Source organism: Amycolatopsis saalfeldensis (assembly GCF_900110575.1).
GTDB lineage: Bacteria > Actinomycetota > Actinomycetes > Mycobacteriales > Pseudonocardiaceae > Amycolatopsis > Amycolatopsis saalfeldensis.
Genome location: NZ_FOEF01000007.1, coordinates 288,358 through 343,287, shown reverse-complemented (window position 1 = coordinate 343,287; position 54,930 = coordinate 288,358). Strand labels below are relative to the sequence as shown.

Sequence of the window (54,930 nt, the reverse complement as noted above, 5' to 3'; positions counted from 1 at the left end):
GCAGCGCGGTGACGGTCGTGCGGGCCCGCAGGTCGATCCCGTGCGCCCGCTGCCGCGCCCCGATCGCCGAACCGACGACCTCGCCGAGCGCGCCCGCCATCGGCGCCCCGCCGCGAAGCACGACGGTGACCGGAAGCCCCAGGTCACGGCAGCTCGAGGCGACCTCGGACCCGGTGAACCCACCGCCGATGACCAGCACCCGGCGCGGTCCCGCGGCGAGGCCGGCGCGAATCCGCTCGGCGTCGTCGCGTCCGCGCAGCAGGTGCACGCCCCGCAGCGCGGCCTCGCCGGGGACGGGCCACGGGCGTGAGCGCGACCCGGTCGCGATGACCAGCCCGTCGAACCCGACGCCGCGGCCGTCGGCCAGCCGCACCTCACGGGCGCCGAGGTCCAGTCCGGTCGCGGCGACGCCGAGCAGCCACCGCGCGTTCAGGTCCCGGGTGCTCGGCAGGGCCAGCCGGTCGGCGCCGGCCCGCCCGGCCAGTACCGCCTTGGACAGCGGCGGACGGTCGTAGGGCTCGTGCGGCTCGTCGCCGATCAGCACCAGCTCCCCGGTGAACCCGTTGGCCCGCAAGGAATCCGCCGCGCGCAGACCCGCGAGTGACGCGCCCGCGATGACGATCCGCCCCGGCGTCATCGAGCCTCCCCAGCAGCTACGGCCGACCGGCCCAGCGTGATCGCCTGCGCCGGGCAGGCCAGCGCGGCCCGCCCCACGGCCCGGTCGAACCCCGGGTCCGGCTCATGGTCGTACTCCAGCGACTCGGCGCCCCGGAACCGGAAGACCTCCGGCGCCGCGAACACACACTGCCCGTAGCTCTGGCAGCGGTTCAGGTCCACGACCACTCGCATGACAACTCCTTTTCCAGAGCCGGGTTCGATGAGAACCCTCCCTCGGCGCCGACGTTACGGTCGCCGGAGCCGGGCGTCGTGAGGCCGGAGTTGTAGTCCGGGTGGAGACCCGTCTCCACCCGGTGGCGCCGGGTGCCCGGGATGGAAGACTCACCGGTGATGGACACGCCCGAGGATCGCCACGCCATGACCACGACCGGACCGCGGACCGGCGACTTCCGGGACCAGCTGGTCCAGCCGGTCCTCGTCCTCGGCGTGACCGCCGTCGGCGCGGTCCAGTGGTCGGCCGGCCAGACCGTGTTCCCGGCGGTGGCGCTCTCGCTGTTCGTGCTCGCCGCGCTCGCCGGGATCAGCACGCTGTTCCCGTGGACGGGGCTGGGCCCGCGGACGCAGATCGCCGTGATCAGCGCCTACATGGGGTTCGGCGCGCTGCTGCTCCCGCTGGCGCACGAAACACAGGCCGCGGGCATCTTCCCGTTCATCGCGGCGTCCGCGGCGGGCGTGAAGCTCGCCTCCCGGAAGGCGGCCGTCGGGATCGCCGTCGGCGGGGCGCTGCTCGCCACCGGGGCGAGCTGGGCCGTCGGTGCGCTGGTGCCGTCCGCGCCGCAGTGGCCGTGGTGGGCGCCGCTGACCGTCGCCCTGCCCGTCTACATGGGCATTTCCTTCCGGGACCGGCAGGACGTGCTGCTCAGCGCGCGCCGCGCGGCCGAGGCGGCCGAGCGCGCGGCCGAGTCGGAGGCCCGTGAGGCCGCGCTGCTCGAACGCGCCCGCATCGGCCGTGAGGTCCACGACGTGCTCGGCCATTCGCTGTCCGGGATCGCGCTGCAGCTGGACCTGGCCGACGCGTTGCGCGACAGCGGCCGCGACGAGGAGTCGGTCGCGGCCGTCCGCCGGGCCCGCGCCCTCGCGGTGGACAGCATCGGCGAAACCCGGCGCGCCGTGCAGGCGTTGCGGGAGGACACCCTGCCGCTGCCGGACCTGCTGCGCCGGCTGGCCGAGCGCAACGCGGTCGACTTCACGATCGCCGGCGAACCCGCTTCCCCCGGCGCCGAGGCGACGCACGCGGTCTTCCGGGTGGCACAGGAAGCACTGACCAACGCGGCGAAGCACGCGCCGGGCGCGACGCGCGCCATGAGCCTCTCGGGCACCGCCGACCGGATCATCCTGACTGTCCACAACGGACCCGCCGGCGACGCCCGCCACGGCGGGACGGCGGCCACCCCCGGCGTCGGCCTCGTCGGCATGCGCGAGCGCGCCGCCCAGCTCGACGCCACCCTGCACGCGGGCCTGGCCCCCGATGGCGGCTGGACCGTGGAACTGAGCCTGCCCAGGCACTCCGTGTAGCGCAGGTCACACGCGAAATCCTCGCGGTGTCATTCGGACATCCGGGTGATTATCGCCCGTGAATCTGGATCTTGATCACCCGTCGGTGGCCATTCACAGCTTACGTACAACTTGCGCCAACGTTTCTCACACACTCGCCCGCCATACCTATCGGAGTGGCTCCGCCCCGGATCCCGAGGTCCGTTCTCCCGTAGGTGGTCGAAATTGCCTGGTGTGATCTCCGCCCGACAAAGTGAGCACGTCCCTGAACCGCGGGACGAGGCCGAGGTCGGTGACCGGCAGCGTCATCCGACCGTCGACGTCGTGATCCCGGTGTACAACGAGGAGCGGTCGCTGCCCGGGTGCATCCGGGTGCTGCACGACTACCTCAGCAACGGGTTCCCGTTCGAGTGGACCATCACCGTGGTCGACAACGCGAGCACCGACGGCACCGAGCGCGTCGCCAACCAGCTCGCCGAGACCACCGACAACGTCCGCGTGCTCCGGCTGGAGCGCAAGGGCCGCGGGCTGGCCCTGCGCACCGCGTGGGGGTTCAGCGACGCCGACATCGTGGTCTACATGGACGTCGACCTCTCCACCGGCCTCGACGCGCTGCTGCCGCTCGTGGCGCCGCTGAGCAACGGGCACTCCGACATCGCCATCGGGTCCCGGCTGGCGCCCGGCGCGCGCACCGTCCGCGGGCCCAAGCGCGAGGTGATTTCCCGCTGTTACAACGCGTTGATCCGGCTTTCCCACGGCGCCCGGTTCTCCGACGCGCAGTGCGGGTTCAAGGCGGCGCGGGCCGAGGTGATCCGCCCGCTGCTGCAGCGCATCGAGGACGACTCCTGGTTCTTCGACACCGAACTGCTGCTGCTGGCCGAGCACAACGGCCTGCGGGTGCACGAGGTCCCGGTCGACTGGGTCGAGGACACCGACACCCGCGTGCACGTGGCGTCGACGGCGATCGACGACATCCGCGGGCTGGTCCGGGTGGCCCGCAACAAGGCCAGCGGGGCGGCCAAGGTCGAGGACCTGCCGCGCCGTCCCGAGCCCGCGCCGATCCACCCGGACGCGGTGGTGGCGCAGCGCCGGGAGACCGGGCTGCTGTGGCAGGTGCTCTGCTTCGGCCTGATCGGCGCCGCCTCCACGGTCGCGACCCTGTTGCTGTACGCGGGATTCCGCACCTGGTGGCCGTACTGGGTGGCGAACTTCGTCGCGCTGACGATCACCACCCTGCTCAACACGGAGGCCAACCGCAGGCTGACGTTCATCGGGCGAAAACGCCCGGGCGGGCGCGTGCACCTGCAAGGGCTGGTCGTGTTCGCGCTCTACTACGCCTTCACCTCCGGCGCGTTGTTCCTCCTGGACGCGCTGAAACCGCGGCACACCGCCGCGCTCGAACTCGTGGTGCTCCTGGCGGCCTCGCTGGTCGGCACGGCCGGCCGGTTCGTCCTGCTGCGCATCTGGGTGTTCCGCCACGACAAGTCGCCGGCCGCTGTGGCCGGCGAGAAGAACCTCGAAGAAAAGGTGGCCGCATGACGGCAACGGCCGTCCAGCCCCGCGCTCTGTCCACGCCTCGCATCGGCTGGCAGCCCTTGGCCCTCGGCGCGATCGTGCTGCTCTCGATCGTGCTCTACAGCTGGGGCATCGCCGCCGAAGGCTGGTCGAACACGTTCTACTCGGCCGCGGTCAAGTCGATGTCGGAGAACGCGACGAACTTCCTGTTCGGCTCGTTCGACCCGGCAGGCGTGGTCACCGTCGACAAGCCGCCGATGGCGTTCTGGCCGCAGGTGGTCTCCAGCTGGATCTTCGGCTACCACGGCTGGGCCCTGCTGCTGCCGCAGATCCTCGAGGGCGCCGGCGCGGTTTTCCTGCTGCACCGCACGGTCCGCCGGTGGGCGGGGGAGAACGTCGCGCTGCTGGCGGCCCTGATCCTCGCGATCACGCCGGTGACCGTCGCGATCGACCGCAGCGTCAACCCCGACGCGGCGTTGACGCTGCTGTGCGTCGCGGCCGCGTACGCGCTGACCCGCTCGGTGGAGTCCGGGATCACCTCGCGCAGCGCGACGAAATGGCTGCTGCAGGCCGCCTTCTGGGTCGGCTGCGGGTTCGTCACCAAGATGCTGGCCGGCTGGATGATCATCCCGGCGCTGGTGCTCGCGTACCTCTTCGGGCGCAACGCCTCCTGGGGACGGCGGCTGCTCGACCTGCTCGGCGCCGCGGTGGTCCTGCTGGTCTCCTCGCTGTGGTGGGTCGCGCTCACGGCGTGGTGGCCGGGGCAGAAGCCCTACATCGGCGGCAGCACGAACGGCTCCGCGTGGGACCTGATCGTCGGCTACAACGGGCTGGGGCGCGTCTTCGGCGAAGGTGGCTCCGGGCCGGGCGGCCGGGGCGCTTCCGGCGGCGGTTTCCCCGGTGGCGGTGTGCCCAACGGCGGCGTACCCGCCGGCGGTGCGCCCACCGGTGGTTTTCCGGGCGGCGGCTTCCCCGGCGCGGGCGGTCCAGGCGGCCCGGGCGGCGGTCCCGGTGGCGGTGGTCCCGGCGGGGCGGCCTTCGGCGGCCAGTCCGGGTTGTTCCGGATGTTCGGCGAGTCCGCGGGCGGCCAGATCAGCTGGCTGCTCCCGCTCTGCCTGCTCGCGCTCGTCGTGGTCGCCGTGCTCGGGTTCCGCGCCTGGCGGGCGAAGGCGCCGGCCCGGCACACCGTTCGCGCGGGCTGGGTGCTCTGGGGCTCCTGGCTGGTGATCATCGCGCTGGTGTTCAGTTTCCAGAGCGGCATCTTCCACCCCTACTACACCACCCAGCTCGCCCCCGCGGTCGCCGCGCTGGCCGCGGGCGGGCTCGCGCTGCTGTGGCGCTACCGCGAATCGCGGTTCGCCTGGACGCTCCTGCCGCTGGGCATCGCGCTCACCGCCGGGTGGGCGTGGGTGGTGATCTCCCGGGACACCTCGTGGAACGGCTGGCTGCGGTACGCCGTGGTCATCGCCGCCCTGCTCGCGATCGGCGGCCTGGTCCTGGTCCGGTTCTCCGGCGCCCTGCCGGCGGCCGGCGTGCGGGCGGTCGGGGTGGTCGGGCTCGTGGCCGTGCTGCTGACGCCGCTCGTCTGGTCGGGCGCCACGGCGTTCGCCGGTGGCGGCGGCGGGATGGGCGCGACGATCCCGATGGCCGGGCCCGGCAGTTCCGGGTTCGGCGGGTTCGGCGGCGGGCGTGCCGGTGGGCGCGATCGCCCCGGCGCGACCGGTGCTCCCGGCGCGGCGGGTTCGGCCGCCGAGGCCGAGATCATGGAGATGATGCGCGGCCGCGGCGGGAACGAGGACGGCTCCCTCACCGCCGAGCAGCGCAAGATCCTGGACTACGCGGTGAAGAACGCCCACGGCGCGCAGATCGTGATGGCGGTCGAAGGCGGCTCGATGGCGTCGTCCGGCTACATCATCAACAGCGACACCACGGTCATCGGGATGGGTGGCTTCTCCGGCACCGACAACGCCCCGAGCGTCGACTTGCTGAACAGCTGGAAGGCCGCCGGGAAGCTGGGCTTCGTCCTGGAGTCCGAGGGCGGGCGCGGCATGGGCGGCGGCGGTTTCGGGCGCGGCGGCGCGTCGGCCGAGCGGACGACGTGGGTCAAGCAGAACTGCCACGCGGTGCCGGCGAGCGCGTACGGCAGCACCGGAACCCAGACCCTGTACGACTGCGTCAGCTCATGATCGCGGCCGGGCGGCACACCGGAATGGGGCTCAAGCTGTCACGATGAATGGTTTCCCTGCTTCGCGGCCGGCCACGGTCCTGGTCGTCGACGACGAGGTCGACATCCTGGACCTGCTGACGGCCGCGCTGGAACTGAGCGGGTTCACCGTGTTCCGCGCGGCCACCGGGGCCGAGGCGCTGGAGATGACGGCGCGGCTGGCGCCGGACATCCTGGTGCTGGACGTGATGCTGCCGGACTACGACGGGTTCACCGTCGCCCAGCTGCTGCGGGCCGAGGGCAACGAGGTGCCGGTGCTGTTCCTGTCCGCGCGGGACGCGCTGGAGGACCGGCTCGCCGGCCTCGGCGCGGGCGGGGACGACTACGTCAGCAAGCCGTTCAGCTTCGACGAGGTGGTGATGCGGATCCGGGCCATCCTGCGCCGGACCGCCTCGCCCGGCGACGGCGAGCTGCTGCGCTACGCCGACCTCGAGCTGGACGAGGCCGCCCACGAGGCCCGGCGCGGAGGGCGGACGATCCCGTTGTCCCCGACCGAGTTCAAGCTGCTGCGCTACCTGCTGGTGAACTCGGGGAGCGTGGTCAGCAAATCGCAGATCTTCGACCGGGTGTGGAACTCGGACTTCGTCGGCGAAACGCGGGTGATCGACTCCTACATCAGTTATCTGCGCCGGAAGATCGACTCGGCCGGGGCGCCGCTGATCCACACGATCCGAGGGGTCGGCTACAGCCTCCGGCTGCCGAAGGCCACCGACGAGCGGCCGTCACCTTGAGCGTCGGTGGTGCCGGAAGGGGGAAACGCCGCCGCCCCTGGACGTTGCGGGCCCGGCTGACGCTGGCGTTGCTGGTGCTGCTGGCCACCGGGCTGACCGCGTTCGGCTTCATCAGCGTGACGGCGCTGCAGAGCTCGCTGGTCGACAGCGTCGACGATCAGCTGGACGGCGTCGTGTCCATGATGTCCGCCCCCGACCGGCCGCCGCCGCGCCCGCCGCAGCAGATCAACGTCCGCGACCGGCTGCCGACCGACTACCGGGTGCTGTTCTACGACAGCACGGGCCGGCTCACCGAACGGGTCGGCCAGGCGCGGGGGGAGACCCTGATGCCCGTGGTGCCGGCGATGGACGTCGCTTCGGTGCGCGCCCGCGGCGACGCGGCGTTCACGGTGGGCGACGAAAACGGGGACACGACCTGGCGGGTCCGTACCGCGGTCCAGGCGCCGACGCCCGCGCAGCCGGTCAGCGGCACGGTGGCGGTCGCGGAATCGCTGGACACGGGCATCGCCACCGCGAACCGGCTGAAGACGATCGAAGTCGTTTTCGGTTTTGCGCTGGTGGTCCTGCTCGGGGTGATCGCGACCTGGCTGATCCGGCTCGGCCTCCGGCCGCTGACCCGGATCGAGCACACGGCGCAGGCGATCGCGGGCGGCGACTTCGACCGCCGGGTGCCCGACCTGGACCCCCGGACCGAGGCGGGCCGGCTGGGCTCGGCGTTCAACGTGATGCTCGGGCAGGTCGCGTCGGCGCTGAAGAAGCGTGAACAGTCGGAGGACCGGCTGCGCCGCTTCATCGCCGACGCCTCGCACGAGCTGCGCACCCCGCTGACGTCGATCCGCGGTTTCGCCGAGCTGTACCGGAAGAGCGGCGGATCGTCCGAAGTGGACGTACGCCGGATGATGAGCCGGATCGAGAACGGCGCGATCCAGATGGGACTGCTGGTGGACGACCTGCTGCTGCTGGCCCGGCTCGACCAGGAGCGGGTGCTCGACCTGACCGAAGTGGACCTGTCCGCGCTGGCCTCGGACGTCGTGCACGACGCGCGGGCCCGCGAACCCGCGCGAACGATCGGCTTCACCGCCCCGGCCGAACCGGTCCGCGTGCTCGGCGACATCCACCGGCTGCGCCAGGTCGCGGCGAACCTCGTGACCAACGCGGTGGTGCACACGCCGCCGGAGGCCGATATCACCGTCTCGGTGCGGCTGGCGGCGGACACCGCGTCGTGGCCCGTGGTGGTCGGCACCGGCGACCCGCCGCCCGCCGGACGGGACTGTGCCGTGCTCGAAGTGCGCGACAACGGCCCGGGCGTGGCTCCGGACAACGCTTCCCGCATTTTCGACCGCTTCTACCGCGCCGGCCAGGCCCGGGCCAAAGCGGGCGGCGCCGGCCTGGGCCTCGCCATCGCGGCGGCCATCGTCGACGCCCACGGCGGTTCCGTGCTGCTGCTGGACACCCCGGGCGGTGGCGCGACCTTCCGCGTGCTGCTCGGTTCCGCCTGACCACGCTCCGAAACGACCGTCTCCCCGAAATCCCCGCCCTGCTCGAGAACACCGACAAGGAGTCCCTTGACCGACAACGACGTGGCGGCGCGGCCGAAACCCCGGCGCGCCCTCCTGATCGCCGTGGCCGCTGTGGTCGTGCTGGGCGGGCTCGCCGTGCGCACGGCGTTCTTCTCCTACACCTCCGGCGACTATCGGGCGTTTGTCAGCCAGTGGTACGAGTTCATCAAGCAGAACGGCGGCTTCAGCGCGCTCAAGTACACCTTCGCCAACTACAACACGCCGTACCTGTACCTGCTGGCGATCCTGACCCACATCCCGGTGCCTGCGCTGTACGGCGTCAAGGCGATCTCGGTCTTGTTCGACCTGGTGCTGGCGTTCTTCACCTACCGGATCGTCGCGCTGCGGTACCCGGGCACGTGGTGGCCGCTGCTGGCCGGCGCGATCGTGCTGTACCTGCCGACGGTGGTGCTGAACAGCGCCGCCTGGGCGCAGGTGGATTCGGCCTACTCGGCGTTCGGCGTGGGCGGCGTTTACTTCGTGCTCCGCAAGCGCCCGTGGCTGGCGTGTGTGTTCTTCGGCTTGGCGTTCGCCTTCAAGCTGCAGGCGGTGTTCTTCTTCCCCGCGCTGCTCCTGCTCGTGCTGCGCAAGCGGGTGCCCTGGCCGGCGCTGCTGCTGATCCCGGCGGTCTACCTGCTGCTGGACGTGCCGGCGCTGATCGCCGGCGCGAACTTCGGCGACCTGCTGAAGATCTACCTGAGCCAGTCCGACACCTATGACCAGCTGACCTTGAACGCGCCGAACGTCTACCAGTACTTCAGCTCGGTCACCAGCTCCTCGGCGCTGCGGCTCGGCGGGATCGTGGTCACCGGCCTGATCCTGCTGGCGCTGATGATCCCGGTGGTGGTGCGCCGGTCCGAACTGACGCCGGCCCGCATCGTCCTGGTGAGCGCCATCTCGGTGACCCTGGTGCCGTACTTCCTGCCCGCGATGCACGAACGCTACTTCTACCCGGCCGACGCCTTGAGCGTGATCGCCGCCTTCTACCTGCCCCGGCGGCTGTGGGCGTTCCCGATCCTGGAGCAGTTCGCTTCGGGTTTCGCTTATGCGCCTTACCTTTTGAACTCCCGTCAGGGCGGTCCCGGTGGCTTCCCCGGCCGCCCCGGCGGCGCTGGCGGCCGGCGTGGTTCCGGCTTCCCGGGCGCCCCCGGTGGCACCGGCAACCCCGGTGGCCGCCGCGGCGGCTTCCCCGGCGGTGCCCGGCCCGGCGCCTCGCAGCCCGGCCAGCAGTTCCGCCCGCCCGGCGGCGGCAACGGCGGGTTGACCACGGGCACCGTCCTGGTCGACTTCTGGATCCTCTCGACCGCCATGCTGGCCGGCCTGGTCCTGGCGGTGTGGGCCGCGGTCCAGGACTTCCGCCGGGAACCTCCGGTACCGCAGGAAACGCCGCAGGATTCAGCCGCGCAACCCTGATCTCAAGCCGTCAGGTACAGGACGGCGTAACAAGCCAGCCAGTGCTCGACCAGGTAGTCGCCACCGCTGACGTGGTCCAGCTCCGGCTCGGCGTGCAGCTCCGCGGCGGAGCGCAGCAACGGCACTCGGGGGTCGCCGAGTGGGAGGTGGGCGGCCAGGCGCAGCCAGCACCAGGCCCGGCTGAGGTTGAGGCCCCGCAGGTGGGCGATTTGGCCGTCGCTGTCGTCCGAGACGGTGGCCGGGGTGAACAGGGTCGCGGGCCGGGCGGCGGCCAGGCCGGGCAGGAAGCGGGCGAACCACGTGGCGAACTCGTCCGGTGGCAGCAAGGCGGCCTGGAGTTCGGCTTCGGTGAGGGCGGGGGAGAGGAAGTCCGCGCCGGAGGGTTCCCAGGCGGCCGGGTAGTCCGAGTCGGTGCGGTACCAGCGATGGGCCGCGTCCTCGATCGCCGCGAGGAGCGCGCCGTCGCGAGGGCCGGCGGCATCCCGGGCCACGGTCCGCGCGTAAGGCAGCGCCCGGGAAAGCCCGTTCGCGCTGTTGTCGTGCGCGCCGCCGCGGACGGGGTAGGTCTGCTTCGGCAGCCAGCGCAAGAACGCCTCGGTCACGGCCGCCGACAAGGGGGCGAGGTCCGCCGACCATCGGCGTGCGTCCGGGTCGTCCCAGGTCATGATTTCGTGGTGCAGCGTGAGGGCCCAGCCCCAGCCGTAGGGGCGGGTCCGCGGTGGCCTGGTCCGGAACGTCTCCGCCTCGGCCGCCAGCGCCTCCGCGGTGAGGTGCCGGCGCAGGACGGCCCGGATGTCGCCGGCGGGGATCGCCTCCGGCACGGCGCGCAGCAGGCGGATCAGCAGCCAGTGCATCTGCACGCAGGAATGCCAGTCGAGGCAACCGTAGAAGGCCGGGTGCAGGTCGGCGGGACGGTTCGGGAAGTCGCCGGGGAAGCGCATGGTGCTGCGGATGTCGTGGGGGAACTCCTGCTGGACGGTGCGCAGCGCGACCTCGCTGAACTCACCGGCCCGGGAGAGCAGCTGGGCCGCGCGCCGGGATGTCATGCCGATCTCCTTGTCGCTGCGAGGACTCAGGCTGTCCCGCGCCACGACCCTCGCCCGTCCGGTGAACCGCCGGGCCGGTATCGCGCCGTGGTCAGGAGTGGTGGCCGGCCCGCCAGTGCCGCCCTCGCCGCGGTGTCCGCCAGTGCCGTCCCCGCCACGGCCGTGCCGGACCGTGCGCGGCGGCGAAACCCGGGTGGTGCGCGGCGAAGTGACCCGCGGTGATGGCCATCAGCACCGGGTACCGGACCTGTCCGCGCAGCAGCTCGGTGTCGCGCGGCCGGCCTTCCTCGTGGAAGCCGAGCCGCGCGTGCAGCGCCAGCGACGCGAAATTGCGGCCGTGCACGCTGACCTCGCACTCGCGGTAGCCGCGCTGCTCGAACATGAACGCGAGCAGCGTGGTCACGGCATCGCCCGCGTAGCCGCAGCGACGGTGCTGCGCGCCGATGCCGATGCCGTAGCTGAACCGGCCCGAAGCGGGGTCGGCCTGGAGCCAGATCGAGCCGACCAGCGTGCGGCCGTGCAGGGTCTCGATCGCGAGGTGGCGGTCGTCGCCGGCGCCGGCCACGTCCGCCCGGTGGGTCGCCCAGTGCCGGTAGCCGCCCGGCGTGCCGCCCGAGCCGGGGTCCCGGTCGAACCCGATCAGGCCGCGACGGTCCCCGGGGCGGATGTCGCGCAACCGCACCGTCCGGCCGGGCCGGCTCTCGACCCGCGCCGGGGCCGGCAGCGGGCGGGGAACGTCGATGATCATCGGCAGCCATGGTACCGGGGCCTCAGCGGCCCCGGACAGCCGCCGGGCGGTCACTGTCCGGCGTCTCGAGGTGACTCAGTTGTCGACGTACTTGCCCAGCGCCGCGCGGTAAGCGGCGAAGTCCGGCTCGGTGTGGATGCTGTCGGCGCCGCTCTTGGTGAGGGTCAGCGACGGGCAGCCGGGCTGCGAGCTGCCGAGCAGCTGCGCGGTGCCGATCTCCTCGCCGGTCTTGGCCTCGTACAGGGTGACGTCGTAGGTGCCCTGTATGAGCTTCAGCGTGTCCGAAGTGAACTTGCAGTCGGTGAGGTACGGGCCGTCGCCGGGCGCGTCGAGGCAGGCGATGACCTGGACCCGGCGCGGGTCGAGCCGGACGTCGTCCCACTGCGGCGGGACGTCGGCGCCCATCGAGGCGAGGTCCAGCGAGTCCGAGTCGCTGGTGGTGAACACCGCGACCGGGTGCGGGCCGGGACCGGTGTACGCGTCGTTGTCCGGGAAGTACTTGCGGATGCCCGCGCAGCCGTCCTCCAGGTCGGACACCCGGGAAACGGCCGCGTTACCGGCTTTCGGCGCGAACAGGACCCAGTAGCCGCCGTAGCCGACCGCCGCGACCACGGCCACGGCGATCAGCCGCACCGCCAGCTTGCGGTTCCGGTTGGACAGCGGGCCCGGCCCGGACTCCGGCGCGGGCCTGCCCGCCGGCGCGGGCACCTTCCTGGCCCGGACCGCGACGGAGATCAGGAACACCAGTGGGCCGGCCGCGACCAGCGCGAACAAGATCCCGATCGGCACGTTGCCGTTCTGGAAGGCGAGCACCGAGAACACCACGGCGAGCGCGGTGAGGACAACGAACAACCGGGCCATGAAACGCCTTCCGGATCCACCTTTGTCAGCGGAAGCGGACGCTAACCGGGGGCGATGACATCCTGATGACACGCGTCCGGCGGGGGCGCCGTGCTGGCGCGGACCACCAGCTCCGTCGGCACCATCACCGGCTCGCCGCCCCGGCCGCCGGCCGTGATCTCCGAGAGCAGAGCCGTCACGGCGTGGCGGCCGACCGCTTCGAACGACTGGCGGATGGTGGTGAGCGGGGGCCAGAAGCAGGCCGATTCGTCCATGTCGTCGAACCCCACGACACTCACTTCGCCCGGCACGCTCCGGCCGGCCTCGTGCAACGCGCGCAGCACGCCCAGCGCCATCTGGTCGTTCGCCGCGAACACCGCGGTCACGGCCGGGTCGGCGGCGAGCGCTTTTCCGGCCCGGTAGCCCGATTCCGGGGACCAGTCGCCGGTCAGCGGCGGCGGCACCTCGCGCCCGGCCCGGTCCAGGGTGGACTGCCAGGCCTTCCGGCGGCGCTCGGCGGCGTAGGACTGGGGCGGGCCCGCGAGGTGCCACACCGTGCGATGGCCGAGGTCGAGCAGGTGCCGGGTGGCCGCGGCCGCGCCGTGGGCTTGGTCGGTGTCGACGACCGGGTAGTCGCGGCGGGCGCTGGAGTCGATCACCACCACCGGCAGGCCGTGCGGCAGCTCGATCTCGCTCTCGTCGAGCTGGTGCTGCTCGATCAGGATCACCACGCCGTCGACGGCCTGCTCGTTGAGCTTGCTGAACGCGCCGGTGACCTCGCCCTGCGTCGGCCGCGTCACCGGCAGGAGAACGATCGAGAACCCCTCGGCGACGACCGCCGCCGCGATGGCGTCGAGCGTGCGGCTGTTCCCGAACGTCGGCAGGGCCGAGATGATCACGCCGATGCTGCGGAACCGGCCGTTGCGCAGCGCGCGGGCGGCGCTGTTGGGCCGGTAGCCGACCCGGCGCATCGCGGCGAGCACCCGCTCCCGCGTGGCATCGTCCACATTGGACCGTCCGTTCGCGACCCGCGAGACCGTCTGGCCCGAGACGCCCGCCTCCTTGGCGACGTCGGCCATCGACGGGCCCCGGCCCCCGCCGCGGCCGGGCACCGCGCCGGGGGGAGTGGACGGGGTCGGGCTCGGTCGCGGCACCGGGGCTCCTCGGGCTTGCTGGACATGTTTACGTCAACAGGCTACTCTCCGACTCCTCGATGTTAACGTAAACATCCGGTGGGTCACCTGATCCGGCCGCCAGTACCCGGAGGGGACGATGACGTCCATAACGGCCATGGCCGCGAGCCGGCCGGCGCGTCGCCCGCGGCGGCAGTGGCGCGGGTGGCTCTTCGTCGCCCCGTTCATGATCGTCTTCGCGCTGACGTTCCTGGCGCCGATCGGCTACGCGCTGGGCCTGAGCCTCTTCCGTGACCAGGCGTTCTTCGGCGGCACCACGTTCGTCGGCCTCGACAACTACGCGCAGGTGCTCGGCGACGCCAAGTTCTGGGAGTCGTTCCTGCGGGTGCTGCTGTTCCTCGCGGTGCAGGTGCCGGTGATGCTGCTGCTCGCGCTGGTCGCGGCGCTGGCGATCGACAGCGCGCGCCTGCACGCGGCCGGGTTCTTCCGGATCGTGGTGTTCCTGCCCTACGCCGTGCCCGCCGTGGTGGCCACGCTGATGTGGGGCTTCATCTACGGCGACCGGTTCGGCCTGGCGGCGGACCTGAACCACCTGCTCGGCCGCGACGTCGTGGCGCCGTTGTCGAGCGGCTGGATGCTCGCGTCGATCGGCAACATCGTCACCTGGGAGTTCGTCGGCTACAACATGCTCATCTTCTACTCCGCGCTGAAGGTGATCCCGAACGAGCTGTTCGAGGCGGCGGCGATCGACGGCGCGGGCCCGCTGCGCACCATCGTGAGCATCAAGCTCCCGGCGCTGCGGGGCGCGATCGTGATCGCCACGATCTTCTCGATCATCGGCAGTTTCCAGCTGTTCAACGAGCCGAACATCCTGTACACGCTCAAGCCCAACGTGATCGGCACCTTCTATACGCCGAACATGTACGCCTACAACCTTTCCTTCGGCGGGCAGCAGTACAACTACTCCGCCACGGTGGCGATCGTGATGGGCGCGATCACCGCCGTCATCGCCTACGCCGTGCAGCTGCGCGGCGCCCGGAAGGGGATGTGATGGACCGGCCGGTCTCGTTCTCGCGGCCGCGCAAGTCGCGGGTGCTCACCACGGTGATGGCGGTGTACCTGGTGTACACGCTGATTCCCCTGGTGTGGCTGATCATCAACGCGACGAAGACCCAGTCGGCGTTGTTCACCACCTCCGGCCTGGCGTTCGGCGGCCCGTTCGCGTTGTTCGGCAACATCGCCGAGACGTTCACGTACGACAACGGGATCTTCCTGCGCTGGCTGGGGAACACGCTGTTCTACGTGGTCGTCGGCGCCGGCGGGGCGACGCTGCTGGCCACCGCGGCGGGCTACGGGCTGGCCAAATACCGTTTCCCCGGCCGCAAAGCGGTTTTCGCGGTGGTGCTCGGGGCGGTCGCCGTGCCCGGCACCGCGCTCGCCGTGCCGACGTTCCTGCTGTTCAGCAAGCTGGGGCTGACCGACACCCCGCTCGCCATCATCATCCCGTCGCTGATCAGCCCGTTCGGCCTCTACCTGATCTGGGTGTACGCCGCCGACGCCGTGCCCGACGAGCTGCTGGAAGCGGCGCGGATCGACGGCGCGGGGGAGCTCCGGATCTTCCTCACCGTGACGGTGCGCCAGCTGGTGCCCGGGATCGTCACCGTCGCGCTGTTCACCATGGTGTCCACTTGGAACAACTACTTCCTGCCGCTGATCATGCTCAGCGACCCGAAGTGGTACCCGCTGACCGTCGGGCTGAGCCAGTGGAGCGCGCAGGCGAACGGCGCCGGCGCCAAGCCGATCTACAACCTGGTGCTCACCGGCTCGGTGCTCACCATCGTCCCGCTGGTCATCGCCTTCCTGCTGATGCAGCGGTTCTGGCAGTCGGGGCTCAGCGCCGGCAGCGTCAAACAGTGACCGAGTGGTAAGCCGTAGTCACAATGTCGTGAAAGGACACTCGATGGCACGAATCCGCATCCGCGCCAAGGCGTTCGCCGCCGTGGCGCTGGCCGCCGCGCTGGCGGCCGGCTGCTCGTCGGCCGGCTCGTCCGGGCCGGCCGGCAACCAGGACTCCGTCGACGCCGCCCTGAAGGCGGGCGGGACGATCACCTACTGGAGCTGGACGCCCTCGGCCAAGGACCAGGTCGCGGCGTTCGAGAAGGAGTATCCGAACGTCCACGTGAACTACGTCAACGCGGGCACGAACAAGGACGAGTACACCAAGCTGCAGAACGCGATCAAGGCCGGCACCGGCGGCCCGGACGTGGTTCAGCTCGAGTACTACGCGCTCCCGCAGTTCGCGCTCACCCAGTCGCTGGCCGACCTCGGCCAGTACGGCTTCGGCGCGTTCGAAAAGGACTACACCGCCTCGACCTGGGCCAGTGTGAAGAGCGGTGACGGGCTGTACGGCCTGCCGCAGGATTCCGGGCCGATGGCGTTGTTCTACAACAAGGAGGTCTTCGCGCAGTACGGCATCGCCGTGCCGAAGACCTGGGACGAATACGTTGCCGCGGCGAAGAAGCTGCACGCCGCGGACCCGGCCAAGTACCTGGTCTCCGACACCGGCGACCCCGGGTTCGTCAGCAGCATGATCTGGCAGGCGGGCGGGCACCCGTACACCGCCGACGGCCGGAACGTGAAGATCGACCTGGCCGACGCGGGCACGAAGAAGTGGACCGCGGTGTGGAACCAGCTGATCGAGGGCAAGCTGGTCGCCCCGGTCAAGGAGTGGACCGACGACTGGTTCCGCGCGCTCGGCGACGGCACCATCGCGTCACTGGCCACCGGTGCCTGGATGCCCGGCAACTTCGAGTCCTCGATCCCCGGCGGCGCCGGGAAGTGGGCGGTGGCGCCGATGCCGACCTACGGCGGCGGGCAGCCGGTCACCGCGGAGAACGGCGGCAGCACCCAGTCGGTGCTCAAGCAGAGCGCCAATCCGGCGCTGGCCGCGGCGTTCGTGCGCTGGCTCAACCACGGCAACGGCGTGAAGGCGTTCATCGCGAGCGGCGGCTTCCCGGCCACCACGGCCGACCTGAACTCGCCCGCGTTCCTCGACCAGTCCGTGCCGTACTTCGGCGGGCAGAAGATCAACCAGGTGCTCGTCGACGCGTCGAAGAACGTCGCGAAAGGCTGGAGCTACCTGCCGTATCAGGCGTACGCCAACAGCGTTTTCAGCGACACCGTCGGCAAGGCCTACCTGAACGGCACCGCGCTCGACCCGGCACTGGGCGCGTGGCAGCAGGCGCTGGTCGACTACGGCAACCAGCAGGGCTTCACCGTGAACGCGGGCTGAGGCGGTGCGCGCCGACATCGAAGCCGCCGTCGCCGACGTGATCGGCCCGGTCCCGCGCCGGCTGTTCGGCTCCTTCGTCGAGCACCTGGGGCGCGCGGTCTACACCGGGATCCACGAACCGGGTCACTCCACTTCGGACGGTCGCGGGTTCCGCGGTGACGTGCTGGAGCTGGTGCGTGAGCTGGGGCCGTCCGTGGTCCGATATCCCGGCGGCAACTTCGTATCCGCTTATCGGTGGGAGGACGGGGTCGGGCAGCGTCCGGTCCGGCTCGACCCGGCGTGGCACAGCGTCGAGCCGAACCGGTTCGGGCTGCACGAGTTCGCCGAGTGGGCCGAGGCGGCCGGTGTCGAGGTGATGTACGCGGTCAACCTGGGCACCCGCGGGATTCAGGAGGCGGCGGACGTGCTCGAGTACTGCAACCACCCCGGTGGCACGGAGCTGAGCGAGCGGCGGCGCGCGAACGGCGCCGACCGCCCGTTCGGCTTCCGGCTGTGGTGCCTGGGCAACGAGATGGACGGCCCGTGGCAGGCCGGGCACAAGACCGCGGACGAGTACGGCCGCCTCGCCGCGGAGACCGCGCGGGTGCTGCGGATGATCGACCCGGGCGTCGAGCTGGTCGTGGCGGGCAGCTCCAACGCCGAGATGCCGACGTTCGGCTCCTGGGAGCGCACGGTGCTGCGCCACACCGCCGCGCTCGCCGACCACATCTCGCTGCACGCCTACTACCAGGAGCTCGACGGCGACACCGGGAGTTACCTCGCGAGCGCGGCCGCGCTGGACGCCTACATCCGCGACTGCGCGGCCATCATCGACGAGACCGTGGCCGAACTGGGGCTGGACCGCCGGATCGGGATCAGCGTCGACGAGTGGAACGTCTGGGACCAGCGCCGCTGGAACGAGACCGACCAGCCGCGGCTCGTCGCGGGCGGCTGGCGCGAGCACCCGCGCCTGCTGGAGGACACCTACACCGTCACCGACGCCGTGGTCGTCGGCTCGCTGCTGAATTCCTTGCTGCGCAACGTCGATCGCGTCACCATGGCCAACCAGGCCCAGCTGGTGAACGCGATCGCGCCGATCCGCACCGAGCCCGGCGGCCCGGCCTGGCGGCAGGCCACGTTCCACCCGTTCCGGCTGGCCGCCGCGCTGGCCCGCGGGGTGAGCCTCCGGCTGGCCGTGACCGGCGGGCGTGTCCGGACCGCGCAGCACGGTGAGGTCGACGTCGTCGACGCGGCCGCGACTCTCGACGAGTCCGGGCAGTGCGCGGTGTTCCTCACCAACCGCGATCCGGCGTCGCCCACCGAAATCCGGCTCCGGCTGCGCGGCGGACGCTTCGCCGTGCACCACGCCGAGACGCTCACCGTGCCCGAAGGCGGGACGCGGCACACCGTCAACACCGCCGAGTCCGAGCCCGTCCGGCCGGTCGCGCTGCCCGGCGTGGCCGCGACCGCCGACGCGAGAGGAACCGTCATCACCGCGAGCCTGCCGCCCCTGTCCTGGACCGTGCTCCGGCTGCGCCCGGAGGCGGCCCCGCATGCCTGAGTTCACCATCGGCGAGTCCGACTTCCTGCTCGACGGCCGCCCGTTCCGGATCCTGTCCGGCGGCCTGCACTACTTCCGCGTGCACCCCGGACTGTGGGCCGACCGGATCGACAAGGCCCGGCGGATGGGGCTCAACACCATCGAGACGTACGTGCCGTGGAACGCGCACGCGCCCGAGCCCGGCACGTTCGACCTCTCCGGCGGCCTCGACCTCGGCCGGTTCCTGGAGCTGATCGCCGACGCCGGGATGTACGCGATCGTCCGGCCCGGCCCGTACATCTGCGCGGAGTGGGACAACGGCGGCCTGCCGGCGTGGCTGTTCCGCGATCCCGAGGTCGGCATCCGCCGGTTCGAGCCGCGTTACCTCGCCGCGGTGCGCGAGTACCTGGCGCAGGTGCTGCGGGTGGTCGTCCCGCACCAGGCCGACCGCGGCGGGCCGGTGCTGCTGGTCCAGGTCGAGAACGAATACGGTGCGTTCGGCAGCGACCCGCGGTACCTCAAGGCACTGGCCGAGTACACGCGTGAAGCGGGCATCACCGTGCCACTGACCACAGTGGACCAGCCGGTGCCGGAGATGCTGGCGGCGGGCGGGCTCGACGGGCTGCACCGGACCGCGTCGTTCGGCTCCGGCGCCGAGGCGCGGCTGGCCGTCCTGCGCGCCCACCAGCCGGCCGGGCCGCTGATGTGCGGCGAGTTCTGGAACGGCTGGTTCGACCACTGGGGCGCCCACCACCACACCACCTCCGCGGCGGACGCGGCGGCCGAGCTGGACGCCCTGCTGGCCGCCGGCGCGTCGGTCAACCTGTACATGTTCCACGGCGGCACCAACTTCGGCCTGACCAGCGGTGCCAACGACAAGGGCGTCTACCAGCCGCTGGTCACCTCCTACGACTACGACGCGCCGCTGGACGAAGCCGGTCATCCGACGCCGAAATACCACGCGTTCCGGGAGGTGATCGCCCGCTACCACCCGGTGCCCGGCACCGTGCCTCCTCCAGCCGGCCCGGCGCCCGCCCTGGCCGCGGCGCTGGGCGAACCGGTGCGGCTGCTCGACGACCCGGACCGCTGGGGCACCTGGCAGGCGCACCACGAGCTGCCGGTGCTCGACGACCTCAGCCCGATGCCGCGGCTGGCGCTGCTGCGCACGCGGGTCGACGGCGACCGTCCGGGCGTGCTGACCTTCGGCGAAGTCCGTGACCGGGCGACGGTGTTCTTCGACGGCGCCCCGGTGGGCACGCTGCTGCGGGAGCACCACGAACGCGCGCTGGCGCTTCCGGCGGCGCGGGGCGAGCTGCTCGTGCTGGTCGAGGACCAGGGCCGGGTCGACTACGGCCCGCGGATCGGCGAGGCGAAAGGCATCGTCGGCGGCGCTTCGCTGCACGGCGAACCGCTGACCGGCTGGGAAGTCCTGCCGATCGACCTGGCGGCGCTGCCCGGGCTGCGTCCGTCGGCCACCTCGGCTGTCCGACCCGGTGAGCCGGTGGCCGGGCCGGTGCTGCTGCGGGCTGAGGTCGGCGTCGACGAGCCCGCCGACCTGTTCCTGGACACGGGGGAGTGGGGCAAGGGACTGGTGTGGCTCAACGGTTTCCTGCTCGGCCGCTACTGGCGGCGCGGGCCGCAGCGGACGCTGTACGTGCCGGCGCCGGTCGTCCGCGCGGGCGCCAACGACCTCGTGGTGCTGGAGCTGGACGTGCTGCTCGACCCGGTGGCCCGGTTCGTGCCGCGGCCGCTGCTGGGGCACACCGAGGCCTGAGCGCGGTCCGGCCGAGGCCGATTTTCCGGTAGCCTGGCGGCCTCAGCCGACGTGTGTGAAGGGGTGCCGATGCTGGACTACGGCCTCGACCTGTCCGGTGTGGAGCGTGCTCTCGCGCTGCCCGGCCTGGTGGCCGAAGGAGCCGAGCTGGACGCGCTGGTGGCCGGGCAGGCCGACTGGTCCGTGCCCACGCCCGCCGCGGGGTGGACGATCGCCCACCAGATCGCGCACCTCGCCGCAGCCGATGCGAATGTGCTGATCGCCATCCGCACGCCGGAGGCGTTCGACCTCGTGCTGAAGCAGGCGGAGGCCGCCGGACCCCAGCGGGCCGACCTCGAGGCCGCCGAGGGCGCGGCCAGACCACGAGCGGAGCTGCTGGCAGCATGGCGGGCCGGCCGCGCCGAGGTGGCGGTCGCGCTCCGCGACCTCCCGCTGGACCACGGCTTTCCGTGGTACGGCTCGGAGCTGACCGCGGCGCTCATGGTCCCGCTGCGGCTGATGGAAACCTGGGCCCACGGTCAGGACGTCTTCGACGCGGTGGGCGCCACCCGGCGTCCGACCAGCCGGCTCCAGCACGTGGCCGCGCTGGGCGTGCTCGGCCGGGGATTGTCGTTCTACGCGGCGCAATTGCCGCTGCCGTCGGAACCGTTCCGGGTCGAGCTGACCGGTCCGGACGGCCAGAACTGGGCCTGGGGACCGGAAGACGCCGCCCAGCGGGTCCAGGGCAGTGCCCTCGACTTCTGCCTTCGTGCCGCCCAGCGCCGTCCCCTGGCCGCGACCGATCTGACGGCGGTCGGCGAGGACGCGCGGACCTGGCTGGAAAACGCCCGCATCTTCCTCTGAGCCCGGCCGGTCGGCGATTTCATCGGAGTTTCATCACCTCTCGCTAGCGTCCTCCTCGAACGCTGTACTGACCGAACTGAACAGGGGGACGAATGTTCGTGACTGCCAAGAGGATCCTGGCCCTGGCGGCGGCGGTGCCGCTGATGGCCGGCCTCGCTGGTGCGGCGAACGCGGCGCCGGCCCAGACGCCGGCCGAGATCCTGCAGGCCGGGGCCCAGGCCGGGCTCAAGGACGGATATCCCGCCGTGATCGGGATGGTCCGCGATGGCGACAACACCCAGTACATCCAGGCCGGTGCCGCCGACCGGGTCAAGGGGACGCCGGCCGATCCGAAGATGAAGTTCCGGATCGGCAGCAACACCAAGGCGTTCACCGCCACCGTGCTGTTGCAGCTGGAGGCCGAGCACAAGCTCTCGCTCGACGACACCGTGGACCACTGGCTGCCCGGCGCGGTGCACGCCAACGGCAACGACGGCACCAAGATCACCCTCCGGCAGCTGCTCACCCACACCTCGGGGATCCCGGACTACGCGGGCAACGCGCAGTTCGACCTGAACTACGTCGGCAACCTCGACCCCAGCCTGCAGTGGGCGCCGCAAACCCTGGTCAACCTCGGCACGGCGAGCAAGCCCGTCGCCGCGCCGGGCGCGAAGTACTCCTACTCCAGCACCAACTACGTGCTGGCCGGCATGGTGATCAAGGCGGTCACCGGCAACGACCCCGCGGCCGAGATCCAGCACCGGATCATCGAGCCACTCGGCCTGCACGACACCACGTTCCCGACCTCGGACCCGGCCATGCCGGCCAATTCGCTGAACGGCTACTTCCTCGCGCTCGGCGTGTACCGGGACGTCACGGCGTCGCAGGTGCAGGCGTTCGGCTCGGCCGGCGCCATCGTGTCCACTCTGGACGACCTGGCCACCTTCGAGCGGGCGCTGATGACCGGCAAGCTGCTCCAGCCGGCGCAGGAGCAGGAGCTGAAGACCACCGTCCCGATGGACGCCACCTCCGGCAACGGCTACGGCCTGGGCATCGGCCACGCCCAGACCCCGTGCGGTCCGGTGTGGACCCACACCGGCGCCGTCCTCGGCTACCTGAGCCAGTGGATCACCAGCGATGACGGCAGCAAGCAGATGGTGTACGCGGTCAACGAGTTCCACATGATCGAGGGCACACCCGGCCAGACGGATGTCGGCACCGCCGCGCTGAACGCCTACTGCGCGCTGTAAGGCGGAACGAGGGTTCGCGCGGTGGTCTTGACGCCACCGTGCGAACCCTCATCCCCGGGACCACGAATTCGCTGTGGTGGCGGGGCTCCGATGGCGGTGGGCCGCGGAAAACGGCGCGACCCCGGCCGTGCCGCGGGACGAGTTCGAGCGGGACTTGAGGGACTGGGCGCGGGCCCACGCGTCGTCTCATCGCTGCCTGGTCCTGACCCGCGGTGAGGCCGTGATCGGGATGGCGTGGCTGGCGGTCACCGCACGGGTGCCGACCCCGCGGAGTCCCGAGCGGCGGTCGGGTGATGTGCAGTGTGTGCGTCGCGTCGGAAGAGCGGTGCGCCGGTGCGGGTGACGGTCCATTCGAGCGTCCGGGCTACCCCGGCCTACGCACGCCATGGTTTCACCGTCTCCCCGCAACTCCGGCAGGCCGACCTCCGGGGCTGACGGCAGTGCACACTGGGCCCATGCAGGAGACCGCAGACCTCGATGGCGCGGCCGTGGTGTTCGCCGGGGTCCGGGGGCGGCTGTTCGGCATCGCCTACCGGATGACGGGCAGTGTGGCCGACGCCGAGGACCTGGTGCAGGAGACGTGGCTGCGCTGGCAGAACTGCGACCGGTCGGCCGTGGCCGATCCGGGCGCCTACCTGGCGACGGCGATCACGCGGCTGGCGATCAACGCCGGGCAGACCGCCCGTGCGCGGCGCGAGACCTACGTCGGGCCGTGGCTGCCCGAGCCCGTCGACACTTCCGCGGACCCGCAGCTGGGCGCGGAACGGAGCGCGGCGCTGGAGTTCGCGGTCCTGCTCCTGCTGGAGAAGCTCTCGCCGACCGAGCGGGCGGCGTACGTGCTGCGGGAGGCGTTCGACTACCCGTACCCGCAGATCGCCGAAATCGTGCGGACCACGGAAGCCGCCGCGCGCCAGCTGGTCAGCCGCGGGCGTAAACGGCTGGCGGCCGAGCGGCGGGCGCCGGTGAGCGCGCCCGAGCAACGGCGGCTGCTGTCGGCGTTCGTGGCCGCCGCCCGCGTCGGGGACCTTTCGGCGCTGGAAGAGCTGTTCGCGGCGGACGTGGTGAGCTACTCCGACGGTGGCGGCGTGGTGCGCGCCTCGCGAATCCCCGTCCACGGCGCGAAGACGGTGGCGAAGTACCTGCGGGCGTTCGCGAGCCGGTTCTGGGCCGGCGTCGACGTCGCGTGGGTGGAGGCGAACGGCGGGCCCGGCGCGCTGCTCCGGCGCGACGGCGAGGCCATCGCCATGGTCACCCTCACGAGCTCGGCCGACGGCATCGAGCAGCTCCTCTGGGTGCTGAACCCCGGCAAGCTCGCCGCGATCACCGAGCCCTGAGCGGGCATTCCGCCGCGGTTGTCACAGATCGCCGTGCTGTCCGGTCTCAGCTGGTAGTCCCCGCGATCGGTGCGGGGCTCCACCGAAGGGATCCAGCATGAAGATCGTCGTCATCGGCGGTACCGGCCTGATCGGCTCGCAGGTCGTCCGGACGCTGGCCGGGCAGGGCCACGAGGCCGTCGCGGCGTCGCCGAGGTCGGGCGTGAACACGATCACCGGCGAAGGCCTCAAGGAAGTGCTGCAGGGCGCGCAGGTGGTCGTCGACGTGTCGAACTCGCCGTCGTTCGCCGACGACGACGTGCTGGCGTTCTTCCGCACCGCCACCGGAAACCTGGTCGAGGCGGCCAAGGCGGCGGGAGTGCGGCACTACGTCGCGCTGTCGGTGGTCGGGAGCGACCGGCTGCCCGAGGCCGGTTACCTCCGGGCCAAGGTGGTGCAGGAGGACCTGGTCGAACAGTCGGGAATCCCGTTCTCGCTCGTGCGCGCCACGCAGTTCTTCGAGTTCGTCGGCGGCATCGCCGACTCGGCCACCCAGGGCGGCACGGTCCGGCTCCCGCCCGCGGGTGTGCAGCCGATCGCGGCCGCGGACGTCGCCGCGGTGGTGGCGCGGACCGCGGCCGGCGAGCCCCTCGGCGGCATGGCCGAGATCGCGGGGCCGGAGGTGTTCGGCATGGACGAATGGGTCCGCGCCGGCCTGGCCTTCCGCGGCGACCCGCGTGCGGTCGTGACCGACGACGAGGCCCGCTATTTCGGCGCCAAGCCGGGCAAGGACGGCCTGCTGCCGGGCCCGGGCGCGAGGGTGGCGGAGACCCGTTTCGAGGACTGGCTCCGGGCCGGCTGACGCCGTCAGAGCGCGATTTCCCGCAGCTGGCGGCGGGAGGAGATGCCGAGCTAGCGGTAGATGTTGCGCAGGTGGGTGTCGATCGTGCGGGGGCTGAGGAACAGCGTGGCGGCGACTTCCTTCGAGGTGACGCCGACCGCGACTTTGCCGGCGATCAGCCGTTCCTGGGCGGTGAGCAGGTCGCGTGGGCTCGTGCCGTCCTGGCGCGGGCGCTGTCCGGTGGCGGCCAGTTCGCGGCCGGCGGGTTTCCGGGCCGGCCGAGTGGTAGGCGCCCGAGCGGACGAGCGGATGGCGGAAGCGCAGCCGGAAACCGAGGCTGAGCAGCCCCTCGTCCTCCGCGGCCGACAGCTCGGCCGGGTCCAGCCCGAGCCGGTGCGCCGCGCGCCGCACCAGTCCGAAGTCGCCGACCGGTTCCGCCGCGGCGAGCTGCACCGGCGACCGGGCCGGGCCGGGCAGCGCTCGCACCCGGCGGGCGAACTGCTCCTCCAGCACGTCCGCCACGTTCGCCCGCGGCCCTCCATCCACAGTGGACGGAAGGCCCGGCGGTCCGGTACCCGAACTCCAGCAGCGCCACCGGGTTCCCGCCGGCCTCGGCCAGCACCCGTTCGAGCACCTCGCCGTCCAGCTCCGCGTGCGCGGCCGAGCGCACCAGTGACCGCGCGTCCGCGTCGGCGAGGCCCGGCAGCCGCAGGCGCGGCAGATCGGCCAACCCGGGTTCCGGGGCCCGCCCGGCGAGCACCATCGCGATCCGCTCGGAGCCGATGCGCCGTGCGAGGAAACCCAGCACCTCGCGTGTCCCCGTGTCGATCCACTGGACGTCGTCCACCACACAGCACACCGGCCGGGTCCGGGTGAGCTCGTGCAGCAGGCCCAGCACGGCGAGGCCGATCGTGAGCGGGTCCGGCGCCGTCCGCTGCACCGTGGGCAGCCGGGTGCGGTGTTCGAGGACCGACGTGCAGAGCTGGTGCAGGGCGGCGTACGGGAGGTCGAGGCCGCACCGGTCAGGTCTTCGAGGGCACGCAGCTGCTCCTGGCGGGCGACAAAAGGCACGGCGTCGGATCCTCCCCGATCGAACAGCGTCGGGTGACTGCCGGCGACCCCCATCCGTCACTCTATCGGAGTGGTCTGCCGGTGCGTTCGGGTCAGCCGGGGTAGTCCTCGAGGGTGATGGCGACGGCGGCGTCGGCGCGGTCGGCCGGGCCCACCTCGCGGCCGGCGGCGGCGTCGCGGGCGAGCTGCTGGTTCCGTCCGACGTAACCCCGCATCGCATCCTGGTAGCGGGCGAAGGCGGCCTGGTGGTCACCGGTGTCTTTCGCGAGTTCGCCGGCGAGCACGTACGCGCCGACCAGCGCCATGCTGGTGCCCTGGCCGGCTCGGGGCGAGGCGCAGTACGCCGCGTCGCCGACGAGCGCGACCCGTCCGTCCGACCAGCGGTCGAGGCAGACCTGGCTGGTGGAGTCGAAGAAGAAGTCCGGCGCCGCCCGCATGCGCTCGAGCAGCCGGGGCGTCTCCCAGCCGGCCCCGGCGAAGTGCTCGGCGAGAATGTCCTGCTGCTGCTTGACATCGTGGTGGTCGAAGTCGAGTTCCTGGGACGCGAACCGCAGCATCGCCCGGGCCTCGGTGTTGTGCCGTGCGCTGTAGACGCCGATCAGCCCGTTTTCCCAGGCGTGGTACATCTGCCAGCGGTCGAGGCCGAGGAAGTTGTCCACCGTGAAGATGGTGAAGTAGCTGCCGAGGAACCGGACGAACTCCGCCTCCGGGCCGAAGGCCAGCCGCCGCACGCCGGAGTGCAGGCCGTCCGCGCCGAGCACGAGGTCGAACCGGCGGGCCGGACCGTGCCGGAAGGTGACTTCGACGTCGTTTCGCCGCTGGGTAAGGGAAGTGATGACGTCGCCGAACAGGTACTCGGCGCCGGGGCCGCCCGCGTCGGACAGCAGGGCGGCCAGGTCGTCACGCATGATCTCGACGTCGTCGTTGTCGATCAGCCCGCCGGTGAGCGTGGCCTCGGTGGAGCGGGACAGCTCCTCGCCCCGGCTGTCCACAAACGACATCCCGCGTGGATCGGTCTTCGCGGCCCGGATCGGCTCCAGCAGCCCCATCCGCGCCACCACGCGAAGGGCGGCGCCGCGGACGTCGATGGCCTGCCCGCCGCCGCGCGGGCCAGGCGAGCGCTCGACGAGCGTCGGCCGGAAACCCCGGCGCCGCAACCAATAGGCCAGCGAGAGCCCGGTCACACCGGCCCCGGAAATCAGGACACTCCTGTTCGGCACGAACCTCTCCTCTCCTCAGGCGACACCTCCAGCTTCACGGCGGGTGATCGTGGCCGCCATGCCAAGATCGGCAACGAATAGTTCCGCTCCGGACAACGCCGGGCCATTCGTGCACACCTCTTCGGCCGGAGTTGCACGGGACGCCGACGAAGATCATCATCGCCGGAGTGGGCCCAGCCCCGGTTCCCGCCGCCGCCGAGAAAAGGACCGACCCGTGAAGCTGCCTCGCCTGACTCTCCTGCTGCCGCTGGTGGCGCTGGCCACGCTCGCCCCGGCCCCCGCCGCGTCCGCCGTGATCGGCGGGTCGGTCAGTGTCCGGGGGCCGTGGGCGGTGCGGATGCTGGTCGACGGCAAGGGGGAGTGCACCGGGACCGCGATCGGCCGGGAGTGGGTCATCAGCGCCTCGCACTGCTTCTTCGAGCAGGCCCAGGACATCGCCGACGCCAGGATCGAATTCCGGGTGGGCGAGCTGGACCAGCGCGAGGGCACGGTGGTGCACCCGGTGCCGGGCAGCCGGCAGGGCAGCCCGGCCGCCGACATGATGCTGATCAAGGTGCCGCCGATGACCGTCACGCCGGCGAAGCTGCCCGGCGCCGAGCCCGTGCAGCCCGGCCAGGCCGTCCGGCAGTACGGCTGGGGCGCCACCTGCCAGGGTGACGAGAACTCCTGCCAGTCGGACGTGCTGAAGCAGTCGGACCTGCGGGTCACCAAGAACGAGGACCCGCGGTGCGAGGGCTTCGGCGGCGGGACGGACTTCTGCCTCACCAGCATTTCCGGGATCCCGGCGGGCGGCGACTCCGGCGGCCCGATCATGGGCACCGGGGCCGCGGCGGACACCCTCGTCGGCGTCTTCGACACCTCGGACCGGGAAAGCGTGGCCGGCGCGGGCGACGTTTCCCAGCAGCTGGCCTGGATCCGGAAGGTCGTCGGCTGACCGGACGGGTCCCCGGCCCGGGGACCCGTCAGCGGTCTACTTCGTCATGAACTCGTCGAGGCGCAGCGGGCGGCCGACGATCCGGACGTCGCCGATCCAGCCGTGGAAGACCTGGTCGACGGCACCGTCGTAGGAGTGGCCGCCGAGCATCCAGGCCAGCCCGAGCGAGGCGATCCCGACCGAGTCGGTGGACGGGTTGTCGGCGACCGGGGAGCTTTCCACGTACATCCGGGTGTGGTGCCCGTCGTTGACCACGGCCAGGTGCCACCAGGTGTTCTCGGGCAGGCCGTGGCCCCAGTTGGTGGTCGGGTAGGACTGGTTGAGCGGGTAGCAGTTGAACTGCGGCTCACGGCCGTTGTTGGAGATGCACAGCTGCGCCACCGGCTCCTTCGGGTCGGTGTTGCGGCCGTGCTTGCCGGCGGCCCCGGCCGCGCCCCAGCGGCTGAGCAGCGCCATGAAGCCGTTGTTGTTCGCGTCCCAGTCCAGGGGGATCTTGATGAACGCCTCGATCGTGTAGCCGCGCTGGAACGTCTCGGCGTTCAGCGGCGCCCGTGAACCGGTGGTCAGGTACGCGCCGTGCAGCGGGTTCCGGCCGCCGGCGAACCGCAGGCTGGCGTGGCCCGGCTGGTCGGGGTGGTGCCCGGCGGACCAGGTGAGCGCGTCGGCGGCGGTGCCGGCCACACTGGCCAGGCTCAGGTCGTTGCCGTGCCCGGAAAGATCGCGGACCGGCTGGCCCGCGGTGACCGGGCTGCCGTCGCCGCCGCCGTTGTCGAATCGCCAGTACGCCAGCGTGCCCGGCACCAGCATCCGGTTCGCGGGCCGCGCGGGGCGGACCGGCACGGGCAGGAAGCCGGCGAACCGCTCGTCGAAGTCGAACGGCATGGAGAAGTAGTCGACGGGCGTGGTGAGCCGCGATTCGAGCACGGCCATGCGGTTCCGCTCGGCCGGGGGCTGGGCGAGGATCCACGGCGAGATCGTCTCGACGTCGATCGTGTTGCGCTCCAGGTCGAAGTGGTAGAGCCGCAGCATGCCGCCGCCGCCGAAGTAGCGGTTCTGGTAGTTCGTGATGTGCAGGTGGACGTCGTGGCCCGCCGAGTTCTTCTTGACCACGCGCCCGGACGGCCAGTAGTGCCCGTTCAGCGTCAGGAAGACCTGGTCGTTGTCCTTGATCAGCCGATCCCAGACCTGCTGGCCGTAGTCGGTGATCACCGCGTTGTCCTCGGGGTCGCCGGACTCGTACGGGTAGACGTTGTCGTCGTAGGTCGAGCCGACGATCTCGTGCGCGGTGAGGATCACCGGCAGCTTGGGGTGGGCCTTGATCACCTGGTCGGCCCACGCGAAGCCGGCCGCCGAGGTCCGCCAGTCCATCGCGAGCAGCAGCCACTCCCGGCCCGCGGCGCGGAAGGTGTGCGCGGTGTTGTACCCGCTGGCGTCCGCGCCGAGGAACGACTTCGACCGCCGGAACCGCTGCGGCCCCATCGTCTGGAGGTAAGGCGTGGAGCCGCGCGTGTCGTCACCGGACACGTCGTGGTTGCCGGCCAGCACGCTGTACGCGACGTTGTGCGAGTCCATCACCTCGAACGCCTTGCCGACCGCTTGGAACGACGTCGGGTCGGCGTCCTGCGTCAGGTCGCCGAGGTGCGCCATGAAGACGATGTTGTTGTCCGGGTTCCCGCTCTGGTTGATCACGTAGCGGAAGGACGCCTCCTGGGGCTCCGGGGCGAGGCTGTTCTGGCTGCCCCAGTACAGGTATTGGGTGTCCGGCATGACGGCGAGCGTGAACTGGAGGCTCTCGGAGTCCGGGCTCCACCGGCCGATCCCGCCGGGCCGTCTGCCCGCGGCGTCGGCAGCGGCGTTGTCAGCGGCAGGGTCGGCGGACGCGGGCGCCGCGCCGAGCGCGCCCAGCGCCGTGGCCCCGACCCCGGCCAGTCCGGCGTTGCGGAGGAAGGACCGGCGGCTCGGCCCTTCCGGTGCCGGGGAGGATTCGCCGCTGCCTTGGGTTGTGCGCATGATGGTTCCGTCCAGGTTTGCCGGGGAGCAGGGGGTGAGCCGCCCCGACGCTAAGCACGATCGGCCACCACCGGGCCAACGGAAGATGACCGCCACGGGTCGGCTGGCTTACCAGGGCAGGGTTGTCCGGTCCTTGTCCTGCGGCGCCACGGTGCGTGTTCCCGTGGTGGCTCGAACCTGGTGGCGCAGCCAGTCCTCGAAGGACAGCAGACCGGGGCGCAGGCGGCGCAGGAAGGGCACGTCCCGGTCGAGGGCGTAGACGTCCCGTTCGCCAAAGAACCGGAACATCGCCGCGTAGTCGTGGCCGTAATCGGGGATCGCGGCGCGCAGCTCGTCGTGCGGCATCGGGAGGTACGCGCTGGGGGTGCCGGTGACCCGCTCGAAGGCCGCGGCGATCTCGTCGCCGGTGAGACTGTCGCCGATCACCGCGAGATCGCGCGCGCCCCAGGATTGCCAGTGGCCGAACATGTGCCCGGCAAACCAGGCGATGTCGTCGAGGGCGACGAGCGGGTACCGGGCATCGCCGAGCGGGAGGCGGAAGACCAGGCGGCCCCGGCCGTCCGGCTTCGGCGGGAGGCGGTCGCGCAGGTTTTCGAAGTACGGCGCCGTGGTCAGCACCGAAACGTGGTTCGTGTACCAGCCGTCGGGCTCCTGGCGGAGCATCTCCTCCGACCGCAGCAGGCCGATGTGCGCGGAGACCGCGGCCTTGCTGTCGAAGTGCGGGACGGGATGTCCGGTCAGCGTCACCGGGCTGTCCAGCGACGACCAGATGAACTTCTCGACGCCCGCCCGCTGTGCCGCGTCCAGCAGGGCCAGGCCTTGCCGGTACTCGCCGACGGCGCTGCCCGTCGCGAAGAAATCGGTGTTGGCGAACACGGCCTCGGTCTTTTCCATCCAGGCATAGGCTTCCGCCGGTTCGGCGCGGACCAGGATGATGCGGCCCGGTGCGGTGGCGGCGAGTCCGGTGGCGTGGGCCGACCCCGGGTCGCGGGTGGGCACGACGACAACGGCGTCGGTGGTGCCGAGCAGCCGGTGGACGACCCGGCGGCCCATGGCCCCGGTGCCGCCGACGACGAGGACGCGGTTCATGACTTCCTTTCCTGGCAGGCGAATACGTGCTCGGCCGCCTGCGCGTGGGTGGCGACCCAGACGTCGCCGGACGCGCGGACGTGGTCGAGGATCCGGGCGACCATGCCCGCCAGCGGCGGCCGTCCGCCGACGTGGGCGTGGAGGGTGAGGTGGAAGACGCCGGGGCCGGGCGCGGCGAGGAGCTGGTCCAGCAGTTCCCGGTGCAGATCGCGGTACGCGTGCGGGCCCGCCGCGGCGCCGCGGACGTCGGACTGGCCGCCGTGCATGAGCGAGACCAGCGGGCCGTGGGCGGTGGGCAGCACCTGGGGGAGGTCGTGGTCGCTGTGGTCGCCGGTCCAGCGGTAGCCGGCCTCGGCCAGCAGACCGGCGGTGTTCCTCGAAGCGGTGGCGCGCGGGCTCATCCAGCCGGCCGGGCGGACCCCGGTGACCCGGCTGAGGATCTCGGTGCAGCGGCGGATGTCGTCCCGTTCGGCATCGGCGTCGAGCAGGGCGGGCACGCGCTCTTGGGCCCAGCCGTGCGCGGCGATCTCGTGCCCGGCCTCGTGCACGGCCGCGACCGTGCCGGGATGCCGCTCTGCGACGAGGCCGTTGACGCCGAAGGTGGCGGGCAGATCGCCCAGAATGCCGAGCAGTCGCGGGATTCCGGTGGTGACGCCGTAGTCCACCCAGGACGCGCTGTGGGTGTCCTCGACGCCGGGCAGCGGCCACGCCGCCGCCATCGGCGCGTAGGCGGGCGAGTGCCCGGGTGACCACAGTTCCACCGCGACGCTGATCAGCGCGGCGACCTTCCGCCCGCCCGGCCAGCCGATCCCTGCTGTCATGTTTTTCCCTTCTCCGTCGGCTTCCCTGGCGAAGCTAACGAGAAGGCAGGAACCTCCCGGTACCCGGCGGCGGGCTACCGTCGGGGAATGCGTGAGTACTCCGGCAGCGTGTTCCTCGCCGACTGCCCGGCCCGGCTGGCGATCGAGATCATCGCCGACAAATGGGCGGTGGTCGTGCTGTTCGCGTTGAGCCGGCAACCCTGCCGGCACGGCGAACTGGTCGCCCTGATCGGCGGGATCTCGCGGAAGGTGCTGACCCAGACCCTCCGGCGGCTGCAGGGATACGGGCTGGTCGAGCGGCACACCGCGGGCGGGAAGGCCGAGTACGCGCTGACCGGCCTCGGCCGGACGCTGGTGGAGCCGATCGCCGTGCTGACCCAGTGGGCCCACGTGCACGGCGCGGCCGTGGCGGAGTTCCGGGACTCGTGAGTGTCCAGGACGGTGAGAGCCGTCCTGAACACTCACGAGCCTTACTTGCGGGCCAGCCCGGTGGCCGCGGCCAGCGCCGCCAGGCAGGCGGTCGCGACGAACAGGTTGGGGTCCATCCCGAGCACCTTCGGCGTCTGGTCCTTGAACTCGTCGTCGACCAGGGTGGTGCCCGGGAACAGGGCGGCGCCGTACATGCCCAGCCAGGGCGTGGACACGATCGCGGCGGCGGTCCGCAGATTGCGGTCCGGATCGCCCTTCCCGGACGCCAGCAGCGCCAGCCCGGTGCCGCCCAGCAGCTGGCTCATCACGATGTACTGGGCGTCGTGGAACTTGGCGTGCCCCGGCCAGCGGGGGTTCCGCAGGTGCTGGCGCGCTGTCTTCGGCACGAGGAAGTCCGCCGTCAACGCGCCTGCGACCGTTGTCGCGCCGACCAGTCCGACCAGGAATCGGGCTGCTGACTTCCGTGCTCCGCGTGGCTTCATGCCCACCAGCAGAACATCTCGACTTTGGTCGAGGTCAAGGGATCACTCGGGCGGGCGGCGGCCGGACCAGGGGGCGGCGCGTTCGAGCTGGCCGGCCAGCCGGAGCAGCACGTCCTCGCGGTTCCGGGCGGCGGCGAACTGGAGGCCGATGGGCAGGCCGTCGGCATTCCAGTGCAGGGGCAGGGAAATCGCGGGCTGGCCGGTGATGTTGTACGGCGCGGTGAAGGCGCCGAGCATGGCGATCCCGGCGGACAGCTGCTCCGGCGGGGCGGCCTCGGGGGACAGCTCGCCGAGCTTGCCGGGCGGGGCGGGCAGCGTCGGGGTCAGCAGGATGTCCAGCTCGTCCTCCCAGAGGGCGGCGACGCCGCGAGCCCAGCGCTGGGAGGCGGTGATCGCGCTCAGCCACTGGACAGCGGTGACCTGCCGGCCCGCTTCGCAGAGCATCGCGTTCATCGGCTCCAGCACCGACGGGGAAAGCTGCTCGCCCAGGCGCTCCGACCAGCTGTCCAGTTCCCACGCGACCGCCGCGGCGAGCACCGGCGGCATGGCGTCGAACAGGCCGGGGGCGTCCAGCGCGGGGGCCGCGGCCGGGGCGACGTGGTGGCCGAGCGACTCGAGCAGCCGCGCGGTGTTCTCCACCGCGGTGACGCAGTCGGGGTGGGCGGTCTCGCCGGTGCCGGGCGCTTCGGTCCGGAAACCGATGCGCAGCGGCCCAGGATCGGTTTCGGCTTCGAGGCGGAAGGGACGGGCCGGTGGCGGCGCGCTGTGCGGGTCCCCGGCCGCGGCTCCGGCGGTGGCGTCGAGCACCGCCGCGGTGTCCCGCACCGACCGGGTCAGGACGTGCTCATGGGTGACCGAACCCCAGTGGTCGCCGTACTGCGGCCCGAGGCTGTTGCGCCCGCGGCTGGGCTTGAGCCCGACCACCCCGCAGGCACTCGCCGGCACGCGGATCGAGCCCGCCATGTCGTTGCCGTGGGCCACCGGCACCAGCCCCGCGGCCACGGCGGCGGCCGAGCCGCCGCTGGAACCGCCGGGGGAGCGCGTCAGGTCCCACGGGTTGTGGGTCGCGCCGTGGGCCAGCGGCTCGGTGGTGAGGCTGGTCGCCAGCTCGGGCGTGTTCGTCCGGCCGCAGAAGACGAATCCCGCCGCGCGCAGGCGGGTGGCGAGGTGCGAGTTCTCACTCGCCCGCCAGTCACGGTCGCGCAGCAGGCGCATGCCGCCGTGCACCGGATCGCCCGCCCAGTGGGCGAGGAAGTCCTTGAGGAGCATCGGAACGCCCTGGAACGGCCCCTCGGTGGTCGAAGCCGCGTCGCTGCGCGCTTGCTCGAAGCGCGTGCTGACCACGGCGTTCAGGTCGCCGTTGTGCTCCTCGATCCGGGCGATCGCCGCGTCGAGCAGTTCGAGCGGCGTGACCAGGCCCTGGCGGACGAGATCGGCCTGGGCCGTGGCGTCCAGCCACCTCAGTTCAGCGAGGCTCATCGGTGACAACCTTCCTGAGAGGCAACTCGGCCGCTGCGCTGCCACCGTAGCCATCGCGGCCCGGACGGTGCCACCGTGGCCGCCCGGCTCTGCCCGTTGTACCTCGCTGCGGTCAGCGGATGTCCTTGACCACGCGGCCGCCCTGGATCACGGCCTTGACCTGAGCGGGGTCGTCGAACACCCGCGGGTCCGCCAGCGGGTCGGCGCCGAACACGGTGAGGTCGGCGATCTTGCCCGGCTCGATCGTGCCGACCTCCTCGTCGATCCGCAGCACCCGCGCGTTGTCCCGGGTGGCGGAGACGAGTGCCTGCATCGGGGACTCGATTTCGCTGCGCAGCACCAGTTCCAGTCCCCGGTGCTCCTGTTTCGGCCCCACGTAGTCCGAACCGGACCCGATCAGCACCCCGGCCGCCCGCGCCGCCCGGATCGCGGCGGCCTGGCCGTCGATCACGTTGCCCACGCGGGCGCCGATTTCCGGCGGCAGCCCGGCTTCGGTGGCGTCGGCCCGCAGCGCGTGCGCCACGGCCAGGGTCGGCACCAGCGCGACGCCGTGGCCGGCCATCAGCTCGGCCGTCTCCTCGTCCACCGCCGAGCCGTGTTCGACGCATTTCGCGCCCGCCTCGACGGCCATGCGCAGGCCGGCGTTGTTGTGCGCGTGGACGGTGACGTACGTGCCGCGCGCCTCGGCTTCGGCCACGGCCGCGGCGACCTCGTCGTGGGTGAACTGGGTGTCGCTCAGCTTGTCGTGCCGGGACACGACACCGCCGGTGACGCACATCTTCAGGAACATCGCGCCCCGCCGGAACGCCTCCCGCGCGTTGCGCCGCACCGCATCCGGGCCGTCGGACACCAGTGAAAGCGAGACCAGCCCGGGGATCTGGCGGGAATCCCAGTCCTCGGCGGAGTCCCAGTCCGCGCCGAGGTAGCCGTGCCCGCCGGTCTGCGCCAGAATCGGTCCACAGTGGATGATCCGGGGCCCGGGCAGCTTGCCCGACGCGACGGTCCGCTCGATCCCCTGGTCCACCCCGCCGGTGTCGCGGACGGTGGTGAAGCCGGATTCGAGCGTCTGACGGCAGTTGGCGAACATGTCCGCGGCCAGCTCCGCGACCGAGAGCTGCCGGGTGGTGGTCAGCTTGTCCACGTCGCTGGACAGGCCCAGGTGGACGTGCGCGTCGATCAGCCCGGGCGTGACGACCAGCCCGGCCAGGTCGACCACCTCCGCCCCGGCGGGCGGGGTGCCGCCGAGCGCGGTGATCCGGCCGTCCTCGACCAGGATCGCCTGGCGGGGCACCGGGTCCGCGCCGGTGCCGTCGATGACCGTCGCGCCCACGAGCCACATGCGGTACTCCCGTCCGTCGCTGGATGTGCTCCGGCCATTCTGGGCCCCGGACGGCGGTCGCGGCCATGAACATCGGTCGACGGCTGCGCAGGTGCGGCACGACACCTGTCGCCGCGGCCGTCACCAGCTCAGGATCCGCAACGGCTCGGCGGGATCCGGCTCGGCGACGCGGTCCCGCAGCACCAGGACGCCCAGCGGCACGAGGACCAGGGCCAGCGCGCCGTACTCGAACAGGTCCGCGAGGTTGGCCGCCTTGAGGACACCGCCCCACAGCGTCCCCGACCACAGCAGGATCAGGCAGCGGCCGGTGCCGAAGGCGCCCGACCGGAACGCGCCGATGGCCAGCAGCGCCATCCCGAGGTACCGGCAGGCCGACGCCACGACGGCGACGCGCCAGGGGCCGTAGGAAATGCCCGGGTAGTTGCCCAGCACGAAATCGGTGGCCCGCCCGAGACCCTGCGACGCGGCCAGGTGGAAGGCGGCCTGATCGGCTCCGGCGTCGTAGAGCCGGGCGAACAGGCCCAGGATGAGCAGCGTGCCGCCCCAGCAAGCGAGCGCCGGCGCCCGTGCCGCGACGATGCGGGCGAGGGTGGCGAAGGCCGGGCACAAGAGCAGGGCCCCGGCGGCGAAGCACGCGTATCCAGCCGTGACCAGCGCGGGATTCGCCAGGTAGGCCGCCAGCTGCGACGGGGCCGCGAACGGCTGCCGGGCGAACGCCGCCAGCTGCTCGGCGGAGAAGGTGCCCGAATGCAGCCCCAGGTACCGCAGCAGCAGCCCCGTCCACCACACCAGCGGACCGGCCACCAGCGCGGCGCCCCCGATCAGCCGGCCCGGGAACCAGGCGCTCCGGTCGACCGGCGCCGGTGTCCGCCACCGCCGGACCAGGGGCAGCGAGTTCGTTCGTTCCATGGCAGACACCCTGGAACACGGGCTGGCCCCGGCACATCGTCCGATGGGCACCGGCGACGGTGCACTTTGGTCAGGGGCTCAGCATCGGGAACTCTGGTGGCGCGGGCCCGCGAGCTCAATCTGTTGTGACGGTGAAGTGCGCGCGGCATGAGATCGGCCGACTCGCCGGGGCCTCGTTTTCGTGCGGCTTCCTGTTTTTCCAGCACTTCGAGCGGGCACCGCATGGCGATTCCCCAGTAGGCAAAGGGAATCTCGCCCCGGTCCCGAACCGCGCGGGCCGGCCGCCGGAGGTCCCGTTGAGCAGGATCACGCTGCCCGGTGGCCGGTGGCTCGGCACCGGGAAAGCCCAGCCCACCCGGTATGGTGCTGGTCCGGGTCGGATCGTGCGGCCGGTGGCCGGAGGAGGTGGGCGCGCTGTCCTTGACCGAGGACGTGTACGACCAGCTCAAGGCCCAGATCGTGCGGCTCGAGCTGGCGCCGGGGGCGGTGGTCAACGAGGGCGAGCTGGCCACCGGGTTCGGGGTGTCCAAGACGCCGGTCCGCGAGGCGCTCGGGCTGCTCGCGCGGACCGGGTGGATCCGGGTGCTGCCCCGCCGTGGCTACCTGGTCCGCCCGGTCGAACTCGGCGACGTGCTGGAGCTGTTCGCGATCCGGCGGCTGGTCGAGCCCGCGCTGGCGCGCACGGCGGCCGCGACGGCTTCGCCCGAAGCCGTCGCGGAACTGCGAAAGCTCGTGGACAAGGAGTCCGGGGTGGACTTCGGCCGCGCGCTGGACGCGGCGAAGTCTTTCCACCTTCGCTTGGCCGAAATCGCCGGGAACCGGCGGCTGTACTCGATTCTCGAGACCCTCGTGGAGGAGGTGCAGCGGCTGCACTACCTCCAGCCTGATCACGTGCTGACGCCCGGAGAACTCCGCGCGCATCGCCGGATCGCCGACGCCATCGGCGCGGGCGAGGGCGACGACGCGGCCGAGCTGATGCTGGACCACCTGGACGAGGCGGCGCGGACGTTGACCGCCGGGTTCGCCGGAGCCTGAGCCGGGCCGGTCAGAGCTGGGGCGCCACGAGGAGCCGGGCGGCCCGTTCGCCCATCCGCAGGTGCGCGGCCGGGTCGGGGTGCAGGCCGTCGGGCAGGGCCGCGGCCTCGTCCGGCCCGAGCAGCTCGCGCCCGTCGAGGTAGCGCAGCGCCGGGTCTTCGCGTACGCCGACGATCTTGGCGAGCAGCGCGCGGACGCCGCTCAAGGTCAGCGCCCCGGCGCCCGCGGAGCCCAGCGCGCGTTTGCGGCCGGTCTCCGGGTCGAGCGTGACGGGCCCGGAAGTGGTTTCCAGCCCGGCGAAAGAGGTCGGTGAGACGAGCACGATCGGCGTGCGCGGGTGGCCGTCGCGGATCATGTCCAGGAACCCGTGCACGGCCGGGACGAAGGTGCGCTCGCGCATCGACGCCTCGCCGACGAGGTTGATCCCGGCCTTGAGCGTGACCAGGCCGGCCGGGGTGTCCCGGATGGCGCGGGCGACCTCCGGGTCGAGCATCGCGCTGCCGGCGAAGCCGAGGTTGGTCAGCGCCGTGCCGGTCGCCAATGCGGCGACGGCCGGCCAGACCAGGGTCGGGGCGGGCGCCTCCAGGCCGTGGCTGATCGACGAGCCGTAGTGCACCCAGGCCGCGCCGGGCGGCGGGGTCGGCGTGAGCAGCGGCGCGTCGGCGTCGAGCGTGCGCAGCTCGACCGTCGCGCTGTGCGGCAGCCAGATCTCGACGTCCTTCTCGCCGGCCGGCAGACCGTCGAACCGCACGGTTTCGGCGGGCCCGGGGCTCAGGCGGGATTCGGCGAGGTGCAGCACGTCTCCCGCGGTGGCCGGCACGCGGGCGAGCACCGTCCCGCCGACGGTGAGGTCGAACGACGCGGGCAGCAGGCCCTCGGGCATCACCGGCACGGTGACGTGCACCCCCAGCGCCAGCGACCGCGCGGCCGTGCGCAGGCGCAGGCGGACTCCGGCCGCTTGGGAGACGACAAGGTCCATCAAGTCGTCGGGCAGGCGCGGCCGGGTCCAGGCCGGCAGCCGGCGCGGGCGGACGCCGTTCGGGGTGCGCTCCAGGTCGAGCGCGCCGAGGATCGTGACGCGGTTGTCGGGCAAGGCGAGGTGGTGGGTCATGTCGCTCCTTTGTGGTCGCTGGACCGGCGGCCGGATCAGCCGGCCAGCAGGACGATTTTTCCGCGTACCTGACCGGTTTCACCGGCCCGGTGGGCTTCCGCGATGGCGGCGAGCGGGAACGTCTTCCCGATCGGGACCGAGAACTGCCCGGACTCGATCAGGCCGCCGATCTCGCCGAGCGTGTAGAGGGCGCGACCGGTGTCGCCCCGGCTGAACCGCACGCCGTGTTCTTGCGCGCCGGCGAAATCGGCGACCGTGACGACGTGCTGCGGGCCGCCCGCGAGCTTGATCAACTCAGGCAGGACGCCGCTCCCGGCGATGTCGAGCGCTCGGTCGACGCCGCCGGGGGAGAGCGCGCCGACCCGCTGCGCCAGGCCATCCCCGTAAGCGACGGGTTCGGCGCCGAGCGAGCGGAGCAGGTCGTGGGAGCCGGGGCTGCCGGTCCCGATCACGCGGGCGCCCCGCGCCACCGCGAGCTGGACAGCGGCCCGTCCGACGACTCCGGAGGCGCCGTTGACCAGCAGCGTCTCACCGCGCTGGACGCCGAGCTGGTCGAGCGCCCGCGCGGCCGTCTCGACGGCGACCGGAAGTGCCGCAGCCGCCGCGAAATCGAGCGACGGCGGGATGGGCGCGTAGTGGGGCAGCACCGCCAGCTCGGCCTGCGCGGCGGCGTCGGCGCAGAACCCGAAGACGCGGTCCCCGACGGCGACGTCCGAGACGCCCTCGCCGAGCTCGTCGACGATGCCCGCCACTTCGTACCCCAGCGTCTGCGGGAGTTCCTGGTCCATCAGGCCTTGGCGTTTCTTCCAGTCGCTCGCGTTGACGCCGGCGGCGCGCACGGCGATCCGGACCTCGCCGGGACCGGGACGCGGATCCGGCAGGTCCACGATCTCGAGGACCTCCGGGCCGCCGAACCGGCTGAACTGGGCTGCCTTCATGAGTCGTCCTGTTCTCGATGCGGTGTACGAACACTGTTCTATCGACGAATAGTGTTCGTGTCAAGTCGGGGCCTTGACTCTCAAGCGGCTCGAGATCCGATAGTGGGCGGTGTGAACGACCTCTACTCCATCGGAGACGTCGCCGGCCGCACCGGCCTGAGCGTCAGCGCGATCCGGTTCTACGCCGACGAGGGCCTTGTCCCGCCCACCCGCCTCACCGAGGGCGGCTTCCGGCAGTACGACGTGCACGCCATCGCCCGCCTCGAACTCGTGCGGACCCTGCGCGAGCTGGGCGCGGGTCTGGACGGCATCCGCCAGGTGCTCGCCGCGGACACCACCCTGCCCGAGCTGGCCGTCACCCACCTGCGGCTGGTCGAGAAGGAGCTGCGGCGGTTCCGGGCGCGCCGCGCGGTGCTGCGGACCATCGTGCGGCAGCGCACCACCACGGACCAGGTGAGCCTGATGCACAAGCTCGTGTCGATGTCCGACGACGAGCGCGACCGGCTCGTCACCCGGTTCTGGGACTTCGTCACCGAAGGCCTGGACGTCGATCCCGGCTACGTCGAGGCGCTGCGAAGCCGGCGGCCGGAGCTGCCCGAGGAGCCGTCCGCCGAGCAGCTCGAAGCCTGGATCGAACTCGCGGAAATCGTGCAGGACAAGGAGTTCCGCACGGCGATGCGGGACTCGCTGCATCGCGCGTTCGGCACCGGGCGGGGCAGGCTGATGGCCACGCCCGAGATGATGGCGCGAGCGGAACGGCGCGAGAAGCTCTTCCGGGAGGCCCGGGCCGCCCAGCAGGCCGGGGTGCCCGCGGATTCGCCGCAGGCCCGGGACATCGCCGAGCGGATGGTGGCCGACGCCGCCGAGTTCACCGCCGCCATGACCGGGGAGCAGGACCCGGACCGGGCCCGGCGGAGCGTCACCGAATTCGGCCGGGCCGCGCAGCAGTCAAGCAGGCTGCCGGGCTTGGCGAAACTGCTGACCCGGTACGCCGGCCTGGTCGCGACGATCAACGGCACGCCCCGGCCGGACCCGGACGAGGCGGCGGCTGTGCGCGAGTGGATGGCCGCCGCCCTGGCTCAGCCTTGATGGGCGACCGGTTCCGAATGGGCGTCGAGCGCGTCGAGGACCGCGTCGCCGTTCGCCCTCGCCCACTCGGTCAGCACGTGGATCGGCTCGATCAGCGTCGCGCCGAGCGAGGTGAGCTCGTACTCGACGCGGGGCGGCACCTCGGCGTAGGCGTGGCGGCGGACGAGTCCGTGTGACTCGAGCCGTCGCAGCGTCTGGGTGAGCATTTTGCGGGAGATGCCGCCGATCAGGTCGATCAGGTCGCCGTGGCGCACCGGGCCCTCGCTGAGGCCGGAGAGCACGACCACCGTCCACTTGTCGGCGATCAGCTCGACCGCCAGACGGGCCGGGCAGTCGGCGAGGAAAAGACCGCCGGGGCCGTAATCGCTCATGGCGCCCAAGGTACCCGGGGGTGCCTATCGGAAACCTAGCCTGGGTTTCGTTCCCTTCCCGAAAGCCAGGAGAGTCATGCGAGTCATCACCCAGCAGCAGCTCGGCGGTCCCGAGGTGCTCACCATTACGGCCGCGCCCGAGCCTCGTCCGTTGCCGACCGAGGTCCTCGTGCGGGTCAAGGCGATCGGGCTGAACCCGCTGGAGGCGCGGTTGCGGGCCGGTGAGTTCCCGATGCTGGGAAGGCCGCCGTTCGTCCTCGGCTGGGACCTCAGCGGCGTGGTCGAACAGGCGCGGACGGGCCGGTTCCGGCCCGGCGAGGAGGTGTTCGGCATGCCGCTGTTTCCCCGGGCGGCCAACGCTTATGCCGAGTTCGTGTCGGCGCCGGCCCTGCACCTGGCGCGCAAGCCGGCGTCGCTCTCGCACGTGGAGGCGGCGGCGTTGCCGGTCGTCGGGCTGACGGCGTGGCAGGGCCTGGTCGACCTCGGCGGCGTGACCGCCGGCGACCGCGTCCTGGTCCACGGGGGTGGCGGCGGGGTCGGCCACGTCGCGATCCAGATCGCGAAAGCGTTGGGAGCGCACGTGATCACGACCGCCGGCGGGAGCAAACGGGAGTTCGTCGAGAGCCTCGGCGCCGACGAGGTGATCGACTACACGAAGGTCGATTTCGCGGAGGTGGCCCGTGACGTCGACGTCGTGCTCGACACCCTCGGCGGCGACACCGTCGAGCGGTCGCTGGGCGTGCTCCGCCCCGGCGGCCGCCTGGTGACGGCGGTCGCCGATGAGGATTCCGAACTGGCCGCCAAGTTCGAGGCAGCCGGCCTGCACTTCAGCGGCATCGCGGTCGACCCGGACCCGGTCGCCCTGCGGGGGCTCGTCGAACTCGTCGAACAGGGCAAGCTCCGGGTCCGGGTGCAGGAGACGTTCCCCTTCGAGCGAGCCGCCGACGCGCACCGGGCGCTCGACGGTGGTCACCTTCAGGGAAAGCTCGTGCTCACCGTCTGATCAGCCCGGGTTCACACCGACGGTGACATGCCGAGGCTCGTGTCGTTGGCGCGTCCCACCGAGTTCACCGGACCGGCCTGGGCGAGCGTCCGCCCGAAGCACACCGACCACGAGTTCGCGCCGACCCCGGACGACGCGCACGCCCACACGCCCAGCGCCGTGCCGGACGAGGTGTAGAGGTCCATGGCCGCGGTCATGGAGTAGAGGCTGGACCGGTTGTTGCGCACGATCACGGCCCCTTGCACGCTGCCGCCGCCGGGCGACCTGACCGCGCAGACCTGCGCGACCACGCTGGTGCTGACCGTCTTGGAACCGGCGCACCGCCACGTGCTGGCGCTGGAGGTGATCGGGTTCGTATTGCCGTAAGCCCGCCAGGAGCCGCTCTCCGCTGCCCCGGCGGGCCCCGCCGCAGCCACGCTCAACCCAGCGGCCGCCGTGACGATCGTCGCCAATCCGGCGAGGGCTCTTCGAGTGGACGCCATCGCTGTTCCCCTCTCGTCGGGCTCCCGGGGTTTTCCGGGCGCCCCAGGGAACTCGCACTACCCGGGCTGGTCGTTGCCCGGAAGCGGACAATTCACCTGGACGGCGGTGAAGGGGCGGCCGTCCCTCCTTTCGGACTGGGGCCGAGGGTGCGGCTGGGCTGGTGCGTGTCGTGGTTTCTCCGGGCCTTGGCGTGAAACCCGCCGGGGCCGGGTCAAGGCATCGAGCCGCTGACCGCGGGCAGGTGCACGCCCTTGCGGAAGTGCGGGCACTCGTCGGGTGCGCCAGCCGCGGTCCGTGTGCCGGACGCCCAGCGCGGCGGCGATGTCGTCGAGGCTCAGGTTTCCGGTCTCCCGCCACACTTTCAGCAACGCGATCCGGTACAGCTGGTCGCGGTCGTAGCACCGGCGGCCGGATCGGCGGTGCGGGGTGAGCAGGCCGCAGCGCTCCCAGTAGTGCAGCGTCGAGATGGGCGGCCGGAAACCGGCCGCCACCTCGCTGATCGGGAGGAGGTCCATGCCGGCCATTGGACCTCAACCCGAGCCCGGTTGACAAGCTTAGGCTAACCAAACCCTGCGGTTCAGCTGAGCACGTCGAGCAGCTCGGCCACCGGCAGGCCGGGGGAGCGGTGGCCGCGGCGGCCGACCATGGTGCGGCCGGCGACCAGCGCGTTCAGCACCGCCTCCTCCACGGCGGGTGCCACAGCTGCGTAGAAGGCGTCCATCCGGTTCCACGGCACGAATCGGAGCTGCTCGTAGCCGGGTGCGCCCTCGGGCGGGCCGATCGTCAGCGCGCCGGCGTTCGCGGTGGAGAAGGCGAGGAAGATGTCACCGGAGAAGTGTGATCCGGTGGTCCCGGTGCGGGCGAGGCCGAGCGGCACGCGGCGGGCCAGCGCGGTGCACTGCCCGGGCAGCAGCGGGGCGTCGGTGGCGACGACGACGATCACCGACCCGGCCCCGGGCGGCGTCCGCCAGTCGGTCTGCTCCATCGGGTTGTCGGCGCCCAGCCGTTCGCCCACCAGCACCCCGCAGACGGTCAGCTCCCGGCGGGAGCCGAAGTTCGCCTGCACGAAAACCCCGACAGTGTAAGCATCTTCGCCGTAAGCGACCACCCGGGACGCCGTGCCGCTGCCGCCCTTGAAGGCGTAGCAGTTCATCCCGGTGCCGCCGCCGACCGAGCCCTCCTCGACCAGGCCCGGCCGCGCCGCGTCGATGGCGGCGATCGCGTGCTCGGCCCGCACGTGCGGGCCGTTGATGTCGTTGAGGTAGCCGTCCCAGGTCTCGGCGACCACCGGCAGCAGCCACTGGTCCGCCAGGCGCGGCCGCTCCCGCAGCGCCCAGTCCACCACCCCGCGGTGCGCCGGCCCGATCGCGTGCGTGTTGGTGATCAGCACCGGCAGCCGCAGCGCCCCGGTCTCGGTCAGCCAGCTCGTGCCGGTCATCTCGCCGTTGCCGTTGAGCGAATACCAGCCCGCCGCGCACGGGATGTCGGCCTCGCCGGCCGGCCGGGGCAGGATCGCGGTGACGCCGGTGCGGACGTCGGTGCCCTCGATCAGCGTGGTGTAGCCGACGGCGACCCCCGGCACGTCGGTGATCGTGTTGAGCGGGCCGGTCCGGCCGGCCAGCGGCAGGCCGAGCGCACGCGCGCGCATTCAGGCTCCTTCCGGCTGGGGGAGCGCGCCGAGGGCGCACCCGGTGGAATCGGTGGCATAGGCCAGCAACAGCTGCTCGGCCACGGGCGCGGTGAAGGTCGGCACGGCCTGGGTGAGGTGCAGGCCGAGGCCGTCCTCCAGCGCCACCAGAGTGCGGGCGATCGTGGTGGTGTCCCGGGTCAGCGTGAACACCCCGCCCGCCGCCCCGGCCGCCAGCACGGCGGAGTACAGCGCGACCTGGCGCTCGTAGAGCTGGATGTGCTGGGCGGCGTAGGCGGGATCGGTGCGGGCGTACGCGCCGAGTTCGTAGATCAGGAAACAGAGTTCGTCCTCGCGCCCGGCCGGCAGCCCGGCGCGGATGAGGCCGGCGAGACGCCGCCGGGGATCGGGTTCGGCCGCGGCCGCGGCCTCCCGGTTCGAGCAGAACCGCTCCACCGCGGCGCGCTGCACCTCGTACAGCAGCTCGGTGAGGTTCGGGAAGTAGTAGAGCAGCGAGCCGGTCGAGATGTCCGCCCGGTCCGCGATGTCCCGCAGGCGCAGGCCGATCACCCCGCGCTCGAGGATCGCCTCCCGGGCGGCGGCGAGGAGTTCGGCCCGCCGCTCGGCGGCCCTGCTGGGTCGTGGCATGGTCCCGATTCTTCACATGACGGTCAAAGAACACAAGCACTACCCATATGGCTATTGACAGCAACCCGCGGATAGTTCTTTGATGCCTCTTCAAATAACAGCTCCGAAGAGGAGACGGCGACATGGTTTCAGACCCGACCGGCGGCCCGCCCGCGTCTCAGCCGGCGCTGCGCCGCGGCCTCCGGGTGCTGGGCACGCTGCTCATCACGCTGTCCGCGACCACGCCCGCGTCCTCGGTCTTCATCATCTCGCCGGGGGTGGTGGCGCAGGCCGGCAGCGGCGCCTTCTGGAGCTTCCTGCTGGCCGGCGTGGTCGGCATCTTCATGGCCTTCGTCTACGCCGAACTCGCCTCCGCGTACCCGCTCAGCGGCGGCGAGTACGCGATCGTCGGCCGCACGCTGGGCAAACTGCCCGGTTTCGTCACCCTCGGGCTGCTGGTGATCACGCAGCTGCTGATCATCGCGGTGATCGCGCTCGGGGTCGGGACCTACCTGTCGGTGGTGTTCCCGAGCCTGGACGGCCCGGTCGTCGCCGCGGTGACCACGGTCGTGGCGACCGGGCTGGCCGTGTTCGACATCAAGCTGAACGCGTGGGTGACCGGGGTCTTCCTGGCCATCGAGCTGGCCGCGCTGGCGGTGCTCACCGTGCTCGGCGTCGCCCGCCCCAGCCGGCCGTTCACCGACCTGCTGCTGCATCCGGTGGCAGCCGGTCCGGGCGGCGCGGTGGTGCCGGCCGGCATCGGGCTCATCGGCGCGGCGACGGCGGTCGCGATCTTCTCCTACAACGGATACGGCTCGGCCGTGTACTTCGGCGAGGAGACCCAGGACGCCCACCGCGGCATCGCCCGCGCCGTGCTGTGGGCGCTGGGCATCACCGTGGTCGCCGAGCTGGCGCCGGTGACCGCCGTGCTGCTGGGGGCGCCGTCGTTGAACGAGCTCTTCGCGGCGCCGAACATGATGTCCTACTTCCTCACCTCCGTCGGCGGTCCCGGGCTGAACACCGCGATCAGCCTCGCCGTGGCGCTGGCGATCCTCAACGCCGTGCTGGCGATCATCCTGATCACCGCCCGGATGGTGTTCAGCACCGGCCGCGACGCGGCCTGGCCGGGCGCGGTCAGCCGGGCGCTGGCCACCGTCCACCCCCGGTTCGCCACTCCGTGGGTCGCGACGGTCGCGGTCGGGCTCGTCGGCACGGTGCTGTGTTTCGCCGACGAGCAGTTCCTGGTCGTCACCACGGCGACCACGATCGTCGTCGTGTACGCCCTGCTGTGCCTGGCCGCGGTGAACGGCAGGCGCAACGGCTCGACCGCGCACGCCCGCTACCGCATGCCGCTGTTCCCGGTGGCCCCGGTCCTCGCGCTGATCGCCCTCGGTTACGTGGTTTACGAAAACGCGCTGGACCCGAAGGTCGGCCGCCCGAGCCTGTACGTCACGATCGGCATCGCCGCCGTCGCCGGAGCTTATTACCTGCTCGTCCTGCGCCGCCGGGGCAGCTGGGAATTGCGCGGTGCCGCCGACGAGTGAAACGTACGTCGGATTACGTACGGCCACAGCCGCCCGGTGACGGATGACCGCGCCGCCCCGCTGCGAGATCCTGGCGCCGGGCGAGCGAAGGGCTGGGTTGTGCGGAAACCGGTGGCATGGCTGTTGTCGATCGTCGCGATCGTTTTCGCGGCGGTGCTCGTGTACCCGTATCTGGGTCTCGACCCGGGCAGCAGCCGGATCGAGGTGGGCGACAACCTGCGGTATTCCGTGCTGGTGGTGCACATTTTCGCCGCGACGGCGGCGCTGGTGCTCGGCCCCGTGCAGTTCATGCCGAAAGTGCGGGCGCGAAAGCGGATTCACCGGACGCTCGGACGCGTTTACCTCTTCGCCGGGGTGCTGCCCTCGGCGCTGGCGGCGATCCCGGTCGCGATGTGGTCCGGGCAGCTGCTCACCCAGATCGGCCTGAGCACGGCCGCCATTCTGTGGCTGGTCACCGGCGGCCTCGCCTACCGCGCGGCCCGCCGGCGCGATTTCATCGCCCACCGGGCCTGGATGATGCGCAATTACGCGTTGACGTTCCTCGCCGTCACCTCGCGCGTCCTCGTTCCCGTGATGCTGCTGGCGCAGATTCCCTTCACCGGGGCGGACCCGGCTTCGATCGGTGCGTTGGCTTCCTCGATGATTCCGGTCGGCCAGACGGCAGGCTGGATCCTCAACCTGATGGTCGTCGAATTCCTGCTCCGGCGCGGTCCCGCGCGCCGTGGTCGCCCGGCCGGACCGGACGTCAGCTGAAGATCTCCGAAACCGCCGCGAAGGTCTCCTCGTCGAGCTTGTTTTCGAGGGCTTCGTGCACCGCTTGCCATTGGGTGGCGGTACTGGGCGAGATGACCGGCGCGGTGATCACCGGGTGGGCGTGCAGCCAGGCCAGCGCCATCCCGGCCACACTGATTCCCTTGTCCTGCGCCAGATCCCGGAGCCGGGCGACCCGGACGAGGTTGTCCGCGGAGTACATGCCGGCGTAGTACTTCTCGCCGGCCACCGCGATGCGGCTGCCCGCGGCCGGCTGGGCGCCGTCGAGGTAACGGTCGGAAAGCACGCCGCCGGCGAGCGGGGAGAAGGCCATGTACCCGAGGCCTTCGGCTTCCACCAGCGGCAGCAGTTCTGCCTCGTCCCTGCAGTCAAGCAGGTTGAAGCCGTTCTGAATCCACTCGGGACGCGGCAGCCCGGCGTTCGATGCCGTGGCCAGGAGGGCTTCGAGCAGTCGTGCGTCGACATTGCAGACGCCGTACGCCTTGATCAGCCCGGCACCCTTCGCGGCCGCGAAAGCGGTGACGGTTTCTTCGAGCGGGGTGGTCGGGTCCGGCGCGTGCGACAGGTAGAGGTCGACCCGGCCCAGCCGCTCGATGCTCTGCGCGAGCTGCCGTTCGATGTGCGGGCCGGACAGGTCGATGCCTTGCGCGGTACCGCCCACTTTGGTCTCGACCAGCACGTCTTCGGGCTGCTGCCCGGCCAGCCAGCGACCGACGGTGCGCTCGCTTTCGCCGCCGCCGTAACTGTCCGCGGTGTCGACCACGCGAATGCCCAGCGCATGGGCTTCGCTCAGCCGGCTGAATCCCTGCTCGGCGTCGAGGCCCAGGCCCCGGGTCTCCGGCGAGCCGCCGATTCCGCCGATCGATCCCGCGCCGTAGACGAACGCGGTGATCTCGATTCCGGTCCTGCCCAGTTGCCGCTTCTCCATGAGCCGACCCTACTCAAGGATCTTCGGCCGCGGCCCGTCGTCGTGCCCGGAGGACCCGTGCGTGGCCTTCGGCCGAGCGCCGGGCAGGGCCGCCGCGGCGCCGGAGGGAGGAGTCACCCCCGGCCGCGCGGCGGGCATTTGGCCCCGATTCGGTCCTTACGCCTTCTTTGCGCCACCGCGCTTGCGAGTCGCCTTTGCCGGAGCCTGGTTGCGCTCGTCGAAGGCGGCGATCACCGTCGCGGGGATGCGCCCGCGCTCGGAAACGTCCCAGCCGTTCGCCAGCGCCCACGCGCGAATCTCCCGCGAACGCTCGCGGTCGGCGGCAGTGGTGGTCGCGGCACCGGCGACCGAACGGATCTTGCGGCCGCCGGTTCGGCGGGACGCGGCGATGTAACGCGCGAACTCCTCACGCAGTCCGTTCGCGTTGTGATCGGACAAGTCGATTTCGTACTGGACGCCGTCGATGCCGAACGGGACCGTCTGGCTGGCCTCGCCACCATCGATGTCATCGACCATCTGGACCAGAACTTTTTGCGCCATGGGGGTGATTCCTCCTCGGAAGGTTTTACCTGTGCGGATCCGTGCAGATTCTTATCACACTATACATTGATCCACAGTGGAGCGGGTAAGCGCGCCTCCGCTGAGAAAATTGCCCTCGGCGTTATCGGGTGAACACCGACAAGTGGTTCCCGCGTCCCGCTTCGAAGGGCAGGGTCGCGGACGCAGTCGAGGTAAACGGCCGAGGCCGAACGCACCGTCGAGCAACACCAGGTCGACGGTGGCCTGATGGAAGGTGGAGATCCCGGACGAGGTGCCGAACGGCCCGGTATACCTTTTTGCAGTCCTTCGGATCTTCCTCGGGCAGTTTCCCGTCGGTGGCCTCTACTTCGGCGAACAAGCGGGCTAGCACGCATCCGCGTTTTGTGCCCCACTCCCATCCCGAGCCGATGCTGCTGTGGACCCCGACGGCGACCACCACGTGCACGCCGAAGTCCGTTCGCTGTTCCGGTTGTTACTCGGCGAAACACGGGCCTCGCGCGGATCTGCTGGCGCATAAAGGTTCCGGTCCGGCAGCGGCACTGGCGCCACCTCGATCCGATCGGCTAGGGTCGGCGGCATGACCACCGGGACGGCCTCGAGCCACTCACGGATCGGTGACCCGGTGCCCTTCTGAGCGCCGCGCGGGCGCCGCCTCCGTCGTGTTGATCAGCAGCCCATCAACCACGACCGGAGAAATTCATGCCCACCAGGACATTGCGTATTCCCACCCCGGACGGCCAGGCCGACGCGTTCGCCGCTTTCCCCGACGGCGGGCGGCACCCAGGGGTGCTGCTGTACTCGGACGCTTTCGGCGTCCGGCCCGAACTGGAGGAGCGGGCCCGCGAACTGGCCGGGCACGGGTATTACGTGCTCGTGCCCAACCTGTACTACCGCCACGGCCGGGCGCCGGTGGTCGACCTGCCCGAGTACATCGGGGAAGAGGTCCGGCCTTCGATCATCGCCCGGCTGATGCCGTTCATCGAGGCGCACTCGGTCGAACGGATCCGGCGCGACGCCGCCGCGTACCTCGATTTCCTCGCCGGCCGGCCCGAGACCGGCGCGGGCCCGGTCGCCGTGATCGGCTACTGCATCGGCGCCGCCCTGGCGATGCGCACCGCGGCGGCCCATCCCGGCCAGGTCGCCGCGGTCGCCGGATTCCACCCCGGCTTCCTGGTCACCGACGCGCCCGACAGCCCGCACCGGCTCGTTTCCCGGCTCACCGCCGAGGTCCACCTCGGCCTGGCGGAAGGTGACCTGACGCCGGAGGCCATCGGTGAACTCGGCCGGGCGCTGGAAGCCGCGGGCGCCCGCCACACCACGGAGATCTACCCCGGCACCGTCCACGGCTTCACCATGTCGGACACCGCGGCCTTCAGCCCGTCCGGAGTGCGGCGCCACTGGGACCGTCTGCTCGCGCTGCTGGATCGCGCATTGACGCGGCCGGATTCATCCGCTGTGAACGCGAAGTGAATATTGCGAATCCGGTGCGGCCGCACCGGCGGTGAACTCGGCCGTTGCAGTTCTTCCCCCGGCCGCGGGCTGTTGTGAACGCTCACAGCGTCGCGCCGCGGCCGGGTCCGGCTGTTGCCCGGCCGCGGCGGCGCGCACACAGTGATCCCGGCTGGGCGACTCATCCCGGTCTCCAGCACGAACTCCCTTTCCCCACATCCCTGTCACTAGGAGATTCGATGGATTACCGATCCACTCGACGGGCAGTCCGGGCTGTCGTGGCCACCGGGGCGACCGCCCTCGCGTTGGCCATGCTGCCCGCTTCCGCGTTCGCGCAGTCCGGCGGCGACGCGAACCGGCCCAACGGACTGGAAAAGACCGGCACCCACACGCAGGTCCGGACGATCGCCCCGCTCGGCGCCGCCAGTTCAGCGCACGCGATGCCGGCGTCGAAACAGCTGGACTACAGCCAGCAGGTCCAGCAGAACGACGAGTGGTGCTGGGCCGCGGACGGCTCCAGCATCGAGCAGTCGCAGGGCGGCAGCGCCTCCCAGGAGGAGTTCTGCGCCGCGGGCAAGGGAGCCCAGGTCGGGAACTGCCTGAACGAGGCGGCGCAGATCTCGGAGATCGTGCAGGGGTTCCAGGGCACCGGGTTCTCCGCGCAGGACGCGGGCGGGCCGATCAGCTACAACTCGATCATGCAGCAGGTCGACGGCGGGATCCTGAACCTGACCGGCATCTACTGGACCTCGGGCGGCGGCCACGCCGAGGTGATCTACGGGTACGACAGCTCGAACCAGTCCATCATGCTCGGCGACCCGTGGCCGTCGTATCAGCGGTACCAGACCTGGGACTACAGCCAGTACCAGCGCAACGCCCAGTTCACCTGGAACGACACCGTCGTCAACATCCGGAAGGGCTGATCCGCGGTCATGGGTGAGATCTGCCGGAAGTTCTTCTGTGGTCTCGCGGCTCTGGCGGCCGCGGTGGCGGCGCTGGTCCCGGGCACGGCGTCGGCCGCCGAGTGGGTCAGCCCGCCTTCGTCGGCGGACCTCGCGGCCGCCGTCACGGCCGCGGGCCAGCCGCGCGCGATCAGTTTCGCGAGATCGAACTTCCGGCAGGTCGACCACGCCAAACCCGGGCGGATCGCGCTCGCCGGGCGGGGCATTCCGGTTTATACCCTCAATCCCGGCTTCGTCGCGGGCGCGGCCGGCGCCCCGGCCGGGGTCCTGGGGTCCATCGCGGTGACGGCCACCACGGACTCCGGGGTGAAGGCCACCCTTCGGGCGAGCCGGGACAGCTCCGCGCCCGGCGGCTGGGTCGTGGCGAATGTGCTGTCCGGCAACGACGAGGAGGCCCTGAGCGGCAAGCTCCGGCCCGGCTCGGTCCTGCTCAACGAGCCCCAGATCAACGGGTGGTACGACCTGAGCCCGGCCGGCGTCGTGTTGCTCCAGGCGAGCCTGCCGCAGTCCCCGGTGGGGCAGTTCGTCCCGCTGCCGGACTATCAGCGCGCGGTGCACGACCGCTACGCGGACAAGCTGCCGGGCTCGGATTACCAGCACCGGGGCGGAATCGGCTTCGCGCCGACGGCCGCTCGCGCCGACGCCGGCCCGTCGGTGCCGATCGTGGCGGGGCTGGTCGTGCTGGGGGCCGCCGCGCTGGTCGTCGTGGTGGTTGTGCTGCGCGGCAAGCGTCCTCGCGCGAAAAGCCGCTAGTCCCAGATCAGGTCGACGCCCGCGATGCCGACGCCGAGGTCTTCGAAGTAGGCGCTCACGGTGTTGCCCGGCCCGCAGAACAGCGGTTCGCGGACCAGCGGGTCGAGGTCTTCGCGCGGCCGGATCGTCTTGAGGCACCGGGCCGGCAGCATGGCCGCGTCGAAGCGCAGCCGGAGCAGGTAGGCCGACATGGGGGCCCGGACGATCCGGTGGAAACAGCTCGACCGGACCGACGCGTCCAGCCGTAGCGTGAAGGCGAAGGTGTGCGTCTCGCCCTCGGCCAGGCCGCGGTCGAAAAGCAGCTCGAACACCATTCCCGACGACGGGACGCTGCGGCGCACCCGGCCCATCCGGCAGCCGTCGACCGCGGCGACCGAGGTCGCCGTGACGTCGGTGCCGTCCTCGTCCTGGTGGGTGACCAGGAAGCTGTCCGCGCCGGAGCGCCGGGCCCGGACCACCATGGTCGAGGTGATCTCCGCGGTCTGGCCGCGCGCGGTCAGGCTCAGCACGTCGACGACGGTGACCACGTCCAGGTCCGCGTTCTCCTCGGCGCGGGGCAGACCGCTCAGCTCTTCGAGCAGAGCGCAGGTTTCGGTCCAGCTCTGCTGCAGCTCCGGCAACGACGGCCGACGGTCGCCTTCACCCGGTGCCCGGTGGGGGCCGATCAGCACGACCAGGCTGTCGGAGGGCAGGCCCAGCACCGATTCCAGCGCGCGGACCACGTCGAGCGAGCGGCTGGCCGAGGGATGACGCAGGCCGCGCTGCCAGTAGCTCAACGTTGATTCGGCCACCGACACCCCGCGCATGGCCAGGTGCGCGCGCAGCCGGGACAGGGAAAGCCCGCGGTGGCCGACGGCCTCGGAGAGCGCCCGGTGGAACGGCCCGAACCGCACCGCGGACGGCAGCGCCCCGGGTGATCGCCGGACCGCGCCCTCATGGGCGTGCTGCTGGTGCATGTGGCATCCCCTACTCTCGGCGAGCAGAAGGACAGCATGAGTAGTTCCCCGGCCGACGGCAACCGCCCATGGTCTAAAACCGGATGTTTCGGACAGTGGGGCCGGGGCTTCGGCGGGGGGGTGGGGCATGGTTCCGGGTGTCATGGTGGTTCCGGCCGAGAGGGTGTTGCCGAACCGCACGAGGTTCCGAGCGGCGTGACGTTCCGGGTGGCGCGGGGTTTCCGAGCCGGTACGGGGTTCCGAGTGACGCAGTGTTTCCGAGCGGCATGGGGTTCCGAGCTGCACGGTGCTTTGGTGGGCATAGTGTTCCGGGCCGCACGGGGTTTCCGGGCGGCAGGGGATGTGGGCGGCGCGGGATGCGGGCTGCACGGGGTGTGCGAGCAGTGCGGGGTTTCCGGGCAGCAGGGGGATGCGGGCAGAAGGGGATGCGGGCGGCGCGGGATGCGGGCTGCACGGGGTGTCCGAGCAGCGCGGGGTTTCCGGGCAGCAGGGGATGCGGGCAGCAGGGGATGCGGGCGGCACGGGATATGCGGGCAGCGTGGTGTTTCCGGTCAGTATGGAGTTTTCAAGCAGCATGAGGTTCCGAGTGGCATGGCGTGGCGGGTCAGCAGGGTGTTCGCGTGGTGGGTTCGGCAGTCGCGCCGAGGCTGCGTGTCTCAGGTTTCGAGGGGTAGCCTCCCGACGGTTTCGCCCTGGTGGACCTGGCCGGTGGGACGGAAGCCGAGCTTGAGGTAGAAGGGCTCGGGGCTGTGGTCGCCGGGTTTCCAGAGCACGGTGGCGGCCGCGGCGCCGCGATGGCGGGCCTCGGCGAGGACTGACTCTACGGCGAACCGGCCGTAGCCTTTGCCTTGGTGCCCGTCGGCGATGTTCAGCCGCCAGATGCCGTGGCGGAAGTAGTCGATGGGGCAGTTCGGGTCGAAGGCGCCCATGACGAAGCCGACGAGTTCGCCGCCGGCGTAGATCAGCCGGGGCCAGGCGACGGCAGGCTGGACGTACGCCTCGGCGAGGGATTCGGCGACCGATGCCACATAGTCGCGCTGGTGTGGGGCGACGGCCAGCCGGCAGGCCGCGTTCACGTTGTCGGCCGTGACTTCGGCCAGGTGCGGTGTGTCCATGGGCGACAACGTAGCCGGGGGGTACGACAATTTTCGCCGACTCGGCTTCGGGGCAGGAGCACGCGTCGCCACGGCCGGCTCCGGAGTCCTCTGTGGATAGAGGCGCGCAGCCGGATTTTTCTGATACCGGGCGGGTCTTGTCCGCTATAGCTCGTAGCGTGGGCGGTGTTCCGGGGAGGACGGGTCAGCCGCCTTCCGTGTCGAAAGGATATCCGCCGTGGAGTTCGTTTCTGCTCGTGTCCTCAGCAACGATGTCGCCCGCCTGGCCGGGTTCTACGAGCAGGCGACCGGGCTCGAGGCGCGGCGGCCGGCCGAGCAGTTCGCCGAGTTCGCGGGGGCTTCGGGCAAGCTGGCGATCGGCAGCACCGCGACAATGCCGCAGTCCGCGACAGCAGGGCCGAAAACCCCAGAGCCGAAAACCCCAGAGCCGAAAACCCCAGAGCCGAAAACCCCAGAGCCGAAAACCCCAGAGCCGAAAACCCCAGAGCCGAAAACCACAGGGCCGGACCCGGTGACGATCCTGGAGTTCCTCGTGGAGGACGTCGACCGGGCATACGAGCGGCTGATGCGGCTGGCCGTCGTCCCCGAGATCGTGCAGGGGCCGACCACCATGCCGTGGGGCAACCGCTCCCTGCTGTTCCGCGATCCCGAGGGAAACCTGGTCAACTTCTTCGCGCCGGTCACCGAGGACGCGCGGGCACGGCTCGCCCGTTGACGGTGGTCGCGCTCAGGCGGCGATGCCGACCGCACACGGTAGCGGCGGGTGCTCAGGACAGCTTCGATCCGACCTTGCTCATCGTCGTCGCATGCTCCAGGTCGGCCTTCTCGTAAGTGGCCGCGGCCTGCTCGACGGTCGGCGGGATCGATTCGAGCGTGGACTTCGACTGCTGCAACGTGATCAGGCCCGGCGCGGACACCGCCAGCACGATCGGCACGAACAACGGCCCGCAGATCAGCCCGTACACGTCGACGCCCATGGTGACCTGCTCGGCGGCCGACAGCGCCTGTCCCAGGCTCGCCGCGACCCGCTGCACGGCGGCTGCGTGCTTGCGCAACTCCTCGGGCTGGACCTCGAATCCCGAGCCCCCTGGTGCCGTCATCGCGTCCCCCTCGTCAGGTGCGGATCATGATCGAGCCGCCGTCGAAACCGCCGTCCTCGTCGTCGTCCTCGTCCGGCCGGGGCCGCGGTGGCCGGGGCGGCGGGGGCGGTGGCGCTTGTGGTGGGGTGTCGGCGATTCCGCCGATGTCGCGCACGTGCTGCGGTGGCTCGGGCGGCTGTTCGGGCTCCGGTTCGGGGAACTTCGCGCGGTAACGGCCGACGATGGTGTCCATGGTCGGCTGGTCGTCGCCGATCGTCTCGGCCATCACCTCGCCGAGGCGCTCCGGCAGGCGGGCCTGGGCGCGGCGCAGGGTGCTCAGCACGGCCGCCGCGACCTTCGCCCCGGTCGATTCGCGCACCCCGTCGGTGATGCGCAGGTCCGTGACATTCCCGGCGGAATCCACCGTCACCGAAATCATGCCATCCGGGGATGATTCGGACACCGACACCTGGCTGGTCGCGGCCTGCATGGCTTGGTAGCGCTCAGCTTTCGCCTTCGCGGCGGCAACCCACTGGTCGATCTGCGCCGCGGCACCGCCGCCGGGCAACGACTC

Annotated in this window: 55 protein-coding genes (2 of these 55 cut by a window edge); 27 read left to right on the top strand and 28 right to left on the bottom strand. The window is 71.6% G+C overall.

Going from position 1 to position 54,930, the window contains the following annotated elements:
• A protein-coding gene (locus BMY97_RS18970) for an NAD(P)/FAD-dependent oxidoreductase (RefSeq protein ID WP_091618181.1) crosses the window boundary here: on the bottom strand, nt 1-637 show its start. 662 nt of this gene lie to the left of the window's left edge; the window shows 637 of its 1,299 coding nt (coding positions 1-637); it begins with the start codon at nt 635-637; its stop codon lies beyond the left edge, outside the window.
• A complete protein-coding gene (locus tag BMY97_RS18965; protein WP_091618180.1) occupies nt 634-849 on the bottom strand; it encodes a ferredoxin in 216 nt (71 codons plus the stop codon). Before BMY97_RS18965 ends, BMY97_RS18970 begins: the two co-directional genes overlap by 4 nt.
• A 186-nt stretch (nt 850-1,035) precedes the next feature.
• Here BMY97_RS18965 and BMY97_RS18960 point away from each other — a divergent pair, with 186 nt between their 5' ends.
• The 6 genes from BMY97_RS18960 (at nt 1,036) to BMY97_RS18935 (ending at nt 9,614) form a co-directional block, all read left to right on the top strand.
• Nucleotides 1,036-2,193: a sensor histidine kinase gene (locus BMY97_RS18960; RefSeq protein WP_091618231.1), complete on the top strand. Its 1,158-nt coding sequence runs from the start codon at nt 1,036-1,038 to the stop codon at nt 2,191-2,193.
• Nucleotides 2,194-2,397: 204 nt separating this feature from the next.
• On the top strand, nt 2,398-3,711 hold the full coding sequence (locus BMY97_RS18955) for a bifunctional glycosyltransferase family 2/GtrA family protein (protein WP_425425299.1): 1,314 nt from the start codon (nt 2,398-2,400) through the stop codon (nt 3,709-3,711).
• Nucleotides 3,708-5,873, top strand: a complete 2,166-nt coding sequence (locus BMY97_RS18950; protein ID WP_091618179.1) for an ArnT family glycosyltransferase — start codon at nt 3,708-3,710, stop codon at nt 5,871-5,873. The genes BMY97_RS18955 and BMY97_RS18950 overlap by 4 nt, the downstream gene beginning before the upstream one ends.
• 43 nt (nt 5,874-5,916) lie before the next feature.
• On the top strand, nt 5,917-6,642 hold the full coding sequence (locus BMY97_RS18945; protein ID WP_091618178.1) for a response regulator transcription factor: 726 nt from the start codon (nt 5,917-5,919) through the stop codon (nt 6,640-6,642).
• A complete protein-coding gene (locus tag BMY97_RS18940; protein WP_091618177.1) occupies nt 6,639-8,141 on the top strand; it encodes a sensor histidine kinase in 1,503 nt (500 codons plus the stop codon). The genes BMY97_RS18945 and BMY97_RS18940 overlap by 4 nt, the downstream gene beginning before the upstream one ends.
• Nucleotides 8,142-8,207: 66 nt before the next feature.
• The gene (locus tag BMY97_RS18935; RefSeq protein ID WP_091618176.1) at nt 8,208-9,614 is read left to right on the top strand and encodes a glycosyltransferase 87 family protein; all 1,407 of its coding nucleotides are present in this window, start codon (nt 8,208-8,210) and stop codon (nt 9,612-9,614) included.
• A 2-nt stretch (nt 9,615-9,616) separates the two neighbouring features.
• Here BMY97_RS18935 and BMY97_RS18930 read toward each other — a convergent pair whose 3' ends face one another.
• The 4 genes from BMY97_RS18930 to BMY97_RS18915 form a co-directional block, all read right to left on the bottom strand.
• A complete protein-coding gene (locus BMY97_RS18930; RefSeq protein WP_091618175.1) occupies nt 9,617-10,660 on the bottom strand; it encodes a DUF2891 domain-containing protein in 1,044 nt (347 codons plus the stop codon).
• Nucleotides 10,661-10,751: 91 nt separating this feature from the next.
• Nucleotides 10,752-11,342: a GNAT family N-acetyltransferase gene (locus BMY97_RS18925; RefSeq protein WP_091618229.1), complete on the bottom strand. Its 591-nt coding sequence runs from the start codon at nt 11,340-11,342 to the stop codon at nt 10,752-10,754.
• Between the two features lie 141 nt (nt 11,343-11,483).
• Entirely contained in the window at nt 11,484-12,269 is a 786-nt protein-coding gene (locus BMY97_RS18920) for a hypothetical protein (RefSeq protein ID WP_091618174.1), read from the bottom strand.
• A gap of 41 nt (nt 12,270-12,310) precedes the next feature.
• Entirely contained in the window at nt 12,311-13,327 is a 1,017-nt protein-coding gene (locus tag BMY97_RS18915) for a LacI family DNA-binding transcriptional regulator (protein ID WP_091618228.1), read from the bottom strand.
• Between the two features lie 280 nt (nt 13,328-13,607).
• Here BMY97_RS18915 and BMY97_RS18910 point away from each other — a divergent pair, with 280 nt between their 5' ends.
• The 9 genes from BMY97_RS18910 (at nt 13,608) to BMY97_RS18865 (ending at nt 24,213) form a co-directional block, all read left to right on the top strand.
• On the top strand, nt 13,608-14,432 hold the full coding sequence (locus BMY97_RS18910; protein ID WP_091618227.1) for a carbohydrate ABC transporter permease: 825 nt from the start codon (nt 13,608-13,610) through the stop codon (nt 14,430-14,432).
• Nucleotides 14,432-15,298 (top strand): carbohydrate ABC transporter permease, encoded by an 867-nt coding sequence (locus BMY97_RS18905; protein WP_091618173.1) that lies wholly within the window; start codon nt 14,432-14,434, stop codon nt 15,296-15,298. Before BMY97_RS18910 ends, BMY97_RS18905 begins: the two co-directional genes overlap by 1 nt.
• Before the next feature lie 43 nt (nt 15,299-15,341).
• Complete coding sequence (locus BMY97_RS18900) at nt 15,342-16,673, top strand: ABC transporter substrate-binding protein (RefSeq protein ID WP_177231423.1); 1,332 nt, start codon at nt 15,342-15,344, stop codon at nt 16,671-16,673.
• 4 nt (nt 16,674-16,677) lie between these two features.
• Nucleotides 16,678-18,213 (top strand): alpha-N-arabinofuranosidase, encoded by a 1,536-nt coding sequence (locus BMY97_RS18895; RefSeq protein WP_091618172.1) that lies wholly within the window; start codon nt 16,678-16,680, stop codon nt 18,211-18,213.
• Complete coding sequence (locus tag BMY97_RS18890) at nt 18,206-19,966, top strand: glycoside hydrolase family 35 protein (RefSeq protein ID WP_091618171.1); 1,761 nt, start codon at nt 18,206-18,208, stop codon at nt 19,964-19,966. The genes BMY97_RS18895 and BMY97_RS18890 overlap by 8 nt, the downstream gene beginning before the upstream one ends.
• Before the next feature lie 69 nt (nt 19,967-20,035).
• Entirely contained in the window at nt 20,036-20,809 is a 774-nt protein-coding gene (locus tag BMY97_RS18885) for a TIGR03084 family metal-binding protein (RefSeq protein WP_091618225.1), read from the top strand.
• Between the two features lie 98 nt (nt 20,810-20,907).
• The gene (locus BMY97_RS18880; RefSeq protein ID WP_143086227.1) at nt 20,908-22,038 is read left to right on the top strand and encodes a serine hydrolase domain-containing protein; all 1,131 of its coding nucleotides are present in this window, start codon (nt 20,908-20,910) and stop codon (nt 22,036-22,038) included.
• A 455-nt stretch (nt 22,039-22,493) separates the two neighbouring features.
• The gene (locus BMY97_RS18870; RefSeq protein ID WP_091618169.1) at nt 22,494-23,372 is read left to right on the top strand and encodes an RNA polymerase sigma-70 factor; all 879 of its coding nucleotides are present in this window, start codon (nt 22,494-22,496) and stop codon (nt 23,370-23,372) included.
• A gap of 97 nt (nt 23,373-23,469) precedes the next feature.
• Complete coding sequence (locus tag BMY97_RS18865) at nt 23,470-24,213, top strand: SDR family oxidoreductase (protein WP_091618168.1); 744 nt, start codon at nt 23,470-23,472, stop codon at nt 24,211-24,213.
• Nucleotides 24,214-24,263: 50 nt separating this feature from the next.
• Here BMY97_RS18865 and BMY97_RS49585 read toward each other — a convergent pair whose 3' ends face one another.
• Both BMY97_RS49585 and BMY97_RS18855 read right to left on the bottom strand, forming a co-directional pair.
• Nucleotides 24,264-24,734: a helix-turn-helix transcriptional regulator gene (locus BMY97_RS49585; RefSeq protein ID WP_091618167.1), complete on the bottom strand. Its 471-nt coding sequence runs from the start codon at nt 24,732-24,734 to the stop codon at nt 24,264-24,266.
• A gap of 621 nt (nt 24,735-25,355) precedes the next feature.
• The gene (locus BMY97_RS18855; protein ID WP_091618166.1) at nt 25,356-26,483 is read right to left on the bottom strand and encodes an FAD-dependent monooxygenase; all 1,128 of its coding nucleotides are present in this window, start codon (nt 26,481-26,483) and stop codon (nt 25,356-25,358) included.
• Nucleotides 26,484-26,697: 214 nt separating this feature from the next.
• Between BMY97_RS18855 and BMY97_RS18850 the strand changes: the two genes are divergently transcribed.
• Nucleotides 26,698-27,417, top strand: a complete 720-nt coding sequence (locus BMY97_RS18850; RefSeq protein ID WP_245787386.1) for a S1 family peptidase — start codon at nt 26,698-26,700, stop codon at nt 27,415-27,417.
• Between the two features lie 36 nt (nt 27,418-27,453).
• Here the strand turns inward: BMY97_RS18850 and BMY97_RS18845 are convergent, their stop codons facing one another.
• The 3 genes from BMY97_RS18845 to BMY97_RS18835 all read right to left on the bottom strand — a co-directional run bounded on the left by BMY97_RS18845 (nt 27,454) and on the right by BMY97_RS18835 (nt 31,337).
• Nucleotides 27,454-29,427: a LamG-like jellyroll fold domain-containing protein gene (locus BMY97_RS18845; protein ID WP_091618165.1), complete on the bottom strand. Its 1,974-nt coding sequence runs from the start codon at nt 29,425-29,427 to the stop codon at nt 27,454-27,456.
• 108 nt (nt 29,428-29,535) lie between these two features.
• Complete coding sequence (locus BMY97_RS18840) at nt 29,536-30,516, bottom strand: NmrA family NAD(P)-binding protein (protein ID WP_091618164.1); 981 nt, start codon at nt 30,514-30,516, stop codon at nt 29,536-29,538.
• Nucleotides 30,513-31,337 carry a polysaccharide deacetylase family protein gene (locus tag BMY97_RS18835; protein ID WP_091618163.1) on the bottom strand — a complete coding sequence of 275 codons (825 nt, stop codon included), beginning with the start codon at nt 31,335-31,337 and terminating at the stop codon, nt 30,513-30,515. The genes BMY97_RS18840 and BMY97_RS18835 overlap by 4 nt, the downstream gene beginning before the upstream one ends.
• A gap of 87 nt (nt 31,338-31,424) precedes the next feature.
• On the opposite strand from BMY97_RS18835, the gene BMY97_RS18830 reads away from it, so the two are divergent.
• Nucleotides 31,425-31,766, top strand: a complete 342-nt coding sequence (locus BMY97_RS18830; protein ID WP_091618162.1) for a winged helix-turn-helix transcriptional regulator — start codon at nt 31,425-31,427, stop codon at nt 31,764-31,766.
• Nucleotides 31,767-31,807: 41 nt separating this feature from the next.
• Here BMY97_RS18830 and BMY97_RS18825 read toward each other — a convergent pair whose 3' ends face one another.
• From BMY97_RS18825 to BMY97_RS18810, 4 genes are all read right to left on the bottom strand, one after another.
• Nucleotides 31,808-32,248, bottom strand: a complete 441-nt coding sequence (locus tag BMY97_RS18825) for a DUF6640 family protein (protein ID WP_218156811.1) — start codon at nt 32,246-32,248, stop codon at nt 31,808-31,810.
• A gap of 42 nt (nt 32,249-32,290) precedes the next feature.
• Nucleotides 32,291-33,727, bottom strand: coding sequence for an amidase (locus BMY97_RS18820; RefSeq protein ID WP_091618161.1), 1,437 nt, complete (start codon nt 33,725-33,727; stop codon nt 32,291-32,293).
• Nucleotides 33,728-33,839: 112 nt separating this feature from the next.
• Nucleotides 33,840-35,066: a metal-dependent hydrolase family protein gene (locus tag BMY97_RS18815; RefSeq protein WP_091618160.1), complete on the bottom strand. Its 1,227-nt coding sequence runs from the start codon at nt 35,064-35,066 to the stop codon at nt 33,840-33,842.
• A gap of 120 nt (nt 35,067-35,186) precedes the next feature.
• Nucleotides 35,187-35,975, bottom strand: coding sequence for a hypothetical protein (locus BMY97_RS18810; protein WP_091618159.1), 789 nt, complete (start codon nt 35,973-35,975; stop codon nt 35,187-35,189).
• Between the two features lie 360 nt (nt 35,976-36,335).
• Between BMY97_RS18810 and BMY97_RS18805 the strand changes: the two genes are divergently transcribed.
• The gene (locus tag BMY97_RS18805; protein WP_091618158.1) at nt 36,336-37,010 is read left to right on the top strand and encodes a GntR family transcriptional regulator; all 675 of its coding nucleotides are present in this window, start codon (nt 36,336-36,338) and stop codon (nt 37,008-37,010) included.
• Nucleotides 37,011-37,020: 10 nt separating this feature from the next.
• Here BMY97_RS18805 and BMY97_RS18800 read toward each other — a convergent pair whose 3' ends face one another.
• Entirely contained in the window at nt 37,021-38,121 is a 1,101-nt protein-coding gene (locus BMY97_RS18800) for an SGNH/GDSL hydrolase family protein (RefSeq protein WP_091618157.1), read from the bottom strand.
• A gap of 35 nt (nt 38,122-38,156) precedes the next feature.
• Nucleotides 38,157-39,059, bottom strand: coding sequence for an NADP-dependent oxidoreductase (locus tag BMY97_RS18795; RefSeq protein ID WP_091618156.1), 903 nt, complete (start codon nt 39,057-39,059; stop codon nt 38,157-38,159).
• Between the two features lie 111 nt (nt 39,060-39,170).
• Here BMY97_RS18795 and BMY97_RS18790 point away from each other — a divergent pair, with 111 nt between their 5' ends.
• Nucleotides 39,171-40,148, top strand: coding sequence for a MerR family transcriptional regulator (locus BMY97_RS18790; RefSeq protein ID WP_091618222.1), 978 nt, complete (start codon nt 39,171-39,173; stop codon nt 40,146-40,148).
• Here BMY97_RS18790 and BMY97_RS18785 read toward each other — a convergent pair.
• Nucleotides 40,139-40,519, bottom strand: a complete 381-nt coding sequence (locus BMY97_RS18785) for a winged helix-turn-helix transcriptional regulator (protein ID WP_091618155.1) — start codon at nt 40,517-40,519, stop codon at nt 40,139-40,141. The genes BMY97_RS18790 and BMY97_RS18785 overlap by 10 nt on opposite strands.
• 76 nt (nt 40,520-40,595) lie before the next feature.
• On the opposite strand from BMY97_RS18785, the gene BMY97_RS18780 reads away from it, so the two are divergent.
• A complete protein-coding gene (locus BMY97_RS18780; protein WP_091618154.1) occupies nt 40,596-41,522 on the top strand; it encodes an NADP-dependent oxidoreductase in 927 nt (308 codons plus the stop codon).
• Nucleotides 41,523-41,533: 11 nt separating this feature from the next.
• Here the strand turns inward: BMY97_RS18780 and BMY97_RS48465 are convergent, their stop codons facing one another.
• Nucleotides 41,534-41,719, bottom strand: coding sequence for a hypothetical protein (locus BMY97_RS48465; protein WP_245787385.1), 186 nt, complete (start codon nt 41,717-41,719; stop codon nt 41,534-41,536).
• A gap of 19 nt (nt 41,720-41,738) precedes the next feature.
• On the opposite strand from BMY97_RS48465, the gene BMY97_RS48460 reads away from it, so the two are divergent.
• Complete coding sequence (locus tag BMY97_RS48460) at nt 41,739-41,888, top strand: hypothetical protein (protein WP_245787384.1); 150 nt, start codon at nt 41,739-41,741, stop codon at nt 41,886-41,888.
• Nucleotides 41,889-42,061: 173 nt separating this feature from the next.
• Here the strand turns inward: BMY97_RS48460 and BMY97_RS18770 are convergent, their stop codons facing one another.
• From BMY97_RS18770 to BMY97_RS18760, 3 genes are all read right to left on the bottom strand, one after another.
• Nucleotides 42,062-42,520, bottom strand: a complete 459-nt coding sequence (locus tag BMY97_RS18770; protein ID WP_091618221.1) for a MerR family transcriptional regulator — start codon at nt 42,518-42,520, stop codon at nt 42,062-42,064.
• A gap of 62 nt (nt 42,521-42,582) precedes the next feature.
• Entirely contained in the window at nt 42,583-43,653 is a 1,071-nt protein-coding gene (locus BMY97_RS18765; protein ID WP_091618152.1) for a DmpA family aminopeptidase, read from the bottom strand.
• Complete coding sequence (locus BMY97_RS18760; RefSeq protein ID WP_091618151.1) at nt 43,654-44,280, bottom strand: TetR/AcrR family transcriptional regulator; 627 nt, start codon at nt 44,278-44,280, stop codon at nt 43,654-43,656.
• 122 nt (nt 44,281-44,402) lie between these two features.
• Between BMY97_RS18760 and BMY97_RS18755 the strand changes: the two genes are divergently transcribed.
• Both BMY97_RS18755 and BMY97_RS18750 read left to right on the top strand, forming a co-directional pair.
• Nucleotides 44,403-45,803 (top strand): APC family permease, encoded by a 1,401-nt coding sequence (locus tag BMY97_RS18755; RefSeq protein WP_091618150.1) that lies wholly within the window; start codon nt 44,403-44,405, stop codon nt 45,801-45,803.
• A 111-nt stretch (nt 45,804-45,914) separates the two neighbouring features.
• Nucleotides 45,915-46,556 (top strand): DUF2306 domain-containing protein, encoded by a 642-nt coding sequence (locus BMY97_RS18750; protein ID WP_245787383.1) that lies wholly within the window; start codon nt 45,915-45,917, stop codon nt 46,554-46,556.
• Here BMY97_RS18750 and BMY97_RS18745 read toward each other — a convergent pair.
• Both BMY97_RS18745 and BMY97_RS18740 read right to left on the bottom strand, forming a co-directional pair.
• Nucleotides 46,549-47,502, bottom strand: coding sequence for an aldo/keto reductase (locus BMY97_RS18745; protein WP_091618148.1), 954 nt, complete (start codon nt 47,500-47,502; stop codon nt 46,549-46,551). The genes BMY97_RS18750 and BMY97_RS18745 overlap by 8 nt on opposite strands.
• A 156-nt stretch (nt 47,503-47,658) precedes the next feature.
• Nucleotides 47,659-48,042 carry a histone-like nucleoid-structuring protein Lsr2 gene (locus BMY97_RS18740; protein WP_091618147.1) on the bottom strand — a complete coding sequence of 128 codons (384 nt, stop codon included), beginning with the start codon at nt 48,040-48,042 and terminating at the stop codon, nt 47,659-47,661.
• A gap of 699 nt (nt 48,043-48,741) precedes the next feature.
• On the opposite strand from BMY97_RS18740, the gene BMY97_RS18735 reads away from it, so the two are divergent.
• The 3 genes from BMY97_RS18735 (at nt 48,742) to BMY97_RS18725 (ending at nt 51,206) form a co-directional block, all read left to right on the top strand.
• Entirely contained in the window at nt 48,742-49,512 is a 771-nt protein-coding gene (locus tag BMY97_RS18735; protein WP_091618146.1) for a dienelactone hydrolase family protein, read from the top strand.
• Between the two features lie 218 nt (nt 49,513-49,730).
• The gene (locus BMY97_RS18730; RefSeq protein WP_091618145.1) at nt 49,731-50,414 is read left to right on the top strand and encodes a papain-like cysteine protease family protein; all 684 of its coding nucleotides are present in this window, start codon (nt 49,731-49,733) and stop codon (nt 50,412-50,414) included.
• Between the two features lie 9 nt (nt 50,415-50,423).
• Entirely contained in the window at nt 50,424-51,206 is a 783-nt protein-coding gene (locus BMY97_RS18725; protein ID WP_091618144.1) for a hypothetical protein, read from the top strand.
• Here BMY97_RS18725 and BMY97_RS18720 read toward each other — a convergent pair.
• A complete protein-coding gene (locus tag BMY97_RS18720) occupies nt 51,203-52,162 on the bottom strand; it encodes an XRE family transcriptional regulator (protein WP_245787382.1) in 960 nt (319 codons plus the stop codon). The genes BMY97_RS18725 and BMY97_RS18720 overlap by 4 nt on opposite strands.
• Before the next feature lie 656 nt (nt 52,163-52,818).
• Nucleotides 52,819-53,277, bottom strand: coding sequence for a GNAT family N-acetyltransferase (locus BMY97_RS18715; RefSeq protein WP_091618143.1), 459 nt, complete (start codon nt 53,275-53,277; stop codon nt 52,819-52,821).
• 217 nt (nt 53,278-53,494) lie between these two features.
• Here BMY97_RS18715 and BMY97_RS18710 point away from each other — a divergent pair, with 217 nt between their 5' ends.
• Nucleotides 53,495-53,992 carry a VOC family protein gene (locus tag BMY97_RS18710; protein WP_091618142.1) on the top strand — a complete coding sequence of 166 codons (498 nt, stop codon included), beginning with the start codon at nt 53,495-53,497 and terminating at the stop codon, nt 53,990-53,992.
• A gap of 52 nt (nt 53,993-54,044) precedes the next feature.
• Here the strand turns inward: BMY97_RS18710 and BMY97_RS18705 are convergent, their stop codons facing one another.
• Nucleotides 54,045-54,377, bottom strand: a complete 333-nt coding sequence (locus BMY97_RS18705; protein WP_091618141.1) for a type VII secretion target — start codon at nt 54,375-54,377, stop codon at nt 54,045-54,047.
• Nucleotides 54,378-54,390: 13 nt separating this feature from the next.
• Nucleotides 54,391-54,930, bottom strand: the 3' portion of a protein-coding gene (locus BMY97_RS18700; protein ID WP_091618140.1) for a YbaB/EbfC family nucleoid-associated protein. 6 nt of this gene lie beyond the right edge of the window; the window shows 540 of its 546 coding nt (coding positions 7-546); the start codon falls outside the window, past its right edge; the stop codon is at nt 54,391-54,393.

What these genes read in the sequence shown, in the direction of transcription:
- BMY97_RS18820 (WP_091618161.1), bottom strand. Translation starts at nt 33,727, where the DNA reads ATGAGCCTCGCTGAACTGAGGTGGCTGGACGCCACGGCCCAGGCCGAT.
- BMY97_RS18705 (WP_091618141.1), bottom strand. Translation starts at nt 54,377, where the DNA reads ATGACGGCACCAGGGGGCTCGGGATTCGAGGTCCAGCCCGAGGAGTTG.
- BMY97_RS18720 (WP_245787382.1), bottom strand. Translation starts at nt 52,162, where the DNA reads ATGCACCAGCAGCACGCCCATGAGGGCGCGGTCCGGCGATCACCCGGG.
- BMY97_RS18900 (WP_177231423.1), top strand. Translation starts at nt 15,342, where the DNA reads ATGGCACGAATCCGCATCCGCGCCAAGGCGTTCGCCGCCGTGGCGCTG.
- BMY97_RS18885 (WP_091618225.1), top strand. Translation starts at nt 20,036, where the DNA reads ATGCTGGACTACGGCCTCGACCTGTCCGGTGTGGAGCGTGCTCTCGCG.
- BMY97_RS18915 (WP_091618228.1), bottom strand. Translation starts at nt 13,327, where the DNA reads ATGGCCGACGTCGCCAAGGAGGCGGGCGTCTCGGGCCAGACGGTCTCG.
- BMY97_RS18740 (WP_091618147.1), bottom strand. Translation starts at nt 48,042, where the DNA reads ATGGCGCAAAAAGTTCTGGTCCAGATGGTCGATGACATCGATGGTGGC.
- BMY97_RS18735 (WP_091618146.1), top strand. Translation starts at nt 48,742, where the DNA reads ATGCCCACCAGGACATTGCGTATTCCCACCCCGGACGGCCAGGCCGAC.
- BMY97_RS18795 (WP_091618156.1), bottom strand. Translation starts at nt 39,059, where the DNA reads ATGAAGGCAGCCCAGTTCAGCCGGTTCGGCGGCCCGGAGGTCCTCGAG.
- BMY97_RS18905 (WP_091618173.1), top strand. Translation starts at nt 14,432, where the DNA reads ATGGACCGGCCGGTCTCGTTCTCGCGGCCGCGCAAGTCGCGGGTGCTC.
- BMY97_RS18960 (WP_091618231.1), top strand. Translation starts at nt 1,036, where the DNA reads ATGACCACGACCGGACCGCGGACCGGCGACTTCCGGGACCAGCTGGTC.
- BMY97_RS48465 (WP_245787385.1), bottom strand. Translation starts at nt 41,719, where the DNA reads ATGACCGCGGCCATGGACCTCTACACCTCGTCCGGCACGGCGCTGGGC.
- BMY97_RS18730 (WP_091618145.1), top strand. Translation starts at nt 49,731, where the DNA reads ATGGATTACCGATCCACTCGACGGGCAGTCCGGGCTGTCGTGGCCACC.
- BMY97_RS18865 (WP_091618168.1), top strand. Translation starts at nt 23,470, where the DNA reads ATGAAGATCGTCGTCATCGGCGGTACCGGCCTGATCGGCTCGCAGGTC.
- BMY97_RS18840 (WP_091618164.1), bottom strand. Translation starts at nt 30,516, where the DNA reads ATGAACCGCGTCCTCGTCGTCGGCGGCACCGGGGCCATGGGCCGCCGG.
- BMY97_RS18830 (WP_091618162.1), top strand. Translation starts at nt 31,425, where the DNA reads ATGCGTGAGTACTCCGGCAGCGTGTTCCTCGCCGACTGCCCGGCCCGG.
- BMY97_RS18890 (WP_091618171.1), top strand. Translation starts at nt 18,206, where the DNA reads ATGCCTGAGTTCACCATCGGCGAGTCCGACTTCCTGCTCGACGGCCGC.
- BMY97_RS18835 (WP_091618163.1), bottom strand. Translation starts at nt 31,337, where the DNA reads ATGACAGCAGGGATCGGCTGGCCGGGCGGGCGGAAGGTCGCCGCGCTG.
- BMY97_RS18815 (WP_091618160.1), bottom strand. Translation starts at nt 35,066, where the DNA reads ATGTGGCTCGTGGGCGCGACGGTCATCGACGGCACCGGCGCGGACCCG.
- BMY97_RS18810 (WP_091618159.1), bottom strand. Translation starts at nt 35,975, where the DNA reads ATGGAACGAACGAACTCGCTGCCCCTGGTCCGGCGGTGGCGGACACCG.
- BMY97_RS18770 (WP_091618221.1), bottom strand. Translation starts at nt 42,520, where the DNA reads ATGGACCTCCTCCCGATCAGCGAGGTGGCGGCCGGTTTCCGGCCGCCC.
- BMY97_RS18965 (WP_091618180.1), bottom strand. Translation starts at nt 849, where the DNA reads ATGCGAGTGGTCGTGGACCTGAACCGCTGCCAGAGCTACGGGCAGTGT.
- BMY97_RS18910 (WP_091618227.1), top strand. Translation starts at nt 13,608, where the DNA reads ATGATCGTCTTCGCGCTGACGTTCCTGGCGCCGATCGGCTACGCGCTG.
- BMY97_RS49585 (WP_091618167.1), bottom strand. Translation starts at nt 24,734, where the DNA reads ATGGAGGGCCGCGGGCGAACGTGGCGGACGTGCTGGAGGAGCAGTTCG.
- BMY97_RS18715 (WP_091618143.1), bottom strand. Translation starts at nt 53,277, where the DNA reads ATGGACACACCGCACCTGGCCGAAGTCACGGCCGACAACGTGAACGCG.
- BMY97_RS18930 (WP_091618175.1), bottom strand. Translation starts at nt 10,660, where the DNA reads ATGACATCCCGGCGCGCGGCCCAGCTGCTCTCCCGGGCCGGTGAGTTC.
- BMY97_RS18805 (WP_091618158.1), top strand. Translation starts at nt 36,336, where the DNA reads ATGGTGCTGGTCCGGGTCGGATCGTGCGGCCGGTGGCCGGAGGAGGTG.
- BMY97_RS18785 (WP_091618155.1), bottom strand. Translation starts at nt 40,519, where the DNA reads ATGAGCGATTACGGCCCCGGCGGTCTTTTCCTCGCCGACTGCCCGGCC.
- BMY97_RS18780 (WP_091618154.1), top strand. Translation starts at nt 40,596, where the DNA reads ATGCGAGTCATCACCCAGCAGCAGCTCGGCGGTCCCGAGGTGCTCACC.
- BMY97_RS18950 (WP_091618179.1), top strand. Translation starts at nt 3,708, where the DNA reads ATGACGGCAACGGCCGTCCAGCCCCGCGCTCTGTCCACGCCTCGCATC.
- BMY97_RS18725 (WP_091618144.1), top strand. Translation starts at nt 50,424, where the DNA reads ATGGGTGAGATCTGCCGGAAGTTCTTCTGTGGTCTCGCGGCTCTGGCG.
- BMY97_RS18765 (WP_091618152.1), bottom strand. Translation starts at nt 43,653, where the DNA reads ATGCGCGCGCGTGCGCTCGGCCTGCCGCTGGCCGGCCGGACCGGCCCG.
- BMY97_RS18800 (WP_091618157.1), bottom strand. Translation starts at nt 38,121, where the DNA reads ATGACCCACCACCTCGCCTTGCCCGACAACCGCGTCACGATCCTCGGC.
- BMY97_RS18825 (WP_218156811.1), bottom strand. Translation starts at nt 32,248, where the DNA reads ATGAAGCCACGCGGAGCACGGAAGTCAGCAGCCCGATTCCTGGTCGGA.
- BMY97_RS18745 (WP_091618148.1), bottom strand. Translation starts at nt 47,502, where the DNA reads ATGGAGAAGCGGCAACTGGGCAGGACCGGAATCGAGATCACCGCGTTC.
- BMY97_RS18920 (WP_091618174.1), bottom strand. Translation starts at nt 12,269, where the DNA reads ATGGCCCGGTTGTTCGTTGTCCTCACCGCGCTCGCCGTGGTGTTCTCG.
- BMY97_RS18845 (WP_091618165.1), bottom strand. Translation starts at nt 29,427, where the DNA reads ATGCGCACAACCCAAGGCAGCGGCGAATCCTCCCCGGCACCGGAAGGG.
- BMY97_RS18755 (WP_091618150.1), top strand. Translation starts at nt 44,403, where the DNA reads ATGGTTTCAGACCCGACCGGCGGCCCGCCCGCGTCTCAGCCGGCGCTG.
- BMY97_RS18945 (WP_091618178.1), top strand. Translation starts at nt 5,917, where the DNA reads ATGAATGGTTTCCCTGCTTCGCGGCCGGCCACGGTCCTGGTCGTCGAC.
- BMY97_RS18870 (WP_091618169.1), top strand. Translation starts at nt 22,494, where the DNA reads ATGCAGGAGACCGCAGACCTCGATGGCGCGGCCGTGGTGTTCGCCGGG.
- BMY97_RS18760 (WP_091618151.1), bottom strand. Translation starts at nt 44,280, where the DNA reads ATGCCACGACCCAGCAGGGCCGCCGAGCGGCGGGCCGAACTCCTCGCC.